Below are 57,671 nucleotides of genomic sequence, written 5' to 3'. Positions count from 1 at the left end.
GGCCAGCGAAGAGAGCCGCAAGACCCTCGAGGCCGAATCCGGGATCATGCGGCTGATGGCCCAGCCCAAGCTGCCGGAGGTGGTCGAGCGCTACCTGAAGGCGGTGCAGGCCGACAACCCGGTCGGCGCGATGACCAACTACCCGGGCTCGCCGCTGCTGAGCGCGCAGGCGATGCGTGCGCAGGACCGCATGGCGGTGTGCGAGCTGCAGGAAGCCGAAACGGCCACGCTGAAGGCCCTGTTCGCCCATGACAGCCGCGTCGACGTGCGGGCCGGCGATGGCTATGCGCTGCTGCGTTCGCTGCTGCCGCCGAAGTTCAACGGCAGCAAGATCGGCCGTGGCCTGGTGCTGATCGACCCGCCCTACGAGGCCCAGGACGCCGAGTACCAGGCCGTTCTGGCCGCCCTGGCTGAAACCCTGGCGCGCTGGCCGCAGGCCACGTGTGCCGTCTGGTTCCCGATCAAACAGCGCCGCACCATCCTGCATTTCCTGCGCAAGGCCAGCGCGCTGCCGGTCAAGTCGGCGATGACGATCGAGTTCCTGGTGCGCCCGGACGACTCGCCGCTGCGCCTCAACGGCAGCGGCATGCTGCTGCTCAACCCGCCGTGGCAGTTCGACCGGGTGGTCGGCCCGGCCCTGCCGGCGCTGCGCCAGCACCTGGGCGAACCCGGCGCCAGCACCCGCCTGGATTGGCTCAAAGCCCCCGAATAACGGCCTTCACGAGGCTGTACCGCCGTGAGCCTTTCGTTCACGGAATGCAGCCCCGGTGATGCCACAATCGATGGACCACCAAGGAATCACCCGGTATGGCCACTCGCAACCGCATGCCGCCCTGGCATGAGATCTTCAAGGCTCCCAGCGGCCACGAGCTGCTGATCCGCCCAATCCGCCCGGAAGATGGCGCACCGCTGCAAGCGGCGTTCAGCCTGTTCGGGCCGGAAGAAATCCGTGATCGTTTCCTGCAGGCGGTGACCGAGCTTTCGCCGGAAACCACCCAGCGCCTGACCCACCCCAATCCCAAGACCGAGATCACCCTGGTCGCAGCCGAATCCCTGCCCGCGGGCGAAGCAGTGGTCGGCGCGGTCGCCCGGGCCTCGATCATCCCCGGTACCCGTGAAGCCGAGTACGCGATCCTGATCAGCCGCTTCCTCATTGGCCAGGGCCTGGGCCGGCAGCTGATGCGCAAGCTGGTGAAGTGGGGCCGCGGCAAGTACCTGGACCGCCTGTACGGCGACGTTGCCGCCGAGAACGAGCCGATGAAGCAGCTGGCCGCCTCGCTGGGCTTCAAGCCGGTGCCGCACCCGACCGGTGCCGAAGGCCTGGTGCGGATGGTGCTGGAGCTGGACAACTGATGGATGCGCCGGGCGTAACCCGGCGCCGCATTCGGGTAGTGCCGGCCGCTGGCCGGCATTCCGATACCCCAACGGCACATGAGGCGGCCGGCAAACGACCGGCACGACCCACCGGGCTTCGATCAGGCTTCTGCTAAAATCCGGGGTCCATGTCGCGTACCTCATACCCCGCCCCGCCGCTGCCGCGCGCCGGCCAGCTCCGCGCCTGGTGGCGCGCCCCCGCCTCGCCGACCGCCCTGGCCTGGTACCTGTCCCAGGCCGCGCGTGCGCACGACGCGCCGCTGCTGGTGATCGCCCGTGACAACCACGGCGCCAACCAGCTTGAAGCCGACCTGCAGACCCTGCTCGGCGGCGACCCGGCCCTGCCGGTGGTCGCTTTCCCGGACTGGGAAACCCTGCCCTACGACCGCTTCAGCCCGCATCCGGACATCATCTCGCAACGCTTGTCCGCCCTGCACCGCCTGCCCGCGCTGAAGCGCGGCCTGGTGATCGTGCCGGTGCAGACCCTGCTGCAGCAGCTGGCCCCGCGCAGCTATGTCATCGGTGGCAGCTTCGACCTGAAGGTCGGCCAGCGCCTGGATCTTGAAGCCGAGAAGCGCCGCCTGGAAAGCGCCGGCTACCGCAACGTGCCGCAGGTGATGGACCCGGGTGACTTCGCGGTGCGCGGCGGCCTGCTCGACGTGTTCCCGATGGGCGCCGACGAGCCGCTGCGGGTGGAGCTGCTGGACGAGGACATCGACTCCATCCGTGCCTTCGATCCGGAAAGCCAGCGTTCGCTGGACAAGGTCGAGGCGGTGCACATGCTGCCCGGCCGCGAAGTGCCGATGGACGAGGCCAGCATCGCCCGCGTGCTGGCCACGCTGCGCGAGCGTTTCGATGTCGATACCCGGCGCAGTTCGCTGTATCAGGACCTGAAATCCGGGCTGGCCCCGGCCGGCGTCGAGTACTACCTGCCGCTGTTCTTCGAGCGCACCGCGACCCTGTTCGACTACCTGCCCGACGGCAGCCTGCCGGTGGTCTGCACCGGTGCGTACGAAGCGGCAGTCGCGTTCTGGGCGCAGACCGGTGACCGCTACGAGCAGCGCCGCCACGATGTGGAACGCCCGCTGCTGCCGCCGTCGGCGCTGTACCTGTCGCCGGAGCTGCTGCGCGAGCGTCTGAACGATGCCCCGCGCATTGAGGTGTGGTCGGCTGACCACGCGCGCATCGCCGATGCCCATGCGTTGGGTGACCAGCCGCTGCCGCCGCTGCCGGTGGCCGCACGCGAGGCCCCCGCTGGCGACGCGCTGAAATCCTTCCTCGGCCACTATCCCGGCCGGGTACTGATTGCCGCCGATTCACCCGGGCGTCGCGAGGCCCTGCTGGAAGTGCTGCAGGCCGCCGAGCTGAAGCCGCCGGTGGTGGCCGACCTGCCCAGCTTCCTCGCCGGCGATGCGCGCTTCGCGATTGCGGTGGCGCCGCTGGAGGATGGCTTCGCGCTGGACGATCCGCGCATCGCGGTGCTGACCGAGCGCCAACTGTTCCCCGAGCGCGCCGGCAGCACCCGCCGCACGCGCCGTGCCGGCCGCGAGCCGGAAGCGATCATCCGCGACCTCGGCGAGCTGACCGAAGGCGCGCCGATCGTGCACGAGGACCATGGCGTCGGCCGCTACCGTGGCCTGATCGCGATGGACGTCGGCGGCATGCCCGGCGAGTTCCTCGAAATCGAATACGCCAAGGGCGACCGCCTGTATGTGCCGGTTGCCCAGCTGCATCTGATCAGCCGCTACTCCGGTGCTTCGGCGGAAACCGCGCCGCTGCATTCGCTCGGCGGCGAGCAGTGGAGCAAGGCCAAGCGCAAGGCTGCCGAGAAAGTGCGCGATGTGGCGGCCGAACTGCTGGAGATCCAGGCCCGCCGCCAGGCGCGTGCCGGACTGGCCCTGCAGGTGGACCGCGCGATGTACGAACCGTTCGCGGCCGGCTTCCCGTTCGAGGAAACCCCCGATCAGCTGGCCGCGATCGACGCCACCCTACGCGACCTGGCCAGCAGCCAGCCGATGGACCGTGTGGTCTGCGGCGACGTCGGCTTCGGCAAGACCGAGGTCGCGGTGCGCGCGGCGTTCGCCGCCGCCAGCGCCGGCAAGCAGGTGGCCGTGCTGGTGCCGACCACGCTGCTGGCCGAACAGCATTACCGCAACTTCCGCGACCGCTTCGCCGATTACCCGCTGAAGGTCGAGGTGCTGTCGCGCTTCAAGACCACCAAGGAAATCAAGGCCGAACTGGAGAAGGTCGCCGCAGGCACCATCGACGTGATCGTCGGTACCCACCGCCTGCTGCAGCCGGACGTGAAGTTCAAGGACCTGGGCATGGTCATCGTCGACGAGGAGCAGCGTTTCGGCGTGCGCCAGAAGGAAGCACTGAAGGCGCTGCGCGCCAACGTGCACCTGCTGACCCTGACCGCCACGCCGATCCCGCGCACGCTGAACATGGCCATGGCCGGCCTGCGCGACCTGTCGATCATCGCTACGCCGCCACCGAACCGGCTGGCGGTGCAGACCTTCATCACCCAGTGGGACAACGCGCTGCTGCGCGAAGCCTTCCAGCGCGAGCTGGCACGCGGTGGCCAGCTGTACTTCCTGCACAACGACGTGGAGAGCATCGGCCGCATGCAGCGCGAGCTGTCCGAGCTGGTGCCCGAAGCACGCATCGGCATCGCCCACGGGCAGATGCCCGAGCGTGAGCTGGAAAAGGTGATGCTGGACTTCCAGAAGCAGCGTTTCAACGTGCTGCTGTCGACCACGATCATCGAATCGGGCATCGACATCCCCAACGCCAACACCATCATCATCAACCGCGCCGACCGCTTCGGCCTGGCCCAGCTGCACCAGCTGCGTGGCCGCGTCGGCCGTTCGCACCACCGTGCCTACGCCTACCTGATCACCCCCGACCGCCGCGCGATCACCCCCGACGCCGAGAAGCGCCTGGAAGCCATCGCCTCGATGGACGAACTGGGCGCTGGCTTCACCCTGGCCACCCACGATCTGGAGATCCGCGGTGCCGGTGAACTGCTCGGCGAGGACCAGAGCGGGCAGATGGCCGAGGTCGGCTTCAGCCTCTATACCGAGCTGCTGGAACGCGCGGTGCGCAGCATCAAGCAGGGCAAGCTGCCCGACCTGGATGCCGGCGAGGAAGTGCGCGGTGCCGAGGTCGAGCTGCACGTGCCGGCGCTGATTCCGGAAGACTACCTGCCGGACGTGCACACCCGCCTGACCCTGTACAAACGCATTTCCAGCGCGCGCGACAGTGATGCGCTGCGCGAGCTGCAGGTGGAGATGATCGACCGCTTCGGCCTGCTGCCGGATGCCGCCAAGCATCTGTTCGCCATCGCCGAGCTGAAGCTGAAAGCCAACACGCTGGGCATCCGCAAGCTGGACCTGGGCGAGAACGGTGGCCGCATCGTGTTCGAGTCCAAGCCGAACATCGATCCGATGGCGGTGATCCAGCTGATCCAGAAACAACCGAACCTCTACGCCATGGAAGGGCCCGACAAGCTGCGCATCAAGCACCCGCTGCCGTTGCCGGAAGACCGCTTCAATGCGGCCCGCGCCCTTCTGACCACCCTCGCCCCGGGTTGATCGCCCCCCGAACACCCCGCACCGGTCCCCACCCGGTGCGGGCGGATGACCATGTTCCCTGACGCCGTACCCGCCCCCGACCTGCTGCACGCGCAGGCCTGCCTGATCGATGCCCTCTCGATGTCGCTGCAGATGCGCGACGCCTACACCCGCCACCATTGCGACCGCGTTGGCCTGCTCGCGCAGCGCCTGGCCGCGCACTGCGATCTCGACGACGATGCCTGTGCGCAGATCGGCCTGGCCGCGCGCTTCCACGACGTCGGCAAGATCGGCATTCCCGACGATGTGCTCCTGGCACCGCGCCGGCATACCGATGAGGAGCGCGCGATCATGCGCGAGCATCCGGTGCGCGGCGAGCACATCTTCCTGGCCACCGGCCGCAGCGACGCCGCACCGGTCGCACGGCTGATCCGCGCCCATCACGAGGCGTTTGATGGCAGTGGCTATCCCGACGGCCTGCGTGGCGAATCCATCCCGCTGGGCGCACGCATCGTCACCATCGCCGATGCCTACGATGCGATGACCAGCGTGCGCCCGTATCGCGATGCGATGGAGCACGAAACCGCATTGCGGATCATCGATTCGCAGTCTGGAGGGCTGGTGGATCCCTACGTGCTGCAGCGCTTCCATCGTATGCTGGCGCGGGAGCCGGAGCTGGCCTGAGATCTTCCCGACGGTGAAACGACCCGCCGGTAGAGTCGACTGTTAGTCGACTATCGCGCGCAGCGCGGGATTTTCTCGATCTGAACGAAGAGCAGTCGACTAACAGTCGACTCTACCAGTCCGCTCCTCGCGACCGGCCAGAAAGACAAAAGGCCCGGCTTTCGCCGGGCCTTTGGCATCACGCGTTACGTGCGATCGATTACCAGATCACCACGCGCTTGTCGTCAGCACGCACCATCGCGTCGCCGGCCTTGCACTGGAATGCAGCGGCATAGGACGGCATGTTCGACGGCGCACCGTTGGCACGGAAGTTGGCCGGCGCGTGCGGGTCGGTGTTCAGCCGCACGCGCAGCTCACCGTCGGTGAAGTTGCGGCGCCACACGGTGGCCCAGTTCATGAAGAAACGCTGGTCCTGGCTGTGGCCATCAACTTCGACATTCGCCTTCGGGTCTTCCTTCAGCGCCATCTGCAGCGCGTCGTAGGCCACGGTCAGGCCGCCCAGGTCACCGATGTTCTCGCCCAGGGTCAGCTTGCCCTTCACGAACACGCCCGGCACCGACTCATAGCCATCGAACTGTGCGACCAGCTGGTCGGTACGTTCGGTGAAGGCCTTGCGGTCGGCGTCGGTCCACCAGTTGTCGAAGTTGCCGTTGGCAGCGAACTGGCTGCCCGAGTCGTCGTAGCCGTGCATCATTTCGTGGCCGATGACCGCACCGATGCCGCCGTAGTTCAGCGCCGGGTCGGCCTTGGCGTCGAAGAACGGCGCCTGCAGGATTGCCGCCGGGAACACGATCTCGTTCTTGGTCGCGTTGTAGTACGCATTGACGGTCTGCGGGGTCATGCCCCACTCGGTCTTGTCCACCGGCTTGCCGATCTTGTCCAGCATGTAGCGGTAGTTGAACGCACGCGCCGCCTGCATGTTGCCCAGGTAGCTGTCGCCGTTGGTCTGCAGGCCGGTCCACTCACGCCACTTGTCCGGGTAACCGATCTTGGGGGTGAAGCTGGCCCACTTTTCCAGTGCCTTCTTCTTGGTTTCTTCGCCCATCCACGGCAGCTGCTCCAGGCGTGCCTTCAGCGCCTGCGACAGGTTTTCAACCAGGTGCTGCATGGCCACCTTCGACTCGGCCGGGAACACGGCATCGACGTACAGCTGGCCCAGGGCTTCACCCATGCCACCGTTGACCGACTCCAGCACGCGCTTCCAGCGCGGCTGCATTTCCTTCTGACCACGCAGGGTGGTGCCATAGAAATCGAAGTTGGCCTTCTCGAACTGGCTGCTCAGGTACGGCGAGGCGTCGTCGATGGTGTGGAAGCGCAGGTAGGCCTGCCAGGTACTGGCCGGCACATCGGCGAGCATCTTGTCCATTTCACCGAAGAAGCCCGGCTGCGCCAGCGAGAACTTCTGCGCGGCCGGCACCTTCAGGGTGTCGAACAGCGCGGTCCAGCTGAAGTTCGGGGTCAGCTTGTCGGCGTCTGCGGCGCTGAGCGGGTTGTAGCGCTTGGCCGGGTCACGCATTTCGATGCGCGACATCGAGGCTTTGGCCAGGCGGGTTTCGAAGGCCATCACGGCCTTGGCCTGCTCGGCCGCCTGCGCGGCGTCCACGCCGGACAGGGTCAGCACCTGGGCGATATAGGCCACGTAGGCATCGCGGATCTTGGCCTGCGCGTCGTCGAAGTAGTAGCCCTTCTCCGGCAGGCCCAGGCCGCCCTGGCCGACGTAGGCGATGACGTTGGCCGAATCCTTGTAGTCGGCATTGGCGAACAGCGAGAACAGCACGCCCTTGCCCTCGGCCTGGCTGTCGCGCAGGTACTGGGTGATGGCGGCGGTGTCGTTCAGCGCGGTGATCTTGTCCAGCTGCGGCTGCAGCGGTGCCAGGCCGGCTGCTTCGATCTTCGCTTCATCGTTGCCGGTCTTCCAGATGTCACCGATCTTGGCTTCCACCGAGCCAGCCTTGGCCTGGCTGGCGGCGGCCTGCTGTACCAGCGCGTGCTGCACTTCCAGCGAGCGCTCGCGCAGGATCTCGAAGCTGCCCCAGGTGGTCTGGTCGCCCGGCACCGGGTTGGCCTTCAGCCACTTGCTGTTGACGAAGCCATTGAGGTCGGTACAGGCCGAGATGGCCGGATCGAGGTCGGCGCTGTTGAGCGAGATCAGCGGCGTCTTGATCTGCGACAGGTCGAAGGCCGGCTTGGCGTCGGCGCTGGCCGCCGACGCGGTTTCATTCTTGCCACAGGCCGCCAGCGAGGCAGCGATGGCGATGGTCAGGCCCAGCGGGACCAGGTTGCGGACGTTCATGAGGCTCTCCTGCGGGTAATTTCACAGGGTAGCCGGGGACGCCCACGACAGGGACCGGCCAAAGGTCACAGGACGCCCTTCTGTAGAGTCGAGCCATGCTCGACTGCTCTCCGTTCCGGGTTCATGGCGCTTGCGGCAAGAGGCCAACAGCAGTCGAGCATGGCTCGACTCTACAAAAAGCGAAGGCCGGCTTGCGCCGGCCTTCTGCTTCTTACTTCGCCTTGCCCTGGTTGGCCACGGCTTCAGCGGCCTTGCGCGCCGCTTCCGGGTCGCCCAGGTAGCGGAACGACTGCACGGTCAGATCATCGTTCAGTTCGAACAGCAGCGGGATGCCGGTCGGGATGTTCAGCTCGAGGATTTCCTCGCGCGAGACGTTGTTGAGGTACTTGTACAGGGCGCGCAGCGAGTTGCCGTGGGCGGTGACCAGCACGGTCTTGCCGTCCTTCAGCTGCGGCGCGATGGCGTCATGCCAGTACGGCAGCACGCGGTCCAGGGTGGTGGCCAGCGATTCGGTGCCCGGCAGCGCGTTGCGATCCAGGCCGGCGTAGCGGCGGTCATGGATCGGGTGGCCCGGATCTTCCAGGTCCATGGCCGGTGGCGGGATGTCGTACGAACGACGCCACACCTTGACCTGGTCCTCGCCGTGCTTGGCGGCGGTCTCGGCCTTGTCCAGGCCCTGCAGGCCGCCGTAGTGGCGCTCGTTGAGGCGCCAGGACTTGTTCACCGGCAGCCACTCCTGCTCCAGTTCGGCCAGCGCACCCTGCAGCGTGTGGATGGCGCGCTTGAGCACGGAGGTGTGGGCGACGTCGAACTGCAGGCCTTCCTCGCGCATCAGGCGACCGGCGGCGGCCGCTTCCCGGCGCCCCTGCTCGGTGAGGTCGACATCGACCCAGCCGGTGAAGCGGTTGTCCAGGTTCCACTGGCTCTGGCCATGGCGCAACAGTACGAGTTTACGGGTCACTGCAGGGTCTCCAACGCGAGGAAAGGCAGGCCGCCATTGTAGCCCCGGGCGCCGCTCACCGGGCCGTGGCACCGCGCATGCGATGCTGTGGCCAATGAATACGGTGATCGACCCCGGACGCTGGGAAGGCAGCGTCGCCACTGCCCGCGCGCAGCAGACCCTGCTTGCCGGCGGCGTGGAACGCCAGGACCGCCTGCCACGCAACGTGCGCTGGCTGGCCGGGCTGGATGTCGGCTTTGAAGACAACGGCGCGATCACCCGCGCCGCGGCAGTGCTGCTGGATGCGAAGACGCTGCAGCCCGTGGCGCAGGAGATCGCGCGGATTCCTACGGTGATGCCCTACATCCCCGGCCTGCTCAGCTTCCGCGAACTGCCGGCACTGCTGGCCGCGTTGGCGCTGCTGCCGCGGGCGCCGGATCTGGTGTTCGTCGATGGCCACGGCATCAGCCATCCGCGCAGACTGGGCGTGGCCGCGCATCTGGGCGTGGTCACCGACCTGCCGAGCATCGGCGTGGCCAAGTCGAAACTGGTGGGCCGGTTCGTCGAACCGGGCGCCGAGGCCGGTGCACATACGCCGCTGCTGGATGGCGATGAACAATTGGGCTGGGTGTTGCGCAGCAAGGTGCGCTGCAAGCCGCTGTTCGTGGCCGGCGGCCATCGGGTCAGTGCCGATACCGCGCTGGACTGGGTGCAGCGCACACTGCGCGGTTACCGGCTGCCGGAGCCGACCCGGCTGGCGGATCGGCTGGCGTCCCGACGGGACGAATGACCTTCGCTGCTCTGGACGGATGCAGCCTGCGCGATCGCGTCGGAACGATTGGGTAGAGTCGACTGCCAGTCGACTATCGCGCGCAGCGCGGGATTTGCCGCAGCCTCGCGGAGAGCAGTCGACTGACAGTCGACTCTACCAAGGCGATTTCGCCCCGTCGGTTTCGCCCGGTCGGTTTCGCCCAACCGGCGTGCCCGCACTTCCCACTCAACGATGCACGTGGCCGCGATGGCCCTGCGCGTCCTCGCCGTGGTCGTGGCCCTCATGGCCCTCGTGCTCGCCGCCCTTGGCCGGCGCCGGTTCACCACAGGCTTCGCCGCAGTGGTCCGCTTCGATCTGCAGCGTCACGTGCTCGATGCCGAAGTCATCGTGCAGGCGCGCGCCCAGCTCGCGGCGCAGCGCGTCGGCATCGGTGCCATCGCGCATCACGATGTGCGCGGTCAGCGCCGGCGTGCTGGAGGCCAGCGCCCACACGTGCAGGTCATGCACGTCCAGCACTGCGGTGTGACCGGACAGGCTGTCGCGTACCCTGGCCACGTCCATGCCCTTGGGTACGCCTTCCAGCAGCACGTTGATCGCCTCACGCATCAGCACGTAGGTGCGCGGCAGCACCCACAGGCCGATCAGTACCGCCAGGATCGGATCGATCGGTTTCCAGCCGGTCCACTTGATCAACAGCGCACCCGCAATCACCGCCACCGAGCCGAGCATGTCCGCCCACACTTCCAGGTAGGCGCCCTTCACGTTGAGGCTCTCGCCGCTGCCGGCCTGCAGCAGGCGCATCGAGATCAGATTGATGACCAGGCCCGCTGCGGCAATCACCAGCATGCCCGATGAGGCGATCTCCTGCGGCTCGCGGAAACGCCCAATGGCCTCCCACAGGATGTAACCGGCGACCACGAACAGCATCGCACCGTTGATCATCGCGCCCAGCGCTTCCAGGCGCGCATAGCCGTAGGTGCGGCGCGCGTCCGGCGGGCGACGGCTCAGCCGTACCGCGACCAGCGCGATCATCAGTGCCAGTGCATCGGTGGCCATGTGCGCCGCGTCGGACAGCAGCGCCAGGCTGTTGGTCCAGAACGCGCCCACCACCTCGACGATGAGGAAGGTGGAGGTCAGGCCGAGCGCCCACCACAAGGGTTTCTCGTGGCGGATCTCGGATGGCAGGTGATCGTGGTCGTGGCCCATGGCAACAGCTCCTTTGCGATGGAGGCAGGCTACGCTGGCGGCCGTGGGGAAACTATCACGGTGTTTATAACATTGCAGGCGTGCAGCTCCGTTGCCGCCGGGCATGGCCCGGCGCCACCGGTGTGGCATGCCCGTCCCGGTAACGCCAGGCCATGCCTGGCGAGCCCGGGGGAACGACGCCTGCCAGCGATCAGAAGCCGAAGCGCAGGCTGGCCCAGTAGGCGCGGCCCGGCTCGTTGTAAGTCGCCGCGCCAGCGTCGCTGCTGTTGGCCTCGCGGAACAGGCGCTTGTCGGCCAGGTTGTTGACACCGAAGCCGAAGCTGACCGTCTCGGTCACCTTGTAGCGCGCGCTCACGCCCCAGATGTTGTACGCACCGCGATCCTGCAGCGCGATCGACGGGTCGCAGGTGCCGGTGCAGCGCGGATCATTGTTGATGTTGGTGGTGGCCGGCTTCTGCTTGCCATAGAACGTGCCGGTCAGCAGCAGCGACAGCCTGTCGGTGGCCTGCCAGTCCAGCATCGTGTTGATCGTGTACTTCGGAATCACCGACAGCGGCTGGCCGGTGCCCTTGTTCTCGTTCTCCACCATGTAGGTGAAATTGTTGCTCCACTTCAGCCGGTTGCCCTGCTCCCCGAGCAGCGGAATCACCAGGTTGCCCTCAAGCCCCTGCACGATCGCCTTCGGTGCGTTCTCCCAGCGGAAGATGCGGCCCTTGGTATCGGCAGTCAGCCCAATCTGGGTGTAGCCGGCCTGGATCTTGTCCTTGTAGTCGTTGTGGAAGTACGTCAGGGACGCCTGCCAGCCACTCTGCGGCGCCCACTCGATGCCCAGTTCCTTGTTCAGGCTGGTTTCCGCCTTCAGGTCCGCATTGCCACGCATGTAGCAGCCGGCGCCCAGGCTCGGCAGTGCATTCGGGCAGCCATTGCCACGGGTGTAATACAGATAGTCCGGATTCGACTGGTACAGGTTCGGTGCCTTGAATGCACGGGCGATACCGCCCTTCACCACCCAGTCGCTGTTGATGCGGAACTGCGCATTGAGGCTGGGGCTGGTGTTGTTGCCGAACTGGCTGTGGTGGTCGAAGCGCAGGCCCGGCGTGACGATCCAGCGCTCACCCAGGTAGATGTTGTCTTCCACGAACACGGCCGTGGTCTGCGCATCGGCCTTGCCGCGCGCGCGATCGGCCGACAGCCCCGGGATGCCGCCGCCACTGCTGCTGGACTGGCTCATCGAATACGGGTCGGTCAGGCGGCTGTCGAGGTACTCGAAGCCCAGCGTCCAGATGTTCTCGGCGCCACCGAGCGTGGTCGGGAAGCTGACCTCGCCGTCCAGCTGGTAGTTGCGCAGGCGCGAGGTCGACCAGTCGGTGCCGTTGAAGCTGCCTTCCGGGCCACCGGCCAGGCCTTCGTTGATACGCGAATTGTTCACCGCTTCCACTGCAGCCGTTACCCGCGAGGTCACATCACCCCAGCGGCCGCGATGGGTGACCGCGCCAGTGGTGCGGTACATGCGGTTGGTCTCGGCCTGCTGCTCGGCCAGGGCCGCCAGATCGATCGGTGTCGAGGTGCCGGTGGTGCTGACCGCGCGGTCGCCGGCATAGATGTTGCCCTGGCGGCTGGTGCCGGCTTCGAACTCGACCACCTGGTTGGCGGTCACGTCCCAGCGCAGCAGCGCATTGATGTCGCGGTTCTTGACGCCCTCGCGGCCGGCTGGCGGCACCGCGTTCGGGTTGGTGGCGTACTGGCGGTTGAGGTCCAGTGAGTCGGCGTCGGTCTTGTTGAGGTTGCCGTACAGGCGGAACGACAGGGTGTCGGTCATCGGCCCGCTCAGCTGCAGGCCGACGCGCTCGCTGCCGCCTTCGGCGCTGTGCTCGGGTACCAGGCCATACAGGTCGACCGCACCGGTCAGATCGCCGGTCGGGCGCTTGGTGATGATGTTGACCACGCCGCCGGAAGCACCCGAGCCATAGCGTGCCGCCGCCGGGCCGCGCAGCACTTCGATGCGCTCGATCATTTCCGCCGGCACCCAGTTGGTGTCACCGCGGGTATTGCGCTCACCGCTGCGGCCCATGCGCACGGCATCACGCGCGCCGATGCGCTTGCCGTCGACCAGGATCAGGGTGTTTTCCGGGCCCATGCCACGCAGGTCGATCTGGCGGTTGTTGCCGTACTGGCCCGAGGCACTGTTGCCGGTGAGGTTGACGCCCGGCATGGTGCGCAGCAGTTCGGCGATGTCGTTGGCCGGCGGGCGCTTGGCGATGTCCTCGGCGGTGATGGTCGAAGTGCCCAACGCCTGGCGCGCAATCTGCGAGGCGGTGACGTGCACCGTGTCGATATCGGTGGCGTCGGTTTCGGCCTGGGCGGTCAGGGCGCTGCCCGCCAGCAGGGCGGCAACGGCAAGCGCCAGCGGGCGCGGCGAAAGGACAACGGCAGGAGACATGATCTGGACCTTCTGGCAGGGCTACGGGGCCTCTGGCAAAGGGCTTGAGGCAACGACGAGGGGGAGGCGGAGCGTCGCTGCAGTCGCCTGCGGCCCGATCCGTGCGCGCATTCTCCCACCAATGCGATTGATTCTCAAATGCGTTCGCTCATTGCCGCAGCCATGGCGATGTGCTTTGCGCACCGTGCAACCCTGCACCGCGCGTAAACTGGCCGGCTAACCCGCCATCAACCGTACGCCGTCGCGGCCGATACCCGTGGTTTGCCGTACGCAGTCAGAGATCGACGTGGAACCACCCCAATTGGACGATGCCAGCCAGCCGCTGGCCGAGGCCTGGCAGCAGTGCCTGCTGCAGGCCGGCCCTGCCGCCACCGCGCTGCTCAAGTGCGCTGCCACCGATGCCCCACCCGCGCTGGCCCAGCGCTTCTATGAAGTGCTGCTGCAGGACGGGCGTGCACGCCGCTTCCTGTCCCACGACCAGGTCAAGCAGCGCCTGCAGCCGGCCATGCAGCGCTGGTTGGTGCAACTGCTGACCACTGACGCCTCCGGCATCGCCACCACCGTCGCCTCGCAGCGGGTGATCGGCGACGTACATGCGCGGGTCGGCATCCCGGTCGACCTGGTCACCCGCGGTGCGCGCGTGCTCAAGCACGAGCTGTTCGTGCGCCTGCGCGACGAGGCACCCGACAGCGCGACCGCATTCGCTGCCATCGCCTGCCTCAGCGCGATCATGGACATCGCCATGGAAGGCATGACGCTGGCCTATACCCATGCGCGCGAGCGCTCCACCCGTGCCGACGCCGCCTACCGGCTGTTCTCGCTGGTACAGAACGTCGGTACCGAACGAGAGCGCCAGCGTGCACTGCTGCTGGACTGGGAAAACGCCCTGCTGTACGCACTCGCCGGTCATGTGCAGGCCAGCGACAACGCCAGCCTGGCCACCTCGGAGTTCGGCCTGTGGTTCACCCACAAGGGCATCCCCAGCTTCGGCGAGAGCAGCGAAACGCAGCAGGTGGGCAAGTTGATGGCCCGCATTGACGGCCACCTGCAGCGCGCGAGCGGCGATGCCCCGGCACAGCGACTGGCGGTGCTGCCGGCCATCCGCGAGGACCTGGCCGCCATCCGCACCCTGATGACACTGCTGTTCGAGCGCATCGGTGAACTCGATGCCGGCAGCGACGCGCTGACCAACCTGCTCAACCGTCGCTTCCTGCCCACCGTGCTGCGTCGGGAAATCGAGCTGGCCACGCGCAACCGCACACCGTTCTCGCTGCTGCTGCTCGACCTGGATCATTTCAAGGCAATCAACGACGGCCATGGCCACGATGCCGGCGACCGCGCGTTGCAGCACGTGGCCGGCCTGCTCGGCCAGCTCACGCGTGGCAGCGACTACCTGTTCCGCTATGGCGGCGAAGAATTCGTGGTGGTGCTGGTGGCCGCCAGCGAATCGCAGGCGACCGTGATCGCCGAGAGCCTGCGCCGGCAGATCGCACAGTCGCCGGTAGCGCTGGCCAATGGTCAGGTGCTGGAGCTGACCGCCAGCATCGGCGTGGCCGGTCACGATGGTCATCCGGACTACGAGCGGCTGATGGCACGTGCCGACGCCGCGATGTACGAGGCCAAGCGCAGCGGCCGCAACCGCGTGGTGGTGGCCAGCGAGGCACTACAGGAAGCACCGGGACGGCGGGCATTGCAGCGGTAGCCCGACGCGGACGGCAACCCAGGGGTAGAGTCGACTGCCAGTCGACTATCGCGCGCAGCGCAGGTTTTCTTGCAAGCTGACGGAAGAGCAGTCGACTAACAGTCGACTCTACCGGTTCGCGCGCCAGCCGATGCATTGAACGCCACCACCCGCCACGCTGCCCACCACAGCAGCGCCAGCAACGCGATGCCTGCACCCAGCAGGCACACGGCGGGCCAGCCATGCCGCACCTGCATCCAGGGCCCCGCCGCCGCGCCTGCACCACTGCCCACCGCATAGAACAGCATGTACAACGCCACCAGGCGCCCATGCTGTTCTGCCGGTGCACGCAGCAGCAGTGCCTGGTTCGAGACATGTAGTGCCTGGCCGCCGAGGTCGAGCACGACCACACCCAGCAGCAGCAAGGACAGCGACTGCGGCAGGCCCAGCAGCGGCCACCACGCGACCAGCATCAACAACAGCGCACCGAGGCTGACCCGATGGGTGAAACCACGGTCCATCCAGTGGCCGACACGCGCTGCCATCAGCGCACCGACCACGCCGGCCAGGCCGAGCGCACCGATGGTCGCCGTCGACCAGTGCAGCGGCGGTGCGGACAGCGGCAAGGGTGCCGCCGCCCAGAACACATTGAGGCCTGCAAACAGCAGCAATGCCAGCGGCCCGCGCTCGCGCAGCGTTCGATCGCGGCGCAGTATGCCCAGCATCGAGCCCATCAGCTCGCGCCAGCGTGGAGGGACCGACGGCACCGGTACTGCGGGCAGGCGCCGCCACAGCAGCGCCGCCAACACCGCCATCACCACCGCTGACAGCAGGTAGACCCTCTGCCAGCCAAAGGCGGCCGCCACCGTACCGGACACCACGCGCGCCAGCAGCAGGCCGATGAACACGCCGCCCTGCACCACACCGACCATGCGACCGCGCTGCTCGGGCGGTGCCAGCATGGCGGTATAGGCGATCAGGCCCTGGGTCAGCGCGGTGCCCAGCAAGCCGGCCAGCAGCATGCCCGACAACAGCCAGCTCGCCGTGCGTGACGCCGCCAGCCACAACAGGGCCAGCACCAGTGCAATCAGCTGCAGCCGCAGCAGGCGTCGCCGGTCGCTGCGGTCCGCCAGCGGCAGCAGCCCAAGCAGCGCCAGCACGCTACCGGCCTGGGTGGCCGCCAGTACCGCGCCGGCCACGGCCCGGTCCAGCGCAAAGGCGCGTGCAAGCTGATCCAGCAGCGGCTGCGCGTAGTAGACGTTGGCGACGCTGGCGCCGGCGGCAACCGCAAGCAGGACCAGCAACGGGCGGGGAATAGATGCGGCACTCATTTTTGGTTGCACTTTGAAACCAGATGCAGGCTATCGCCATTGGTTTTAAACTGCAACCACATTCGGAGATACCAGCATGCACGCCGACAGCCCCTGCCCAGTAGCCCGCAGTGCCGACCTGCTCGGTGACCGCTGGGCATTGCTGGTGATCCGCGACGCGTTCGACGGCATCACCCGCTTCGGAGATTTCCAGCGCAGCCTCGGCGCGGCGCGCAACATCCTCAGCGACCGCCTGCGCCGGCTGGTCGAGGCCGGCATCCTGCAGCTGCAGCCGGCCTCCGATGGATCGGCCTACCAGGAGTACGTGCTGACCGCCGCTGGCCAGGAACTGTTCCCGCTGCTGGTCGCACTGCGCCAGTGGGGAGAGCGCCATTGCTTCAGTGCAGGCGAAGCCCATTCACAGCTGATCGAATTGGCGACGCGGCGGCCGCTGCCCTACATGCAGCCGCGCGGGCGCGACGACCAACCGCTTCAGCCCATCGCCACCCGCGTACGCAAGCTCAGGGATGACGGGCGCGACACCTGACCCGCCCATTCGCGCACACCGACGAACGCCCGCGCCGGTTAGCATCGGGTCTTTCCGCTGCTGGATGCCGCCGATGTCGCGCGATCGCCCTTCCCTGCTGACCGCCCTGCTGTTGCCGCTGCTGGCCTGCGCCACAGCAACCACGCAGGCCCGCGAGGTTGCCGCGCCCGCCGATCACGTGCAGGCCGATGGTCCCTATGTGTTCCGCCAGGGCGACCGGCTGCAGGCCACATGGATCTGCGACGACAAGGTCGAGTCGCACACGCTTGCTACGCAGGCCGCGGGTACCGATATCGCCCCGCGCTGCGGCTACGAGCACACGGTGCACGTGGCTGCCCCGAATGCACTTTCGGTCTCGGTGCTGCCGGCCGTGCCGCGCATCGTTGCGCTGTCCGACATCCATGGCCAGTACGGGCTGCTGGTGCGCCTGCTGCGTGCCCACCAGGTCATCGACGCACAGGACCGCTGGGCGCTGGGCAAGGACACCCTGGTCATCGCCGGCGATGTGTTCGACCGTGGCCCGCAGGTGACCGAGGCCTTCTGGCTGCTGTACGGCCTGCAGCAGCAGGCGGCCGCCGCCGGTGGCGCAGTGCACTTCGTGCTCGGCAACCACGAGACCATGGTGCTGTACGACGACCTGCGCTACGTCAATCCGAAGTACCTGCGCAGCGCCCAGCTGCTGGGCCGCAGCTACCCGCAGCTGTACGGTGCCGATTCGGTGATCGGGCAGTGGCTGCGCACCCGCCCGGTGCTGCTGAAGATCGGCGATACCCTGTTCCTGCACGGCGGCATCTCGCCCGAAGCAGTACAGCTGGCACTGGACCCGGCGCGCACCAACGCGGCCTACCAGGCCTCGCTCGGCCTGCCCAAGGCCGAAGTGAAGGCCGACCCGGCCACCGCGCCGCTGTATGACGGCAAGACCAGCCCGATCTGGTACCGCGGCTATTTCGATGGGCGACTGGACACCGCAGGCGTGCAGGCCGTGCTCGATCGCCTGCAGCTCGCGCGCATCGTGGTCGGCCACACTTCGATGCCGCACGTCAGCAGCTTCCACGGCGACCGCGTGATCGCCATCGACAGCAGCATCAAGAACGGCGAGAACGGGGAACTGCTGTTCATCGAAGATGGCAAACTCAGCCGTGGTCTGCTGGACGGTTCGCGGGTGCCGCTGGCGGAGGGCGAGCCCGGCCTGCAGGACTGAATGGACGGAAAGCGCGGCCGCGCCCGGTGGCGGCGGCGCGCTCCACCTTCCCCCGGTTTGCGGCTACCCTCGGCAGCCGAGAGAGGCCCGCCCCGTCCATCCGGTGGGCCTGACTGTTACAGGAGCCCCGCGCATGCGCGTTCTGATTGCTGAAGACGACCCGGATATCGCCTCCGGCCTGTGCACCTCGCTGCGCCGGCAGGGCCATGTGGTCGACCACGTCGACAACGGCGCGCACGCCGACGCTGCCCTGGGCTCGACCCAGTACGCATTGCTGGTACTGGACCTGGGCCTGCCGCAGCTGGACGGCCGCGACGTGCTGCAGCGCCTGCGCCAGCGCGGCGATGGCCTGGCGGTGCTGGTGGTCACCGCCCGTGACGGCCTGGCCGAGCGCGTGCGTGTGCTCGACCTCGGCGCCGACGACTACCTGGTCAAGCCGTTCGCACTGGACGAATTCGAAGCACGTGTTCGCGCACAGCTGCGGCGGGTCACCAGCAACGGCAACCCGGATCTGCGCATCGGTCGCCTGCGCCTGGACCTGGCCGGGCATCGGGTGTGGATCGACGATCAGTCACTGGAACTGACCGCGCGGGAATTCGGTCTGCTGTCCGCGCTGGCGGTTCGCGCCGAGCGCATCGTGTCGCGCGCGCAACTGGTGGAAGCGCTGTGCGACTGGGGCCAGGACCTCACCGACAACGGCCTGGACATCGCCCTGCACCGCCTGCGCCGCAAGCTGCAACCCGGCGGCATGGGCATCCGCACCGTGCGCGGGCTGGGCTACATGCTGGAAGACGCGCAGGACGAAAACGCCTCGTGATCAGTGGACCGCCCAGCCTGCGCCGGCGCCTGCTCGCCTTCCTGGCGCTGCCGATGCTGGGCCTGCTCACCTTCAACACGATCCTGGCCTATTACGTTGCGCTGGACTATTCCAACCGCATCCACGACCGCAACCTGATCGACGACACGCATTCGTTCGCGCAGATGCTGAGCACCATGCCGGTGACCAGCGACCTGTCGCCGCAGGCACGCTTCCTGATCGAGTACGACCCCGACGGCCATCGCTACTTCAACGTTGACAGCAGCCGCATGGGTACGCTCAGCGGCAATGCCGACTTCAGCCCGTACGCCCCTTCGCAGGACTGCACCGGTGTGCATCCGGCGCTGTACGACGGCAACCTCAATGGCCAGCAGGTGCGCATGGCCACGGTCTGCACGCAGGCGATGAATGATCCGCAGGACCAGCTGGCGGTGACCGTGGCCGAGAGCATGGCCGACCGCCGACAGCGCGCGCGCGAGATCCTGATGATCATCATCCCGCTGATGACCATGCTGGCGCTGGGTACCGCGGCGCTGGTCTGGTTCGGCGTGACCTACGGCCTGCGCATCCTGACCCCGCTGAGGACCCGCCTGGCGCAGCGCCGCGGCGAACTGGCACCGATCTCCGATGCCGACGTGCCGGAGGAGATCCAGCCCCTGATCAGCACCATCGATGATCTGTTTGCCCGCCAGGCGGAAATGATCACGTTGCAGAACCGCTTCATCGCCGATGCCGCGCATCAGCTGCGTTCGCCGCTGGCGGGCATGGCCCTGCACGTGGACCAGGCGCTGGCACATGGTGACCCCGATACGGTGCGCGAGGCACTGCAGCACATCCGCCGGCTCAACCAGCGCACTGCCCGGGTCAGCACCCAGCTGCTGGCGCTGAGCCGGGCGCAGACCGTGCCCGATACCGTGGAGGCGCTGGATCTATGCGAGCTGGTGCCGCAGTGGGTCGGCACGCGCGTTCCGGAGGCGATCCGTGATGGCATCGACCTCGGCTACCGCGGCAGCCCCCATCCGCTGCGTGTACTCGGCAACGGCGCCATGCTGCAGGAAGCGCTGGACAATCTGATCGACAACGCCCTGCGTTATGCCGGCCGCAATGCGACCGTTACGGTGGGCGTGCACGCGCTGGACGACAATGATGTCGAACTGTATGTGGAAGACAACGGCCCCGGCGTGCCCGACGACGTGATGCCACGGCTGGGCGAGCGCTTCTTCCGGGCACCGGGCACCGCTGCCAGCGGTACCGGCCTCGGCCTGGCCATCGCGCACGAGGCGGTGGAGCACTTCGGCGGCCGCCTGAGCTTCCTGAACCGCCCCGGCGGCGGATTGAAGGTCGCCATCACGCTGCCGCTGCTGAAGGCACCCTGACCCGGCCCGGGGCGCTGAAAGGCTGGCGAAAATCGCGCTTGCGATCCTGCCATCCCCACTGCCGTCACGGAGCCGCCAGGTGACCGAATCGCACGACTTCTTCCTCCCCGGTGGCCCACAGGGCGTGCTGCTGGTCCATGGCCTGACCGGCACCCCCGCGGAAATGCGCATGCTGGGCAAGGGCCTGAACAACGCCGGTTTTACCGTGCACGGCGTGCAGCTGCCCGGGCATTGCGGCAGCGTGGATGATCTGCTGGCAACCACCTGGGAACAGTGGTACCAGGGCGTGGAAGATGCGGCGGCAACCCTGCGCGGCAAGGTCGACCAGCTCTTCGTCGGTGGCCTGTCGATGGGCGCGGTGCTGTCATTGGCCTTGGCTGCACGTCGCCCGGAGTGGGTCTCCGGGGTCGGCGTCTACGGCGCCACTTTCCGCTACGACGGCTGGAACATCCCCGCCGTGGCTCGCTTCTCGTTCCTGCTGCCGTGGTTCAAGCGCTTCAACATCGGCCGCGACCGCATGTTCATGGAGGAACCGCCCTACGGCCTGCGTGACGAGCGACTGCGCGCGCAGGTCAGTGCCGCCATGCTGTCCGGCGACAGCGCGGCGGCCGGCCTTCCGGGCAACCCCTGGCACGCGCTGGCCGAGATGCGCGCCCTGAGCAACTGGACCCGCCGCCACCTGCACCAGGTCACCGCACCGTGCCTGGTGATGCACGCACGCGAGGACGACGTGGCCAGCATGGGCAATGCCGAACTGGTGATGTCGCGGGTGAGCGGCCCGAAGGAACTGGTGGTGCTGGAAGACAGCTACCACATGATCACCATCGACCGCGAACGCCGCGACGTGATCCGCCGCAGCGCGCGCTTCTTCACCGAGATCGGTGAACGCAGTGGCGTACTCAAGGCGGTGGCCTGAAATGGGGGCACTCGCCACGCTGCTGTGGCTGGCCAATGTGGTACTCGATACCGGTGGCCAGCTCGCCTTCAAGGCCGCCGCCAGCGATCCGCAGGAAGGCGAAGGACTGCAACGCTGGAAACACATGCTCAGCCGTCCCTGGCTGTGGATCGGCATCGCCTGCTATGTGCTTGAGTTCGTCGCCTGGATCGCGTTCCTGTCGCTGGTTCCGCTGTCCAAGGGCGTGCTGCTGGGCTCGATCAACATCGTCGCACTGATGATCGCCGGCCGCTTCCTGTTCCGCGAAAAGCTCACGCCGCTGCGGGTGACGGGCATGCTGCTGGTCACCGCAGGCGTGGCGGTGGTAGGAGCCGGCTCATGAGGCGCCTGTATGTAATCGGCTTCCCGCTGCTGATGGCCTTCGACACGTTGGCCCAGCTGTGTTTCAAGTACGCCGGTGATGCCGCGCTGCCGGTCGAGGCCAACACCGCGTGGCTGCTGCGCGTGCTGTCGCAGCCGTGGGTGTACGGCGCCATCCTCGGCTACGTGGGTGCGTTCTTTACCTGGATGAGCCTGCTGCGGCATGCGCCGATCGGCCCCGCATTCGCCGCCTCGCACCTGGAAGTGATCAGCGTGCTGCTGCTGTCGGCGTGGCTGTTGAACGAGCCGCTGACCCTGCACCATCTGCTCGGTGCAGTACTGATCGTGGCCGGCATCGTCTGCCTCGGCCGCGCGGAGGCCGACGACCCGCACAGCCCGGCCGAAAGCACGTCGTGAGCGCACCACGATGAGCCTGTTCGCGCGCGAGCTCCCACCGACGGCGGGCCTGCCGATGCAGGCCAGCGATTTCCTTCCCGGTGGCGGCAACCTGCGCGAAATCCTGGCCAGCCAGCTCGGCACACCCCCTCTGCAGCTGACCTGCTCCGGTACCCATGCACTGCTGATCGCGCTGCGTACGCTGCGCAAGCGTGCACCAAAGCGCGACACCGTAATCATGCCGGCCTATACGTGCCCGCTGGTGCCGATCGCGGTGCACAGCCTGGGTCTGCGGGTGCAGCTGTGCGATACCCGGCGCGACCATTTCGACTTCGCCCCCGGCCAGCTCAGGCGTCTGGCCGATGCGCGCACGCTGGCGATCCTGCCCACCCATCTGGGCGGTCGCATCGCCGACGTCGAGCTGGCCTGCGAGGTCGCAAGCGGCGCCGGTGCCTGGGTGATCGAAGATGCCGCACAGGCACTCGGTGCACGGATTGGCAACACCAGTGTCGGCCTGCGCGGCGACATCGGTTTCTTCAGCCTGGCCGCCGGCAAGGGGCTGAGCCTTCACGAAGGCGGCCTGCTGGTCAGCCGCGACGACGAACTGCGCGCCGCGCTGGCCGAACATGCCGCCGAACAGGTGCGTTTCAGCCTGCGCTGGGAGCTGCTTCGCAGTGTGCAGCTGCTCGGGCTCGCAGCCTGCTATCGACCCTCGCTGCTGTCGCTGGTGTACGGAAATCCACTGCGCAGTGCACTGCAACGCGGCGATCTGGAAGAAGCGGTCGGTGACATTTTCCCGCTGGACATCCCGCAGCACCGGGTCAGCCAGTGGCGGCAGAACATCGGCGCACATGCCGCGCGGCGGCTGCCTGCCTTCCTGCAGGCCGGACGCCTGCGTGCATTGCAGCTGCGTGTGCAGCTGGCACAGCTGCCGGCGGTGGACGTGGTCGATGGGCTGGCCGGTACCGGCGGCACCTGGCCGATGCTGATGCTGCTGCTGCCCAGCCAGCGCGCGCGCGATGCTGCGCTGAAGAACCTGTGGCCACGCGGTCTCGGCGCCAGCCGCATGTTCATCCATACCCTGCCCGACTACGCCTATCTGCGAGGCATCGTGCCGCAGGCCGACGTGCCCAACGCGCGCGACTTCGCCGCACGCATGCTGACCCTTGGCAACAGCGCCTGGCAGACCCGTGAAGAGACCGCAGAAATTCTGCAGGCATTGGCTGACGCGCAGCTCTGAAAGCGGGTATTCCCGGGCAATCGGCCCATTCACAAAGATCATTCCTGAACGCTTTCCCCGCCCGGAAATGAAGGCTTTCAACAGGAAAGGAACGAGAAAGGCTGCCTGCCTACATTGAGCCTGCCCCGGCATCGCGCCGGACGTTTCTTTCATCGACGGACCTGCCCATGCGCTGGAGCATCCTGTGTGACTTCGACGGCACCATCAGCCTCGAAGATGTCATCGACTCGCTGCTGGAGAAGTACGGCCAGCCGGGCTGGCAGGAACTGGAAGAGCAGTGGAAGTCGGGAAAGATCGGCTCGCGTGAATGCATGCAGGGCCAGGTCAGGCTGCTGAAGCTGGACCCGGCCACGCTCGACGCCCACCTGGATCAGGTACAGATCGATCCGGGCTTCGCCGCCTTTGTCAGCCGCGCCGAACAACTGGGCGTGCCGCTGCGCATCGTCAGTGATGGCCTGGACTATGCGATCCACCGCATCCTCGCCAACCACGGTCTGTCGCGACTGCCGGTGGTGGCCAACCACCTGCGCTGGTGCGGGGACCACTGGGAACTGGAATCGCCCTACCAGGCCGAAGGTTGCCGCAGTGGCACCTGCAAGTGCACCTGCGCTGCGCAGGCGCGCGCCAACGAAGCACCGCGCGTGCTGATGATCGGCGATGGCAGCTCGGACTTCTGCGTCTCCGAAGATGCCGACTTCGTGTTCGCCAAGCGCCGCCTGATCACCCATTGCACGAAGGCCGGCATCGAACACGCCGCCATCGACACCTTCCACGATGCAGTCGCGCTGCTGCCGCGCCTGCTCGATGGCAGCCTGCTGCAGCCACGTCATTTCGACGCCAGCCCGCAGCCCATCGTACTGCCCCTGCTGGCCACCGCCTGAGCACTCCCTTCCAGACCCGCTCCCCGTTGCCCCCTTTCGAACGTCCTTCACGGAACCGAACTGCATGAACATTTTTGACAAGAACGCCGACGCCGCTGCCTCCGATGCGCAGCTGCTGGCCGACGAAGCCCGCTACAGCTCCTTCGGCGATACCGTCCATTACGTCGACCCGCCGAAGATCTTCCAGCGCGGCGAAGGCAGCTACATGTTCGACGGTGCGGGCGTGCCCTACCTCGATCTGCAGATGTGGTACTCGGCCTGCAACTTCGGTTACAGCAACAAGCGCCTGAACGACGCGCTGAAGGACCAGATCGACACCCTGCCGCAGGTCGCCAGCCAGTACCTGCACCCGACCCGCGTGCAGCTGGCCAAGACCATTGCCGTGGACATGCACGAGAAGTTCGGCCTCGACGGCCGCGTGCATTTCAATGTCGGCGGCGCGCAGGCCATTGAAGACTCGCTGAAGATCGTGCGCAACGCGCGTGGCGGCAAGAGCCTGATGTTCGCCTTCGAGGGCGGCTACCACGGCCGCACCCTGGGCGCGTCGTCGATCACCTCCAGCTACCGCTACCGCCGCCGCTACGGCCACTTCGGCGAGCGCGCGATGTTCATCCCGTTCCCGTACCCCTTCCGTCGCCCGAAGGGCATGACCCCGGACGAGTATTCCGACCACTGCGTGTGGCAGTTCGAGCGCCTGTTCGAAAGCGAGTACAACGGCGTGTGGGATCCCAAGGTCGGGCAGGCCGAATACGCCGCGTTCTACGTCGAGCCGATCCAGGGCACCGGCGGCTACGTCATTCCGCCGCGCAACTTCTTCACCGGCCTCAAGCGCGTGCTGGACAAGTACGGCATCCTGATGGTGGTCGATGAAATCCAGATGGGCTTCTGGCGCACCGGCAAGCTGTGGTCGATCGAGCACTTCGGCGTGACCCCGGACGTGCTGGTGTTCGGCAAGGCGCTGACCAACGGCCTGAACCCGCTGTCGGGCCTGTGGGCGCGCGAAGAGCTGATCAACCCGACCGTGTTCCCGCCGGGCTCCACCCACTCCACCTTCAACTCCAACCCGCTGGGCACCCGCCTGGGCCTGGAAGTGCTGAAGCTGGGCAAGGAAATGGACTACGAGCGCACCGTGCCGGAAAAGGGCGCGTACTTCCTCGACGGCCTGCGTGGCCTGCAGAAGCGCCACCCGGAAATCGGCGACGTCGACGGCCTGGGCTTGGCCCTGCGCGCCGAGATCTGCCAGACCGACGGCTACACCCCGAACAAGGAACTGCTGGATCGCATGGTCGACATCGGCCTGGCCGGTGACCTTCTGCATGACGGCAAGCGCATGGGCCTCGTGCTCGACGTGGGTGGCTGGTACAAGAACGTGATCACCTTCGCGCCGTCGCTGGACATCAGCTACGAAGAGATCGACCTGGCGATCACTCTGCTCGATCAGGCGCTGACCAAGGCCAAGGGCTGACGTCGATGCGCTGCCGGTTCCCGTGCCGATGGAGATGACGTCACGCGCATCCAGCACCGCGCTGGAACCGGCTGCGCTGCTGGAGGGCTTCCTGGCCCACCCGCCGCTCGGATTCGAGGCAGGCCGCCTTCCCAGCGGCCTGCCGACCTTCCGTGCGCCGCTGGACCTGACCACCACGATGGACGACGAACTGCGCGGCAGGCTGCTCGGCCTGCCGCTGTCGCGCCTGTGGCGGCCATGGATCACCTGGAAGACGCGCTTCGTCGGTGCCACCAGCACCGAGTACACCCCGTTGCCGACGCACGTGGCGCCGGAGGTGCTGGCCGAGGACGTGGCGCGCCACGCGATCGGCGATACGCGCCTGCTGGTGGTCAAGGACCTGGCCATCGATTCACCGCTGCTGGACGATGCCGCCAACGCACACAGCGGCGCCTTCCTGCAGGCATTGCTGGCGCGCGGCTTCGTCGAACTGGAAGGCATGCCGCTGGCCTGGGTGGCGATCGATTTCGATTCGCTCGATGGCTATCTCGGCCGCCTGTCGTCCTTGCGCCGCAAGAACATCCGGCGCAAGCTCCGTTCGCGTGATGACCTGCAGATCGACTGCATCGCCACCGGTGATCCGGCCCTGGCCGACCCGCAGCTGCAGGCCGAACTGTACACACTGTACCTGGGCGTGTATGCGCAGAGCGCGGTGCATTTCGACCAGCTCGACCTGCCCTATTTCCAGTACCTGCTGGCCGACGGCCAGGGCCAGGGACGGATGTTCCTGTACCGCCACCAGGGCCAGCTGATCGGCTGGAACCTGTGCTACGTGCATGCCGGCAAGCTGGTGGACAAGTACATTGGCCTGGCTTATCCGCAGTCGCGCGAGCACAACCTGTACGCGGTCAGCTGGATGCACAACCTCGAGTACGCGCTGCAGCACGGCCTGAGCCACTACGTGGCCGGCTGGACCGATTCGCGGATCAAGGCCGAGCTGGGCGCCCGCTTCACCTCCACCCGGCACGCGATCCACGCCCGCTCCCCGCTGTTGCGCGCTGCCCTGCGCAAGCTGGCGCCGCATCTGCAGGGCGAACCGGATGGAGGCGGTTGAACGATGCCGTTGCGTTCCCCGCTGATCCTGGACCTGGACGGTGGCGTATTGCCGCTGCCACAGGCGCAGACCCTGGCCCTGCCGCAGTGGCACGATCCACTGCGCTTTGCCTGCAGCAATGCCACCCTGGACCGTTTCGCCACTGAAGTGCTGGCGCCGCTGCCCGCGCAGCTCGGCACGGTCATGCTCGGCAGTGGCGACTTCCACCACCTCAGCCTGCCGTTGCTGCAGCGCATGCGCCCGCAGCAGCCCTTCCAGCTGGTGGTGCTGGACAACCATCCGGACAACATGCGTTTTCCGTTCGGCATGCACTGCGGGTCGTGGGTGAATGCCGCCAGCAAGCTGCCGCAGATCTCGCACATCCACGTGCTGGGCATCACCTCGAGTGACATCGGCCTGGGCCACGCCTGGGAAAACCACTGGCGCCCGCTGATGGGCGGGCGGCTGACCTACTGGTGCATGGATGTGGACGTGGGCTGGGGCCACCGCCTCGGCATGGGCCGTGCATTCCGACGCTTCGAACATCCGGAGGGACTGGTCGCCGCGTTCGCCGCCGAGCAGGCCAAATCGCCGCAGCCGGCCTACCTGTCGATCGACAAGGATGTGTTCGCCGAGGACGTCGCCCGCAGCAACTGGGACCAGGGCCGCTTGCAGCTGGAACACGCACTGGTGGTGATCGAAGCACTGCGCGCCGGCGGCCTGGTCGGGAGTGACATCACCGGCGAAGTGTCGCTGGCCAACTACCAGAGCCGCTTCAAGCGCTGGCTGTCGTCACTGGATGGCCAGCCCGACATCAGCGCCGAGGACCTTCCCGTCTGGCAGGCGCGGCACCAGCAGGTAAACCGCGAACTGCTGGCGGCGATGGCCGCCGTGCCGACGGCCTGCTGAGCGCGTCGGTAATGCCGGCCGCTGGCCGGCAATGCCAACCAAGGTTGGCATCTACCAGACCAATGCCGGCCAGCGGCCGGCACTACACTGGACTCCCACCCCGGAGCCCTCGCCATGCCCCAGACCGTCATCCCGCAGCTGCGCATGCGCCACGCCGATACCACCCTGCCGTTCTACGTGCAGGGGCTGGGTTTCGTGGTCGACTGGGAACACCGCTTCGAACCCGGTTTTCCGCTGTTCGCCCAGCTCACCCGCGACGGCCAGACGATCTTCCTCACCGAACACAGCGGCGACTGCGAGGTCGGCGGCGCGGTGTACTTCATCGTCGAGGATGTCGACGCCCTGCACCGCGCCTTCAGTGCCGCCAGCGTGCCGATCGAGCAGCCCCCGCATGACACCGAATGGGGCAGCCGCGAGATGCTGCTGCATGACCCCGACGGCAACCGGCTGCGCTTTGCCACCCACGTGGACTGAACGATACGGACTTGAGGCGAATATACGAAGCATATATGATTCGTATATCCACTCCTCCAGGACCGCCCATGGGCATCGTCAACATCGATGACACCCTGCACGACCAGCTGCGCCGTGCCTGCACCGTCTCCAGCCGCTCGATCAACGCCCAGGCCAACTTCTGGATCCGGGTCGGCATGCTCTGCGAGCTGAACCCCACGCTGAGCTTCCAGGACATCGTCGCCAGCGAACTGCGGGCGGCCGGCGTACAGCCGCAAGCGCTGGCCCCCGGGCGGGCCTGACATGGCGATGATCAAGCAGCCGCACGAAATCGCGCTGATGGCCGAATCCGGACGCCTGCTGGCGCAGGTGTTCGCCGCGCTCGACCAGCTGCCGCTGCAGGGCCGCAGCACCATGGAGATCAATGAGTTCGTCGAGCGCATGATCATCGATGAGCTGCAGGCGCGGCCGGCCAGCAAAGGGCAGTACGGCTTCCCGTACGTGCTCAACACCTCGATCGACAACGTCATCTGCCACGGCGTGCCCAGCACCACCGACGTGCTGCGCAACGGCCAGATCGTCAACCTCGACATCACCCTTGAAAAAAACGGCTACATCGCTGATTCCAGTACCACCTACCTGGTCGGCGAGGTCGACTACGCCGCACGCCGGCTGGTACAGACCACCTACCAGGCGATGTGGGAAGGCATCGCCGCGGTGCGCCCCGGCGCGCGGCTGGGCGACATCGGCCACGCCATCGCCCGCCACGCGCGCAGCCACGGCTACAGCGTGGTGAAGGAGTACTGCGGCCATGGCATTGGCCAGGAAATGCACGAGGAACCGCAGATCCTGCACTACGGCCATCCCAATACCGGCATGGTGCTGGAAGAAGGCATGGTGTTCACCATCGAGCCGATGCTCAACCAGGGCAAGCCGGCGATCCGCCAGCAGGCGGACGAGTGGCCGGTCTACACCCGCGACGGCAAGCTGTCGGCGCAGTTCGAGCACACGGTGGTGGTAACCCGCAACGGCGTGCGCGTGCTGACCCTGCGCCCTGGCGAAGCGCCACTGTGCGCGGTGGACGCGGCCTAGAGCGGGCGCACCAGCAACAGTGTCGCCAGGCAGAACATGAAGGCCGCCACGGCGGCATCCAGCACCCGCCAGGCACCTGGCCTGCGGAACACCGGCTGCAACAGTCGCGCGCCATAGCCCAGCGCGCAGAACCAGGCCACGCTGGCCAGGCACGCCCCGGCGCCGAAGGCCCAGCGCAGGTCACCCGGATAGCGCGTGGACAGGCTGCCCAGCAGCACCACGGTATCCAGGTACACGTGCGGATTGAGCAGGGTGAAGGCCAGGCAGGTCAGCAGCACCTGGCGCGCACTGCCGGCCTGCGCCTCGGCGGCGGCCAGTACGCTGCCACCGCGCCACGCGCGCAGCCCGGTCTGCACGCCATACCAGAGCAGGAACGCCGCGCCACCGAAGCGCAGCACCTGCAGCAGCAGCGGCCACTGCAGCACCAGTGCGCCCATGCCGCCCACGCCGGCCAGGATCAACGCGATATCCGCGCCGGCGCAGGCCAGCACCACCCTGCCCACATGCCGCTGCTGAAGGCCCTGGCGCAGCACGAAGGCGTTCTGCGCACCGATGGCGATGATGAGACCGGCGCCTGCGAACAGGCCGGCAGCGAAAGCGGTGATCCACATCAAGAACGGGCCAGGCAGCAGGAGGATGCGCAGGGTGCGGCCGATGGCCACCTTCAGGCAATCTTGTTTTTCTTTATCCTGTACAGAAAAACTGAAGAGGCGCCGGCGTGGACCTGGTACATCCGCAACTGTCCGCATTCGCAGCCGTGCTGGAAGAAGGAAGCTTCGAGGCTGCGGCACGCCGCCTGTCGATCAGCCCGTCGGCACTGTCGCAACGGATCAGGGCACTGGAAGACCGGCTCGGCCAAGTGCTGCTGGTGCGCCAGGCCCCGTGCCGGCCTACCGCCGCCGGTGAGGCGCTGCTGCGCCGCGTGCGACCGATGCAGGCCCTGGAAGCCGAGGCCCTGGCCGAGCTGCTGCCCGAACGCGGCAGCGACACCGGACGCATGCCAATCCCTCTGGCGGTCAACGATGACTCGCTCGATACATGGTTCGTGCCGGCCGTCGCCGACCTCCACCAGCGCCATGGCTACCTGTTCGACCTGCGCATGGACGACCAGGACCATACCCTGCAACTGCTGCGCGATGGCAGCGTGCTGGGTGCGGTCACGGCCGAAGGCCGACCGGTGAAGGGCTGCAACGTGCACCCGCTGGGCGCCATGCGCTACCAGGCAATTGCTTCGCCCGGCTTCGCCCGCCAGTACTTCAGCGATGGCATGCAGGCCGCAACCCTGGCGCACGCACCGATGCTGGTGTTCAACCGCAAAGATGAACTGCAATGGCGCTTCGTGCGACGGCTGACCCGCGCCCGCCTGCAGCCGCCGCTACACTACCTGCCCTCCTCCACCGGTTTCGTCGAAGCCGCCGCGTGCGGACTTGGCTGGGGCATGGCCCCGGAAACCCTGGTCGCGCCCGCCGTGCGCGCCGGCCGCGTGGTGGTACTGGAACCCCGCCGCTGGCTCGATGTGCCGCTGTACTGGCAGCATGCCGCCGTGCGCTCAAGTACGCTGCAGCACATCACCCAGGCGCTGCGCACTGCGGCCAGCGGCATCCTTCGTTGAGGACAATCCGATGATCGCAGACCCGGGCTTCACGCCGCGCGCACTACCGTTTGCGCACTTCTTCATCACTGGGACGGCATGGGCGTGATCGGCCGACGTACAAGGATGCACCGGGCGAATGCCGCGCTGGCGCTGGCGCTGGCGACCTGCCTGCCAATTGCTGCGTCCGCGCAGAACAACAACGACGCACCTGCATTGGACTGGGAACAGGCGCGGCAACGCCTGGAGCAGGTCTCCGATGCACTGGCAGCCGCTGATGCAGCGGTACGCAACAAGCAGGACCTGCAGGACGCCACCCGCCTGCTGCGCCTGCCGGAGATCACCGGTGAAGTGCGCCGCCTGCAGTTCCAGAAGACCCTCACCCTGCCACTGGGCTCGCTGGCCCCCGTGGCTGAAGCCTTCGGCATCGATTCACCACTGTCGTTCACCGAGCGCGACTGGCGTACCCGTCCCGTCGTCACCGCGGTGCTGCCGCTGTACACCGGCGGCGTGATTCCGGCCGCTCAACGTGCCGCGAGCGCGGCCCACGAACAGGCCAGTGCCGAGCGCGAGGCACAGCGCCAATCGCTGACCGTGCAGCTGGCACAGGCCTATTTCGGCCAGCGCCTTGCCGAGCAGGCGGTGGACGTACGCCGTGATGTGCGCGATGGCTTGAATCGCCACCTGTCAGACGCAGAAAAGCTGGAACGCGAGGGCTTCGCCACCCGTGCCCAGCGCCTGCAGGCCACCGTGGCCCGTGACAAGGCCGAGCGCGAGTACCAGAAGACGGTGAACGACCTGGCCACGCTGAAGGCAGCGCTGGCCACGCTGCTGCGCAGTGGCGGCGAGGTGCAGCCGGTGTCGCCGCTGTTCGTGCAGCGCGTGCCGCTGGAACCCGTGACCAGCTTCGAGCGCACGGCGCAGGCGCGCCAGCCGCAGATCGCGCGCCTGCGAGCGATGGTGGCGCAGGCCGAACAAGGCGTACGTGTACAGCAGGCCAAGCTGAAGCCGCAGATCTTCGCCTTCGGCCAATACGACTTCCGCCGCCGCGACGAGATGCTGACCGATCCGGACTGGGCGTTCGGCATCGGCCTGAAGTACACCTTCCTGTCGCCGAACTCGCGGCCGGCGCAGATCAGCGCCGCGCGCGCGCAGCAGGAGCAGGCCGAAGCCGGCCTGCGCGAAGCCGAGAACCAGGTCGCACTGGGCGTGCGCAAGGCCTGGAATGAACTGGAGACTGCGCGCCAGCAGTACGTGCTGCTCGACAGCAGCATCGCCCAGGCACAGGAAAACCTGCGCCTGCAGGAGCTGGCGTTCCGCGAAGGCCAAGCGACTTCGCTGGATGTGATCGACGCGCGGCTCGGTCTGGGTGGCGCCCGTGTCGAGCGCGCGCAGGCCGCCTACCAATACGATATTGCGTTGGCGCAGTTGCTGGAGGTCAGTGGACAGATGGACCGTTTTGAAGAATACCGGCGCCGTGCGGACGAGGTGATCGACCATGAGTGATGTGCTGCACGACGATGCGACGACGCCCCCGGGCAAGCGACGGCTGGGACCGATCCTGCTGGTGGTCCTGCTGATCGCAGTGGTGCTCGGCCTGTGGCTGGCCTGGCGCAGCCCGGCCGATCAGATCCAGGGCATGGCCGATGCGGACACCATCAACGTGGCCGCCAAGATCACCGCGCGCGTGGCCGAACTGAAGGTGCGCGAGGGCGACCGCGTGCAGGCCGGGCAGGTGCTGTTCCTGCTCGACAGCCCCGAAGTGGCCGCCAAGGAACAGCAGGCGCACGGCGCGTTGGCCGCCGCACAGGCAGTGGCCGACAAGGCCGACGAAGGCGCGCGCAGCGAAGACATCCGCGCCGCCGAAGCGAACTGGAAGCGCGCCGAAGCCGGTGCGACGCTGGCCGAGGCCACCTACCAGCGCGTGCAGAACCTGTTCAACGAAGGGGTGATGACCCGGCAGAAGCGCGATGAAGCGCAGGCCCAGGCCACCAGCTCGCGCGAACTGGCCCGTGCCGCACGCGCGCAGTACGACATGGCGTTGGCCGGCGCACGCGAGCAGGACAAGCGTGCCGCGCAGGGCCAGGTGCAGCAGGCGCAGGGCGCGGTGGCCGAAGTCAACGCCGCCCGTGCCGAAGTCGAAGGACGCGCGCCGGTGGCGGGCGAGATCAACAAGCGCATGGCCGACCCGGGCGAACTGGTGCCGGCCGGCTACCCGGTATTCACCCTGGTCGACATCGATCGCATGTGGGTGGCGATGAACCTGCGCGAATCGCAGATGCAGGGCCTGAAGGTCGGCAGCAAGCTGCAGGGCAGCGTGCCGGCGCTCGGCCTGGACGGCGAATTCGAGGTCTACTTCATCAACCCGGCCGGCGACTATGCAACCTGGCGTACCACCCGCCAGTCGTCCGGCTACGATGTCCGCAGCTTCGAGGTGCGGGTGCGCCCGGTACGCCGCATCGAGGGCTTCCGCCCCGGCATGAGCGTGCTGTTCGCATGGCCCCAGCACTGAGCCCCGGCCGCGGCGGCTTCGCCGCCAGTTGGCGGCGTGAACTGCAGTCGCTGCGCGGCAACCGCGCCGATGTGCTGCTGGTCACCGTGCTGCCGCTGCTGATGCTGGCGGTGATGGCGTGGATGTTCACGCCCTCGGTAATGCGCGACATTCCGATCGCCGTGGTCGACCTCGACCACAGCAGTGACAGCCGCCTGCTGCTGCGCATGCTCGACGCCAGTCCCGGCGTGCGCGTCGCCAGCCAGCCTGTGGACATGGAAAACGCGCGTTCGCAGCTGCGCCGCCTGGATGTGTTCGCCATAGTGCTGGTGCCGCGCGATGTCACCCGGCAGGCGTTGCGTGGCCGCCAGGGCACCGTGTTCGCCTATTACAACGCCACCTACATGACAACCGGCCAATCTGCGGCGCGCGATATCGGCGACGCGGTTTCGGCCTGGAACGCACGTCTGCTGCGCGAGCGCATCGGGCTGCAGGTCGGCCCGGGCAAGCTGCGTGCGGCGCCGATCGCGGTGCAGTCGGACATCCTGTACAACCCGGCACGCAGCTACGAATTGTTCCTGCTACCGCTGATCTTCCCGGCGGTGTTGTCGCTGGTGCTGGCACTTGCGGTGGCCGGCAGCCTCGGCCGCGAGATCCGCGACGGGACCCTGCCCGCATGGATGGGCCGCACACCATGGTCGGCGATTGCCGGCAAGGTCGCGCCGTACATCCTGCTGTTCTCGCTGTATGGCGCACTCGGCATCGGCTACCTGGCCTGGCTGCGCGGCGATGGCGTGGCAGGCAGCGTGCTCCTGCTGCTGCTCGCACAGCCACTGTTCTATCTGGCCACCGCCGCCTACGCGTTGTTCTTCGTCGGCGTCACCCGCGACATGGGTACCGCACTGTCCGCGGTCGGCCTCAGCATCGGCACCGCACTGGCGTTCTCCGGCGCCACCTTCCCGGTACTGGACGGCCCTCTGTTCACCCGCGTCTGGCACCAGCTGCTGCCGCTCAGCGCCTACATCAAGCTGCAGACCCAGCAGCAGTTCATCGGTTCGCCGCTGCAGGTCTCGGTATGGCCACTGGCCACGCTGTTGTTGATGGCGGTCGTGGCCGGTGGCATCGGCGGCCTGCGCCTGATCGCCTTCGCGCGCACGCCCGAAGCCGCGCAACCGGCGGGAGCCGACGCATGAGCGCACTCTGGCGCAGCCTGCGGCAGACCCTGATGGCGGTGCTCTGCGACCGCTACGCGATCGTGGTGATGGTCGGTGCGGTGATCCTGTACTCGTTCTTCTATCCAGCCGCCTACCGGCACCAGGTAGCCGGCAACCTGCCGGTGCTGGTGGTAGACGAAGACCACAGCGCGACCAGCCGCGAGCTGCTGCGCAAGCTCGACGCACTGCGCGTCGCGCGCGTGGTCGGGCAACCGGCGGACGTCGACAGCGCACGCCGGCAGCTCGAAGCCGGCCATGCCGAAGGCATCGTCGTGATCCCGGCCAACCTGGAGCGCGACATCCTGCGCGGCCATCCGGCCAAGCTGGTATTGCTTGGCAACGGTGCCTACCTGGGCCGCGCCAGCTGGGTGCTGGGCAGCGTAGCTGATGCGCTGGGTGCGTTCGGGCGTGATGCCGTGGTCGGCCAGGCCGCCTTCATGGGTCCACCGCAGGCACCGCCGGTCACGCTTGTGCAGCGCCCGCTGTACAACACGCAAGAAGGCTATGGCAGCGCCATCGTGCCCGGCGTAGCCGAACTGATCGTGCACCAGACGCTGTTGATGGGCATCGGCGTGCTGCTGGGTGGACGTCGTCTCGCACTCGGCCGGCGCCTGCGCTTCGACCTGCCGACCCTGGCCGGCATGGCGATGGGCTTCGGCCTGATTGGCCTGTTCGGCCTGTTCTGGTATGCCGGCTTCACCGCCTGGGTGCAGGACTACCCGCGCGGCGGCAACCCATTCGGCCAGCTGCTGGGCGGCAGCTTGTTCATCGCCGCCACCGTGGCCTTCGGCCTGTTCGTCGGCAGTTTCTTCCGCACCCGCGAACGCGCCTTCCAGTACATCATCGCCACCTCGATCCCGCTCTTCTTCCTGGCCAGCCTGTCGTGGCCGGCAGTGATGACGCCGCAGCCGCTGGTCTGGTTGGCGCAGCTGCTGCCCACTACTTCGGGCATCAACCTGATGGTCCGCCTGAACCAGATGGATGCCAGTCTGGCCGAAGTCAGCCACGAACTGATCACCCTCACCGTCCTGCTGCTGCTCTACGGCAGCCTCGCCACCTGGCGCCTCCTCGCCCCAACGGGGACGGAGGGGATTAAGTCGTAAACGGCAAGGTTGAGGGATTGCGACTTGATCCCCTCCGTCCCCTATTCAGGGGTCGGGCGCGTACCAGAACGGAATGCGGTACTCGCGGCGTCGCTCCGGGCCGCGTTCGCCCCCTTCGGCATTCCAGACGAGGCTCAGGTCATGGCGTCCGGGTGCCAGCGTCGCCATGGGCAGATAGCCCACCAGGCCACGCATGTCGAGATCGCGGCGCTCCATCGGCATGAAGTCGTGCAGGTCAACCGGCGTGCCATCCAGCTGCACCCGCCACAACCGCGACAGGCACTCCACCGCTGCGCTGGCGGCCTTTGCGCCGGTCGCTTCATCGCGTGCGGCGGGCGAGGCAGTGCAGTGCTGGCGCGCCAGCGGGTTGTCGCGCTGGGGGCGGTGTGGAATGAACACACGCAGGCGTGAACCACTGATCGTGTCCGAAGGGATCATCGGATACGGCAGCAGCTGATCGTGCGCCGAACGCATCGATTCGTAGTGCGCGCTCAACATGCCGTGTTCGACGGCCTCGTCGGTCATCACCTGGTAGCGGTTGAACAGCGAGAACTTCACCGAGCCCAGCACCTGCACCGCGCCCAGCACCATGGCCACCATCACCGCCAGCAGATAGACCGCCATGAACGAACGCGAGCGCAGGTTGCTCTGCAGGGTCAGCTGCATGGTCTGCATCAGGCGCAGCAGGGGAATCCGTTGCAGGCCCGCCAGGAAGCGTTGCAGCCACCGCTGCAGGCCGTCATAGGCCTGGTCGCGCCGCTGCCGGCGCGCAATGACACGCTCCAGCAGTGCAGGAACCAGTGCGAGCACAAGCAGGCTGGCCAGCACGGTACCGACCACGATCATGGCCACACGGTCGGAACCGCCGGCAAGCGCACTGATCGCCATCGCCACGCACAACGTCAGCACGGCCATCACCAGGGTGCCGGCCAGCGTCTGCACCGCCAGCAGCGTGGTGGAAAAGAGCATGGTGGCCAAACGATCAGCGCGTTCGATGCTGCCGTCCAGGCCGCCGTCGCGGGCCTTGAGGAAGGCGCGGGATACCGGGCCCATCTGCGGCAGCCGTTCCCAGTCGATGCCCTTGGGGAAGTGCGATTTCAGCCCGATCAGGCCTATCCAGTAGCCGCGCACGGTCAGGTGCGCGATCAGCGCTACCGCCAGCACGTAACACATGCCCACGCTGATGCTGAAACCAAACCACAGCACCTGGAAGTACATGCCTTCTGTGTGCAGGCTGCTGCGTGCCCACGCATCGAACAGGTAGCCTGGTACCGCCAACAGTGCGAACGCCAGCAGGCCAGAGATGAACAGTTCGAGCTCGTCGGTACGCTCACGCAGTCGGCCGAAGCGCGCTGCAGCTTCCGGTGCTGGATCGACCTCGACAGCCGGCGCGCGCGACTCAGCCAGGGGTGATTCGTTCACTGGGCGTTCATCCGTTGAAGTCGGCGCAGTATAGACACCGGGCTGCGCTCCGCGATACGGGGCCGCTCAACGACGAACGCCGGCACGGGGCCGGCGTTCGGGAAATACATACTGCGGTGTGGAAGGGGAAATGAGGTCTGGCTGTAACCGATCAGCGGTAGACGCGTTCGCAGCGGCGTTCGACCACGCGGTCGCCGTTCTTCTGCTGGCTGTTGCCCTGGATCTGGCGGCCGGCCGCGCCGCCAGCTACGGCACCGGCCACGGTGGCCAGCTTCTTGCCATTGCCACCGCCCACCTGGTTGCCCAGCAGGCCGCCGATCACCGCGCCGGTGGCCGTACCGGCAATGCGGTTGGGATCGCGTGAGTTGCGCTGCACTTCAACGTTCTTGCAGACCACGCGGCTGCCGTCGTTGAACCTGCGTCCCTCATCGCGCGGCCCGTAGGTCTGCGCGCCAGCCACAGACGAAGCCGCCAGCAGGGTGCCCAGCACAAGCAATCGGGTCGAGGTCTTCATGGCCATCTCCTGAGTTCCTGTATGGCGCAAGTGTCCTCCCGCGGTTGGCAACCCGAAGTGAAATGCGCGTGCCCGCCATTTCATCGGCCATCGCACGTTCAGGATGAAAATCCGCGCCCATCGCGACCAGCCGTCGCGATGGGCGCCGTCTCCCTGCCGGCATTGCCCCCTGCTAGAACTCTCCCCAACCACCCGCATTGGCGGCCAGCGTCGGCTCCATCCGCGGCGACAGCACCGCCGACCGGCGTGCCGGCGCAACCGATGCCGCCACGGCTGCCAGCGCCGGGCGCACCGCTGCGGCGGCGGTCACCGCCCCCCGTGCGGAACACCGATACGGCCTCGGCCAACAGGTTTGCCTGCTCCTCCATCGAGCGCGCTGCGGCACTGGCTTCTTCGACCAGAGCGGCATTCTGCTGGGTGGTCTCGTCCATCTGCACCACCGCCTGGTTGACCTGTTCGATGCCCGAGCTCTGCTCCTGTGATGCAGCGGAGATGTCGGCCATGATGTCGGTCACGCGCTGCACCGAGGCCACGATCTCGCCCATCGTGGTGCCGGCCTGGCGGACCAGGGCCGATCCATCGGCGACCTTGCCGACCGAATCCTCGATGAGGCCCTTGATCTCCTTGGCCGCACCGGCCGAGCGCTGTGCCAGCGTGCGCACCTCACTGGCCACCACCGCAAAGCCCCTGCCCTGCTCGCCGGCACGCGCGGCTTCCACCGCCGCGTTCAACGCCAGGATGTTGGTCTGGAAGGCGATGCCGTCGATGACACTGATGATCTCGGCGATCTTCTTCGACGCGGCTTCGATGGCCGACATCGTGGTGACCACCTGCCCGACCACTTCGCCGCCCTGCGAGGCGACACCGTGCGCGCCGATGGCGAGCTGGTTGGCCTGGCGTGCGTGCTCGGCATTCTGTTTCACAGTGGAGGTCAGCTCCTCCATCGACGCAGCCGTCTCTTCCAGGTTTGCCGCCTGCTGTTCGGTGCGCCGCGACAGGTCAGTGTTGCCGGATGCAATCTCGCCTGCCGCCAGGTTGATGCTGGACGCGCTGGACTGGATGCGGCCGACAATCTGCTTGAGCTGATCGACGGTGGCATTGCAGTCATCGCGCATGCGGGCGAACACGCCGTGGAAGTCCCCCTGCATGCGTACGGTGAGGTCACCGCGCGAGATCGCCTGCAGCAGGGTCGAGACCTGCACCAGGTTCTCGTCGGTGGTCTGCATCAGCCGGTTGAGCCCTGCCACCATGTCGCGGAAATCGTAGGCGAAGCGACCTTCGTCGCCACGCAGGCTGAAGTCGCCTGCCGCGGCCGCTGTCGCCAACCGGCGGATCTCGCTGTTGATCGCCGACAGGCTGGACTTGGTTTCGTCCATCGCCTGGGTGATCGCCGCCTTCTCGCCGGGCAGCGGGTCCATGTCCACCGACAGATCGCCGCGTGCGTAGTGCTTCATCACCTCGATCAAGCGGTTCTGCACCTGCACGTGCGATCCGACCAGCGCATTGGTCTCATGCACCATGCGCCCGTAGTCGCCGGGGAAGGCGCTCTCGTCCATGCGGTAGCTGAGGCTACCCGCATCGTGCTGGCGCGCCAGCTCACCCTGCGCCGCCATCACCGCCTGCAGCTGTGCCTGCATGCGCTGCATCGACCTGAGCAACTGGGTCACTTCATCGTTGCCCGAGGCATCGATGACGTTGTCCAGCCGCCCATTGGCGATACCGTCGGCCAGCTTCACCGCGCCTTCCAGTGGGCGGGTCAGGCTGCGGGTGATCGCCCACGCGGCCAGCGCGCCGAGCAACAGGCTCATCACGCCGAACACGATCGACAAGGTGCCGGTCCAGGATTCGGTTGAACGGTATTCCTCGCGGCTGCGCTCGGTCAGCGTCTCCTGATGCCGCAGCAGCGTCGAGATGGCCTCGTTCCACGCCGTCGCCAGCCCATGCTCGGCAAGCAGTTCCTTGGCCGCGCCGTCGAAATCACCCGCCTTCATGCGCTCGTGCAGATGCCGGGTGGAGGCGTCGGTGGCCTTGCGTGCCGCATCGATTTTCGCAACCAGGGTATCGCCGGTGGCGTCACGCGGAATCTTGATGTATCTGGCCCAGATACCATCGTAGGTCTGCGACAGCTCCTGCGCCTTCTGATAATCCTTGTCGAAATCCTCGCCACGCTTGATCACCATCAGCCTGCGGTGCATCAACACCGCATTATTGGTATCCAGCATGTCGTTCAACAGCCGCATCTTGACCATGTTGACGTCCACCACTTTCTCGAACTGGGCGGACTTCAGGTGATTTCCATACAGCACCAGGCCGATGATGGCCACGATGAACAGCAGCAGCAAACCAAACCCGGCACCCAGCCGGGATCCCACTCGGAGGTTGCGTAAGGCGAGCATCTCAATTCCCTTGATCATGGCCGTACGATCGGTTGCGGCGCAGGCAAGGGAAACTTTATGGGCCGATATTATTGCATCGATCCAAAACAACGAAACTGTGCAGGCGGTCGTGAAATCGAACGGGCCAGAAGGTATACCCGAAAATATCGACACCCCCTCAGACACGGATCAATACCGCGCCGCCATCACGGGTATCGACGCAGCCACGGCTTTCAACATCCAGCGGCTATACGCCCCACTGGAGTCAGCCAGGATGGTTACAGGAGTTCATACCACGCCCCTGCATCTCCATATTCATTTTCTCCGAAGTACTCCCATGGAGTACCGGCAGGAGCAGCGGAGCATATTGCGAGCGGCGTAACATCATCTGAAATGCATCGCGATGGCAGGGTGACCTGCAATCGCCGGGGCGTGGCCCAACGTACGACTCATGCCATGGAACGCATCGTTACTGAGGCTCCATGCACTCCGCTTAAGGCTGACGTGACTCCTGGTGCAGGCGCCATACGCGGCCATACGGCGCGCAGGCTGTGTTGCCCGGATGTGCTTCGCAGATCGCGCGCCACGCGCCCCCTCATCCGCACCTGGAACAACGCTACAGTCCGTACATGACCATCACCCTGCAGATCAATGGGACCGCCATCGACGACATTGTCGGCCTGTACGCGGAGATCAATCGCGTGTTCATGGCCGGCGAGGACTGGCAGCTCGGGCCGAGCCTGGATGCGCTGGATGACCTGTTGCATGGCGGCTATGGCGCGTTGGCCGGCCACGCGCAGGCCACACTGATCTGGCGCGATATCGCCCACAGCCGCACGGCTCTGGGCGTGGAGACCACCCGCCGATGGCTGCAGGCCAAGCTGGACACACCGGGCAGCTTCAATTCGCAGGCCATTGCCCGCCAACTGGACGCGCTGCAACGGGGCGAAGGTCCGACCTACTTCGAGATCGTCATGGAGATCTTCGGTGGCCACCGGCAGATCACCCTGGTCCCGGCCTGACCCGGTTGCTGTGCCGTACACCAGCGGCGGCAGCCCTGCGCCCCAGCAGTTACCATGGACGGCCCTGTACCAGCTCCGCTGCCGCCGCCCTCCGGCGCGGCCGGACGCCCTGATCCACGAGTCCCATGTCCAAAGACAAGTCCGCCGAACACACCCCGCTGATGAAGCAGTAGCGGCGTGCGACTCATTGGCAGAATCAATTTATTGATTTACAACAGATTGCCAGAGCCTCATCGGATCGTTCGCGGATTTGGCTACCCCTTGGCGACCTGCTCAACCCCCTATTGAAGGACTTTTTGCGCAGCCCCTAACGCCGACTGCGGCAGCCTCGGAGCCATGAGCGGAGGAAGCCACTCATGCGCTATGACGGCCCAAAAAAAATGTCGCTTGCCGGGCACTGAAACGACGCTTCCGACCGCGTGCTTTGCACGCCCACCAATCCCCCCATCGGAGCGCTCGCCACGGACAGGTTCCAGTCCCACCGCCGGGCGCACATCCAGCCTTCGCAGGGCGTGGCCGGCGTGATCGCCAGCGGCATCAGCCCGGGCCACATCGGCGCCAAGGGGACCACCGGTTCGGGCACCACCTCGGCCACCAACATGGGCTGGCCGGCGCGGTAGGACCGGATCGCCACCAGGCACTCGCTGCGCATCTCGACGTGGGGCATGTCCTGGAAGCTCTTCCAAGCCCCACCCCACCTCAATCCCGCCTGCTGGGCCAGTTCACCGAAGCGTTGGTAGCCCTGCCGCACCTGCTCGTCCCTCAGGTCCCAAGAAGGGCGCCCACGCTTGTAGATGACCATATCCGCCGCCCAGCCGTGGTTGTGGCAGCTGCTGCCTGGCCCCACCTGGGTCACGCCCTTCTGGCTGGCGAGCAACGCGGCCTGGCGCTGTTCAGAGCGGTAGCCCTCCATCAGGCGCAGGTCGTAGCCCTCGCCCTTCATTTGCAAAGCGATCCGTTCCAGTGTTGAGCGAAGCTCGGGCTGGACACCGTCCCACTGCGGGGCGTCTTTGTGACGGTGGAACAGGCGTTTGAAAAACCCTGGCTTCTTCCCGTGGACCTCGGCGGAATCTGCGGCTGGCGCGTGAGCGTGGACCAAGATGGGGGCGCTGGCCAATGCGAGCGCGAGCAACAAGCGTTGAAACATGAGTAGGCCTCCTTACTCACATGAGCGATACACCCATGCAAGCGGAGAATCGAAAACGCGCAAGGGGGCTTGCGGAATTTTTTCCCTGTCGTAGAAGAACAGGGGTGGGGAAAAGTCGGCCCCACCGCTTCCTGGCGCAACGGCCCCTCCTGCCGTTGCGCCGGGAAGTTTCGTTGGGGGGGCTTGCGCATTCCAGGATCTGATCTATTCGTGAGTGCACACGCTCACTCATTTCAGACCCAGGAGGCCACCCCATGAAACGCTCCCTCATCCACTGCGCTTGGTTGGCAGTCCTTGTAGCGGGTCTAGCAAATGCTCAAACCCAAGTTGGCAACAACGCCACTGCCACAGACTCTGAAGGCACCTCCGTCGGTGACGACTCGACCGCCTACAACAATTGCGTCGCAGTGGGAAAGGGCTCCCTCGCTGGAAGTCCCAATGCAGCATTCGGCGACTGCATCGCAGTGGGAGCGGACAGTGTCGTTGGAACTGGTTCGATTGGCTTCGGAACTCGGGTTCGAGCCCTCGCCGGCGGCGTCATTGTTATTGGAAACGACGCGTTCGCGCCTGCTGGCGCGGTGAGCGGCACGGTCGTCGTTGGCCACAACAGCAACGGAGACAACGCAACCATCATTGGCAGCAACAGCCAAGTCAACGGCAACCCCTCCAATAGCAATGAAGGAGGGGTTGGCGTGGGCAAGAACATTCGAGCTACTGGCGCAGGCACTGTGGTAGTGGGCGATGGCGGCCGAGCTCTCAATTCCAATCATTTGGGGGCCAAGACCGCGACAACCGCGCTGGGAGCCTTCACCAACGCCGACGCTGATGGCTGCGTAGCCCTCGGCGCTACCAGCGACTGCGGCCGCGAAGCCAACACCGTCTCCGTGGGTAACGCTACGCTTAAGCGCCGTGTGTCCAACGTGGCCGACGGCCTCTACGACACAGACGCTGCGACAGTCGGGCAATTAAATCCTATGGCTGGTGCACTGGGGGCCGGTGCACGTTACGTCAATGGACAATTCATCGCTCCGACGTATGTTATGCAGAGCGGCAACACTTACCACACGGTTGCTGACGCGCTCTACGACATCGACGGACGACTTCACACCATTGAGAACAACCCCGGCGGCGGCCAAGGTCCAGCAGGCTCCGATGGTGCCAGTGCCTACCAAGTGGCCGTGAACAATGGCTACCAGGGCAATGAGCGCGAATGGTTGGCGTCGCTGAAGGGAGATAAAGGCGAGCCAGGCCCGGCAGGATCGGACGGACAAAGCGGAACACCAGGGCCAGCAGGCCCCCAAGGTCCGGCTGGACAAGATGGAGAGGACGGCAAGGATGGCGGTGGCAGCTCTGCGGTGGCCGGGGCCAACATCGAGGTCACGGACAACGGGGACGGCACCCAAACCGTTGCCTTGAAAGACACCATTGAGCTTTCCGAGCAGGGCTCGGTCCAAGTGGCCAAGGCCATCCACAACAGCGACGGCTTCACTGTCCAAGGCGGCCCATCGGTCACCCGATCCGGGATCAACGCCGGCAACCAGCGGGTAACTGGGGTGGCTGCAGGGGCGATCGCTCCTGGGTCCACGGACGCGATCAACGGTGGCCAATTGTGGGACTACCAGCGGCAGCAAGACGACCGCTGGAACCTGACGGACCGCCGTTTCCGCCAGCTCGACAAACGGGTGAGCGGTGTGTGCGCCATGGCCCAAGCAAACGCCCAAATGGCCACCTCAACGTCGGCGATCCACGGTGAGAACCGCAACCGCTTGGCCGTAGGTGTCGGTGGCTGCAGCGGCCAAGCCGCCATTTCCATTGGCTACACCCGGGACGTGACCACCCCACGCGGATCCCCATCGGCTTTCTCGATCGGGGTTTCCCGCAGCGGACAGGACACGGCCGTGGGCGCAGCCTGGGCCATCGGTTGGTAACGAATGTCAGCAGCGAAAAGGAGGTGATCGTGTCTCGGCAAGGGCCCTTCGGGCTAGCTGCCCTTGTTTAGTGCGCACACAGCTACCCAACCCGGAGACAAACGATGCCCCAAATGTTTCGAAAGATCTGGCATTGCCTAACAAGCAAATGCCGAAACTGTGGCCTCACGGCCTCAGATCCTGAATTGCGCGCGATTTCCCCACTTGACTCGACTGACCACGCAGGCAACCTGAAATCGTGGACCCCACACAGAAGCCAGACCGACAGCTGGCATATCAGGGGAACTGAAATGAAAAATTTTGCCACTGCTAACGCGAATGAGCGTATCCATCGAGACATTTGCCAAGATTTTTCTTTGAAGATGTGGAAGCAAGACGTTCCAGACATGACTGAAAAGTCGGTGGTTGATGAGTTGCTGGATGCGGCTTTGAAGTCTGCCAAGAGGCTGGGCATCAAGCCCAAAATTGACCAGAACGGGCCCATCCATCACGGGGACTGATGGATGGGTCGTATCAAGCAGGGACGAAGGACAAAGCTTTCCTCTGAAACAGAGGATCTTCTGCGCTGGGCAATTAAAGAACAGTATGCTGATAAGCTGATGTCTGATTTGCTTGATGCCGGATACACTGCGGATGACGCACTCAAAATTGCTGCCGACCTTTCGATTGACAAAAGAATCGAAAAACATATCGAAACGCGAATCGAAGACCTGTGTATTAAGGATTTTGCGAGCGCAGTTAGGGAGGTGATCGCTGAGGCGCAGGATGAGAACAATGGTCACTTCTCCGCATTGCGAAAAAGGCTCTCTTTTCGTGGGGCCTTCTGGGGGCAGGCTTTGAGCTCTTTCTTAATCGCATGCCTTGGATTTGTTCTCATATTTTTTTGCGCAATTATGTGGAAGGCAAACAAAGACACGAAGTTTGGGCGATGGGTAGAAAGAGTTGCCCTTATCAGCGAAGTTGATAATCATTCGTCCAAGCCACCCACAACCACAAGTGATTCTCCAGCCCCTTAAGGGTCTTGGTGGTCGTCCAGGTCTTCCGCCCCAATCGGGCCAGGTCATTGCGCATTTTCGCGAACGCCAAGTTGATGGCGAACAAGGGGTCGTATTCGGGCACGGTCGGAGACCGGAGCTTGGCGTGGGTGATCCCTGGCAGCGTTTGCGCTACCCACTTTCCATAATTGGCATCCCCATCGCTGGCCAGCGTCGCGCCAGCCTTCATTCCAATGGCCGCTTCGGAGAGCACTCGGGGAATCACCTGGGGGCGGTCATTGATGACCCAGCGATTGCCTTCAATGCCTTGCCGCATGCTGGAAGGCTTACGAGCCACCCCGAACGCCAGCACCTCTCCCGTCTTGACGCGAACCACCACCGACACGGAAACCTGCTTCCAGCGGGCATGAATGAAGGTCTCCAGCTCATCGAACATGGCGTAACGAGTGCTTAGAGTGGTCAGGTGCTTTGTGTGATGGGCTTTGGCCTGGGCGGCCAAATGGGCCACCTTGCGTTCCACCGTGCTTTGGCTGCACCCCAGCACCTCAGCCATCCGACGCATGGTTACGCCTGACACGGCCAGCTCCAGGACCTTTCGATTCAACTCCGGCCGGTGCTGGCCCCGCGTGGGCTTGGCCTGCGAAGAAGAAAACCACGCCCCACATCCTCGGCACTCGTAACGAGGCACGGGTTGGCGGTTGTGCCGCGGCCTGTAGTAACCACGCTTCCGGTAAAACCCCGCCGGCGGCACCTGGTGGTAGGCGCACTCGGCATTTGGGCAGCAGGGTCGTGGGCTTCTCATGATCCCAGAACGTAGCGCGGATCTAGGTAAAAGTTAACAAACGTTGGAATGCTATCCCAATCCAGCCCTTTAGATTGGGCATCCAGGACGGCCCCGGTGAGCATCCAACGAGGGCAGCTAGCCCTTCGGGGCCCTTGTTCGCGAACTCCAAGCACAAAAACAATTCAAATACAATTGTTTTCGTTGAAAAGCTTCCTCTTTCGCCGTATAATCGCCTCATCCGAATTTGTGGACAGTTCCGGGTGCGAGTCCTGGGTTGTCGCAATGGTCGTAACGTCGTTTGCCATCGCTCTGAAAGCCCTCAGACGATGGGTGGTTAACCTAAAGGCAAAGGAAGAAGTCAAATGTGTTGATAAAAACAATTACAAGGAACCAAAAATGAAAAAGAAGAATGTTGTAAGAAAGACAATTGAACGCTTTAAGAGCACGATTTATCGCTTGAAGAAGCATCCGCTTGGTGTCGCTATCGGCGTGGCACACGAAGTGGTGTATCAGACGACCATTGCGGTAGCGGCTAGCCAGCTGCCCACCGCACACCCGGTGAACGCGCGTTGAGCCACGCTCCCCGTTGACCGATATGAAAAGCCCGGGCCCAGCCCGGGCTTTTTCTTTGGAACGCTGCTGCTATCCGCAGCGCCTCCGCTCCGGAAGAGCCGAAACCGCCCAAACCTAGCCCCGTCCTTTCTCCGTTGCCACAAACGCGCCATCGGAATGAAGGACCGCGAACGTATTCCCCTGGACGTGCTCTGGCCAAACCTGTCCTGGCAGGCCCACGAACTCCAGCGGAAGGTTGGCCTCTTGGTCTGGTTCGAACCCAGCGAACGGGTCAAAGCTCTGCGGCTGCCAGTCCTCGAACTGAAAGTCCCTGTTCCAGACCATTGCAAAGGCCAGCGGATAGGCCTTCAGGACATAGATCGCCGAACTGCCTTTCCCGCCCAAGATGCCCAGCCCGAAGTCGCGAAGAACCGTTCGACCGCTGTAGGGATACACCCAGTAGTGAAGCCGAACCTGGCGTAGAAGATCTGACCGGTCATCGAACAGATGCTGGCTGTGGCGTTCGTCGTAGCGATTCAAGCCCACCGATGACATGTGGCCCAGAACTCCCCTTGCCACAAGCTGCGGCTGGATGCGGATGCTCTGGTAGTAGGTGACCTTGCTTCGATCACGCAAGATCTCCGTCACCTGTCGACTCATCGATACAAGCGCCTTGTCGTATCGAGAAAGCACCGAGCCGTTGCAGGTCCTGCAGATACTCCTGAAGCAAACACCATTGGGCATCTTGTGCGACCGCGGCTTCTTCTCTCCACTGATTGCATCGGCGACGCTGGACACCCTCAGAGCGATGCCTTGAGCCCACGCCTTGGGCGGCACGTGGTTTTCGGTCAGGTCGGTTTCCTGCCCGCATATGTTGCAACGTCCCTTGGAAGGTCCAACCGGGAACTTAAAGGTCACTCGCCCGCCCCATGCTCGCCATGAACTGCGAAGAGATTACACGCAAGCGACGTGTGGCCTCTCACGTCCTTCGCAGCAGGCTTGCCAACTTCAAATTCTGATCTATTCGTGAGTGGGTCGTCTTACTCACGGAGAGACCATGACCCAGCACCACAACCTGGGACGCAGCGAGAAGTATCACGCCCTGCCCCGCACCCTTTACGCCCTGTTGTTCGACGACGGGGGATGCTACGTTGGCCAAAGCTCGAACCCGCAGCAGCGGGAGAAGCAGCACCGCTCCCCCAAAGGCGGCTGGCACCGTCCCTTCCGGTTCCATGCGCTGGAAGTGGTGACCGCCACCAGGGCGGAAGCCGAAGTGTATGAGCAGGCGTGGCGGGTGAGGGCCTCCCGGGAGGGGTGGCGCATCTACGCCAAGCCACCGGGGATCGTGGTCAACCCCCACCGGCGGGCCACGGCCCACGTGCGCGGGTTGGCCCACCAACGGCGGTGGCAGCTGGGAACACCGGTGAAAGCCCCCTCCGAACACGTGGGGTGGTGGCCGTGGATTGCGGTGGGGGCCATTGTGTTGCTGCTTGCTCGTTGCGTCACCGGGTAAGCGCGATCCCGCGTTGTTTCACCGCTGGCACCTGAGGTTGCGGTTTCAATCCTGCCAACAGCTCTTCTACGTCCTGGACCAGGTTGCGCACCGGAGCAGCCTGGGTCTCGGACAAGCCGACGCTCAGCGCCATTTCCTTGTGCCGTTCGGTGCCCAGCCGTTCGGCCATGCGCTCCATCATCTCGTCGGTCGTATACATGCGGTAGCTGCCCTTGGTGAGGCGGGTGAACGCCACCAAGGCCGACTGCTGATCGAGCATGCCCATGTTCGTGGCCAAGTGGTAAACCTCGGATTTCCCCTGTCCTTGCGCCTTGTGGACGGTCATGGCATACCGGTGGGCCAAGGCATTGTGTTCGCTCGTGTTGAATTGCACGATGCGCCCATTCTCCTTCGGATTCGAGCCCTCGATGCGCACCACCACGTCGTAGCCGCCGGACTTGTCCTTTCGAATGCTCTCCACCGTGCCCTCGGTGCCGTTGATGACACCCAAGTCGTTGTTGGTCGCGGTGAACATCACCCGGTCCCGGCGGGAGAGCGTCAGGTCCTCCCACTGCCCTTTCACGATCGAGCGGAAGGTGAATTCCTCCCTGTCCAGCACGCCTTGCTCCTGGAGCCCCTTTCGGATGCCCGTGGTAAGGGCTTTGACTTCAGAGCGCGTGTGGGCCAGAACCAACTTCTCGTCCATCGGGGTGGGGTCTTTCAGGTAGTCGTCCACCAACGCCTTGATGGCCTGCTTTTCCGTTCCGAAGTCGTCGATGCAATTTCCCTCCTTGAGATTGCGAAGGGTCTGCGCACCCATATCAAGGGTGCCTTGGCGGCTGCGGTGCCCGCGGCGCATGTCCTTGACCTTCCCCTGGTGGTCCCGCTCGTAGAAACTGTTGGCGGTGATCAGGTCACCGGCGTTCTTCTGCCGGCGAATCTCGGTCAGCTTCTTGTCCCCCAAGGCCATCTTCGCCAGCTCAAAGCCGTTGCCCGCGGCGATGGGCTGAAGCTGGTCACTGTCTCCTTGCAGGATCAGCTTGGCGCCCACCCCCTGGCAGTAGGTCATGAGCTTCAAGGTGTCATCGGTAGCCACCATGCCGGCTTCATCGAGCACCACCACAACATTCTTCGTCAGAGCAACCTTGCCCTGCCGGAGCTGGGAAAAGAACTTTGCAACCGACATGCAGGGCATGCCGGACTCTTCTTCCAGCTTAGCCGCGGCTTTACCCGACACGGCCAAGCCCATCAACTGCTTTCCTTCGGCTTCGAAGCACTGCTTGTAGACCTCGGCCACGGTGGTCTTGCCGGTGCCAGCCAACCCCGACATGACCCCCACGCCGGCAGTGCCGTGGGTGAGGTGACCGATGGCGGCTTTCTGCTCCTCTGTGAGGGTGAACCCCTTTCGCTTCTCATAGGCGGCGATCTCCCGGTCTACGGTGGAGCGGAACAGCTTCAGGTCCGTCTCGTTCTCCCGCTCCTTCGAGCGACGGATGATCTCGGCTTCCCATTCGACCATCCAGGTGGCGCAGAAGCGATCCTCCCGGTGCTTGCGTGCCAAACGAGTGCCACGGTCGTCTTTGTGGAGGTGTTCGGCTTTCACGCGCACCAGGTCGTCCTGTTCGGTGAACTCCTTCACCATTTTGAGGATCTCCTCCGCGTTCTTTTGCCCGGCGAACTCCATCCCCAGCTCCCGGACCAGGTCATGCTCGCAGAACATCGCCTCGTTCTCGTGCATGCGCTGCAAGACCTCGTCAAAGGTATGCGGGTCCAGGTGCTGGCCTTGGGTCTGCTTAAGCGACTGGGTGGTCGGAACCAGGTCAGGCCTTTCCTTAGCAATGTTGGCGAAGGTTTGCTGCCAGTCCTTGACCACCTGCTCGAACGGCGGTTCTTCCTTCTTTTTGCGGGTGGCCTTGCAGGCCTCGTCGTGGCTGGCGTTGGGGTGTTCTTTGACGTAGTCCAAGATTTCCTGGCGGCGGGTCTTCGTCTGAAGCACCAGCTCACGGTCGATGCCGGCAATCGTGGTGAGAATCTGGCCCGTCTCGCGCCCCATCACGTCCACCTCGCGCTCCCGCTGAATCCCATAGCCCAGCGCTTTCATCGCGGCGTAGAGCTCCACTTTGTAAAGGTGATCCGCGGCGTGGCGGTGGCGGTAGATCTCGATGGCATCGAACGTGCCCCACTGGCCATCCTCCCCCTTGGAGATCCCGAAGGCCAGGTGATGGGTGTGCAGGTCGCACTGCACGTTCCTGTTGCTGACGTGGTCGGCGGCTGCCCACACCAATCCCTGGGTGTCTATAACGTCTTTCCCCGCTCTTCCGCGCCGGGTCTCTACCTTGCTCTCGATGTAGCGCATCGCCACGGCGCAGGCCTGGCGGTGCGCTTCCAAGATGGCCAGCTTCTCGCGTTCATCCGCAAGGGCAAACGCCACGCTCACGTCCCCGGGGGCGGAAATGGTCAGATCGAACCCCACCCGGTGGCCGCCCTCCCACTTCTCCATCGGCTTGCCGTCGTCGTCCAACCGCACGTTTCCCCAGCGATCCGTCTTGATGACCAATCGGGCCTCCTTGCCCGCGTTTTTGCACAACGGCCTTCCGGTGGGTGAAAAGCCCTTCCCCAGCTTTTCCATCACCTCGCGGGTAACCGGCTGCCCTTCCAGGCCGAGTTCGGCGGCAAGGCTGCCGCCCCAATTGAGCGTCTGCCGCGGATCAGGACCGCTGCCGGCGTAGTAAGCCACGGCGCTATCGATGGACAGGCGCTCGGTGGCCAGCATGTAGTCGAACATGTTGCCGTTGCGCTTGTTGTGGCCGCGGGCATCGATGCGGGTGCAATTGATCACGGGGACCTCCTGGAACGTTGATGGATCCAAGGTCCCAGAAAACGGAGAGTTGGCAAGGCCGATCACCGCTTGAAAAGCGCGTCGATTTCCTCGGGTGTCATGGTCAGCACCCGCTGGACCGTGTCGATGCCTTCTGCGGTGGTTGGGAAGGCCAACGCGTCACCGGTCAAAGGGGGCAATTCAGCTTCTCCCACCACACCGGCCGGCTTGGTGGTCCACGCGGCGGCCACCTGCCCTTCGCGAACCGTTGGATGGCTCCTGCCGGGCCACGTCAGCAACAGCACGTCCCCGCCCATTTGGACGATCGCCTCGATGCCCCACTTCTCGGAACCGTAGCGATTGCCTTTGCGGAAACCCAACCGGTCGGTGAGCTCACCGCTGGAAACCAACGCGCGGCTCTCTTCGTGAATCTGGGCCTTGTCTTCGTGCCCACGCCAGGCGATTCTCCGCTTGCCGAGCTGGCTGGCCAGCTTGTCCCGGGTCGCCCCCATCTGCACTTGGCACACCACGTGGGTGCCCACCAGCGATGAGAAGGCCTGGGCGGTCTTGTCCCCATAAACCAACTCAATCTGGGAGTGATCCTGGACCGCCATGATGGCCACCACGCCTTTGCTGCGTCCCAACGCCAACAAGGGATCGATGTTCAAGCGCCCGGCGCTGGTCAGCTCGTCGAACACGAAGTAGAGCCCACGCCCGCCCTCGTTGTCCGGCAAACCTGGCCCAATGAGATCTGGCACGGCCACGTTGATCATGGCGGCGATGTAGGCCTTCGTCAGGGTTGGGTCGGGTCCGGATTGAACGATGACCTGCTTGCGCCCGGTGTAGTCGTCCCGTATCCACTCGGTCATCGAGAAACGGCGCTTGCCAACCTTGGGCCATGCGGTGGCCAGGTCGTCGATGAGGCGGGTGAAGCCCCCGAGGGAAGACAGCACGCTGGACGTGGTTTGGCTCTCCGGATCACGCACCAGTGCGGCGCCGCGGGGGTAATGCGGGCGCATGCCTGCGGCCATCTCTGCAGCCGGGCGGCGCACCAAGGCCGCCAGATCGGGCCACCCCCACTGGCCAGGCCGGGTGTTCTGGAGTTCGCGCACGCACCCGATCAACAGGTCCTGGGCGGCCATGCTCCAAAATTTGGCGTTCCCGTCGCCCTCTGGGATGAGAGAGGCGGCGAACGCCGCCGCCTGGGTCGGGGTCCGCACGTCGGCGGCGACGTCCCACACGTGGGAGCGCGCATCGAAGGGCGACACGATGATGGGCCTTTTGAAAATCGACGTGAAATCACCCTTGATGTCGTAAAGGAACAGCTTTGCGTCCCTCTTTCGCGTCAGTTGTTCCAGGATGTGCTTGAGGATGACGCTCTTGCCCGAACCCACCGAGCCGGTGATCAGGACATGGCGCGCCCAATGCTTTTTTGGCAACAACAGATCCGGATGGAGGGACAGGGCGAAGGGATCCGCCTCGGCGTCTTTAGGAGTTACCGAGCGGCGCCGGGCTTCGTCCACGGCCTCCTTTCCTTCCAATAGCCGCGGTCCGGCCAGGTGCCAGGTGTTGCTCACTGGCTCAGCTGCCTTGAGGAACATGCGAAGGCCAAGGCCCGCCGCCAGCAGAAGCGACGCCCCGATGCGGGTCCACGTCGCCACTGGGTGGTGATAGGCCACCAGTTCGATGAACTCCCGTGCCGGAGCGCGAGCCGAGATGCCGACGGTCAGGAAGTGATAGGCGGTGACCAGACCGCCTTTCACGGCATCGGCGAAACGGATGAGCGAGCCATCGGGATTCGGGATGAGCCAGGCAACGCCCATGCTCCCCACGTAGACCAAGCCAAAGACGAATGCACAGGCAAGAACGGCGCGGTGCCAGTATCGGACCGGCTGGGAAGGCGCAACGCTGCCGGGCACGTCGCCCAGGGCATCAAAGGGCTTGGGTTTGCTCATGTCGGTGCATGCGCGTCGGGGTCCGCCCTCGCCACCCTGGCTGCTCTGGATTGGCGCCGTGGGCCATCAGGTGGAGGCAGGCCCGGGCGTGCTTGTGAAGGGCGGCAAGGTGGAGCGGTGCCCACCCGTGGGCGTTGAGGGCCGCCACGTCGGAGCCCGCTTCAACCAGAGGCGTGACCAGCGAGGCGTGACCAAACCGGGCCGCGTGGTGCAGGGGCGTGTTGCCGCTCACATCGGGCAACCGGGCGTCCGCGCCCATGCCGATGCAGGCCAGCAGTGCTGCTTCGTGGCCCGCCCGGGACGCCCCCACGAGCCAGCCCTGCCACGGTGCGTTCTCCCGCAACCGGTTTGCATCGGACTTCCGTGCCCGCGCTTCCTCCACCGCCATCGCCATGCCTTGGAAGAGCGAGACGTGCTCTGCCATGGACAACCCAGCCACCCTCTCTGCCAAGGTGCTGTATACCATCGGCTCGTCACGGTCTGCCAAGCGCCTCCCGTAAGCACGCACCAGGTCCCGGGTGGAGGCCCGCGTGGGCGCGTCGAACCCCAGGCGATGCAAGCCCCAGCGCAGGTCCACTTGGGGCACATCATCGTGCTCCCGCTGGCGCACCTGCCAAACCAGACCGCCCAACCGACCCTCAACAGGGGCAACGCTCAGGGCGTGGGCGCGCGCCAACACTTGCGAATCGTGAAGGCCTTTGGATGCGCCGGCTTCGCGAGCGAGCGCGGCCGCCAAGGCCTCCGCTCGTTGGAGGTCCAGGGGACGCAAAAGGCGCAACAGGGATTCTTGAGTGTCCATCTCCATGGTTGTAGCGTTGAATCGCTGGCCGTCAAGCCAACACGCAGAAATGGTGGGTCAGGAAGGACTTGAACCTGCAGGGGAGTGAACCAGCAGTTTTACAGACTGCCCCGGCTTCGTTACCGGACTACTGACCCGAACGCTAAACGCTGTCGGGTGGGCCAAAGACGATCCAACCCAACATGTAGAAAATCAGCGCGGGGTAGAACCAGAAATCAAACCCATCCCAGTCAAACCGGCGCCAACGCTTCCTGCACCTTGCACGCAGCTTGAGCCAGCGCCGGCTGCTCACCGGAAGGAACTCTGGACCACCACCCCGATGGTCACAAAGCCCGCCACCGCCATGGCCACCACTTTGAGCAGAACCGGAACGGCCGGGGGGTAGACGAGAACAGCCGCTGCGAAGGCCGCGGTCAGCAGGAACAAGCTGGTCAGCAGTGGAACCGCGTTTTCGAAAGCGAAGTCTTTGAGGGCATTGAACAACGTGGACATGGTGGCTTTCCTTTTGGTTTTATGAGTAGGTCTACCTACTCTTTACAAAACCAGTAAAGCACCATCAAACTGGACGTCAAGACGCAAAAATGCCCGATTCTGCGAAGAACCGGGCAGATTTGAACATCGGTGAAAAATTACTGTCGGAAGACGTTCGGTTGGGCCTGCTTCTGGTGCTTCTCCCAATCGTAATTGGCAGCGTAGTCCTTCATGAAAGCCGCCTCCTTCAACGAACTGCGGGCGTAATCGGCGTATCCCAGGCGCCCAGGTCCGTTCTCCATCCGCTGCTCACGGGTCAACATGGGAGGGGTCTCCTCCCGCTGGGCCCCGCGTTGCTGCCGCCACTGCGCAACGGTCGCATGAACCACCTGCTCGTGCTTGTCGTCCGGCTTTGCATCACGAACGGCTTTGTCGGCCTCCTGGATCTTTGCCTGGAGCGCGGCGATCTGATCGGGCGAGGCCTTCTCTGCCCACTCCAGAACGCGCTGTCGGCGTTGCTCGATGGCGTCTTGGTCTTGGACCACGTTCTGCTCGAAGTCCGCCCGTGCCGCGCTGTCCTTCTGGGGCGGTGGGCGATCGCCCAGAAGCCGCTCGTTGCGCTGCGCCTGGAGTGCTCGCAGCTCGGTCATTTCTTCGATGGGTTGGGAAAGGGTGTCGCTCATGTTTGTTTCCTCCGCTGGGGTGAATGGGTTCATCGTTGATCAATCCGTGGGTTTGGCAAGGGGGGGCGAGCCCCCTTGCCTATCCGCATCAATCCGCATCGGGCAGCAGCTCCGCCAAGTCGATTCGCTTGATGCCGGCACGGTTCAGCGCCACGATGGCGTGACCACGGGGCTCAAGAAGGGCGGAGTATTCTTCCTGCAGGAAGAGCGGCTGCACCTCGCGCTTGCCCCCGGTGGGCATGTCAATGTCGCGCGCGATCTCGTCTTGGCCCAGCGTGTCCTCCGATCCAATCCGCCAGCGGCGGCCCGTCACGGCGTCGATGCGCGAGGCCGTCAACCGCCCGGCCCCTTCCATGCGCATCTTGTCGTAGGCGGACGCGTAGGCATGGTCCGGGTCGTTGAGCACGGAGTGGCGCCAATTGTTCATGCCGCCTTGGTAGTCGATGCCCCGGGTGCGCTGTTTGAACGTGGTCAACGTTGCCTGTCCGAACCGCTTTTCCAGGTATTCGTGGGTGTTGTGCGAGCACTTCAGCGCGATCACCGACTGCATCGTATTGGCCATGAGATCCGCCTCGTTGACCGAACCAAAGGCGTTGACCAAGCTTTCAAACCCTTGCGTTGCAAGCACGGGCATCAACCCCAGCGAGCGCGAAACGGAGAACAGGTTGATGTCATCGGCCGTCAACAGCAGGTGGGCCTCGTCCATCATCAACATCACTTCAGTTTGCCCAGGCAACGCTTCGCGCCACTTGTCGCCGAATGCACCACGCGCCTTGATTCCGTTCATGACCCGCTGCTTGAGCAGGCGCATCATCATTTCACCTGCCTCACCGAACTGCGTCGGCGGCAAGAAGAGGCCTACCATGGCTCCATAGAGCGCATCGGACACGTCCACCTCGCCCTTCTCGATCGAATGCCAAGGCATGTCCGTTTTGCTGTCACGCAGCTTTTCGCCTCGCAAGAGCTTCTCCAGCAGCCCTCGTGAGTTGAGCGTGAACGACTGCCTCTGTTCCGGATGCATATCGGGAACCTCCTTCAGCGCCCAGTTCAGCGAGCTCTGCAGCTGAGACATGGGACGGAAGAGGTCTGGGTGGATGGTTTCGGGAGCGTTGTCCTGACGAAGGCGGTGCTGCTGCAGGTAAGCCGCATAGGCCAGCCGCCCCTCTTCGTCATGGCTCGTGTCCGCCTCTTCCAGGCCCAAATATTTCACCACCTCCATCAGCCTCGGATTGGCACGAGGCGCTGGGCTGGCGGGAATCACGTGTTCCACAATGGACAACAACTTGATGTGGTGGAATGGCGTGTAATGCCATTGCCTGTCATCGCTCACCGGGATTCGATGGATGGCGATCTGCTCGGCGATCCGCTCGATCAACGCCTCAGTCTCGGCCACGTCCTCGCCCAGCTTGCGCTGTTTGACCAGCTCAAGCTCCGCATCCAACTGTGCACGCTCCAGCCCTTCCAGCTTGGCCGAGCACCAAGACCTGTAAGCCATCTCGTGATCCACGAGCGCACGAAGGATGATGCCGGTGTGGTAGAGAAACGCGTCACCGCCGTCCGTCCAAAGCTTGGATTTCTCGTCCACTCGCCCACCGGCTGCACCGCGCAATGCCCGCACGATCTGATCCGGCGCCAACCCTTCGTATGGCGCCACCCGCATGCCGGGTTTGACGACGATATCGAACAATCCTTCCAAGTCCGAGATGATCGCCCCGTCTTTGCCGTCGGCGATGAGCGCGCCACCGCCGGCAAGCTTCTGCTGCTTCAAGCGATCCCTTGCATCTGCGTGGCCTGGCGCCACACATGCCATCGCCAACGCGGCTCTACGGAACCGACGAGCGATGGGTCTCAGCGCAGCGAAGGATTTGCCAGATCCAATGGCTCCAAATACGAGCAGGCCCTGCTGACAATCCCTCCACGAGAACATCATCACGGTGCCCAGGTCGGGCGAGTAGCCATAGCCCTTGTCGGAAAGGTGTCCCGTGGCGCGCCCAATGGTGATCAGCGGGGTCTTGTCCCGCAGTGCCGCCTCAGCTTGCTGTTCACGCGCCTTGACGTGCGCGTTGATCAGCGCCCCCTGGGTGGCCAGGTTGTTGTCGTTGTTCTGCAGGTAAAGCCGGGCGGCGTTTTGGACAAAGTTGCCTTCGGCGTATTGCATCGCATACATGCATGCCAGCACGTAAGGCGCCGCCTCGCCCAAGCCAAATGGCAGGACCTTGGCGACCACCAGTGTGGCAAAGATGAGCCCCACCCACTTCATCGCTTGAATGAAGCGCGCGGCTGTCCCGCCAATGACGCCCCGGTGCGGGTGCGAGGCCGCCGACACAAAGCAAACCACAAACAGGATGCCCACCAAGCCAAAGGCCCACCACAGGTAGGTCTTAGCCATCTGGGCATACACAGCCATGCCGCCGGCTTGCATTGCCACCTCGGTGCTGCCATCGCTGTCGCCGACCACGAACTGAAGCGCCATCGGAACCCATTGCAGCAGCACCAGGGCTTTCAGGGCCTCCTTCATGCCCTCGCCTTGCTTGAGGGCGATGAAGTATGGAATGGTCAGCAGTAGAGCGGCCCAGCCTGCCCAGCCGATGAGGCTCACCAGGAAGGTTGCCAGAACGCCGATCACGGGGAAGGCGAGATACATCAAGGGAGTGGCCAGGCTGTCGCCGCCCTGCCCCATGTCGTTGCCCTGCAGGAAGCCCTCGGCACGCCGTCCAAGCTTCGTCGTGATGATCCGCGATTGGGTGTCCCGCAAATCTTCCGGAACCTTGGGCCACCACTCCTGGAATTCGTCCTCGCTGCGTCCGTCGGGCACCTTGAACACCTGGGCTTTCTCGTCCCAGACGGCGCCGCACTCCAGCGCGAAATCCCGGTCAGCCTCTGGCACATCGAGCTCTCGACTACGGACGCGATCAGTCACGTCAAAGCGCCCCACCAGGTTTTCATACTCCTCGGCGGATTTGACGATGATTTCTTCCTTCACGTTCGAAGGCTCGCCGCTCTTCCGGCGGAACTTGCGCCCCAGGCCGCTCGTCCAGTCAAGCACGTTGAACAAACTGATTGCTGCCATCTCTGTCTCCCTCCCCTGTCAGATCAACGAAGCCAATGCGCCAAGACGGCAAGCACCAAGCAAAGCGGCGCGCACGCCAGAAAGCCCGCTTTGGCCACCCAGCGCTCTGCGACCTGCTCAACCTTGCTCGCGTAGAGCCGATCCTTGGTCCATGCGTCATACGCGGCGTCGTCTCTGACCGGAGGCCTGCGATCGGCGCGCAAGTAGTAGAAGGTGCGGCGGACGCCTTCGCTCAGGTGGCCCATGCCAAACGATTCAGGGCTGCCGAG

Annotated in this window: 50 protein-coding genes and 1 pseudogene (2 of these 51 cut by a window edge); 32 read left to right on the top strand and 19 right to left on the bottom strand. The window is 65.3% G+C overall.

Annotation, left to right across the window (positions count from 1 at the left end; all coding sequences use genetic code 11):
• The 4 genes from rlmJ to FQS62_RS06895 all read left to right on the top strand — a co-directional run.
• Window positions 1-712: the 3' portion of a 23S rRNA (adenine(2030)-N(6))-methyltransferase RlmJ gene (gene rlmJ, locus FQS62_RS06910; RefSeq protein WP_049446789.1), read on the top strand. Its footprint begins 146 nt before the window's first position; the window shows 712 of its 858 coding nt (coding positions 147-858); its start codon lies beyond the left edge, outside the window; its stop codon occupies window positions 710-712.
• A 95-nt stretch (window positions 713-807) separates the two neighbouring features.
• On the top strand, window positions 808-1,353 hold the full coding sequence (locus FQS62_RS06905; protein ID WP_004150340.1) for a GNAT family N-acetyltransferase: 546 nt from the start codon (window positions 808-810) through the stop codon (window positions 1,351-1,353).
• 149 nt (window positions 1,354-1,502) lie between these two features.
• Window positions 1,503-4,967, top strand: a complete 3,465-nt coding sequence (gene mfd / locus FQS62_RS06900) for a transcription-repair coupling factor (protein ID WP_099589829.1) — start codon at window positions 1,503-1,505, stop codon at window positions 4,965-4,967.
• A gap of 45 nt (window positions 4,968-5,012) precedes the next feature.
• A complete protein-coding gene (locus FQS62_RS06895) occupies window positions 5,013-5,630 on the top strand; it encodes an HD-GYP domain-containing protein (protein ID WP_049446793.1) in 618 nt (205 codons plus the stop codon).
• Between the two features lie 199 nt (window positions 5,631-5,829).
• Here the strand turns inward: FQS62_RS06895 and FQS62_RS06890 are convergent, their stop codons facing one another.
• Entirely contained in the window at window positions 5,830-7,923 is a 2,094-nt protein-coding gene (locus FQS62_RS06890) for a M13 family metallopeptidase (protein ID WP_208043044.1), read from the bottom strand.
• Between the two features lie 211 nt (window positions 7,924-8,134).
• Window positions 8,135-8,884: a 2,3-diphosphoglycerate-dependent phosphoglycerate mutase gene (gpmA, locus tag FQS62_RS06885; protein WP_208043045.1), complete on the bottom strand. Its 750-nt coding sequence runs from the start codon at window positions 8,882-8,884 to the stop codon at window positions 8,135-8,137.
• A gap of 94 nt (window positions 8,885-8,978) precedes the next feature.
• On the opposite strand from gpmA, the gene nfi reads away from it, so the two are divergent.
• The gene (gene nfi, locus FQS62_RS06880; RefSeq protein WP_208043046.1) at window positions 8,979-9,653 is read left to right on the top strand and encodes a deoxyribonuclease V; all 675 of its coding nucleotides are present in this window, start codon (window positions 8,979-8,981) and stop codon (window positions 9,651-9,653) included.
• Between the two features lie 207 nt (window positions 9,654-9,860).
• Here the strand turns inward: nfi and FQS62_RS06875 are convergent, their stop codons facing one another.
• Both FQS62_RS06875 and FQS62_RS06870 read right to left on the bottom strand, forming a co-directional pair.
• Complete coding sequence (locus FQS62_RS06875; RefSeq protein ID WP_154348715.1) at window positions 9,861-10,841, bottom strand: cation diffusion facilitator family transporter; 981 nt, start codon at window positions 10,839-10,841, stop codon at window positions 9,861-9,863.
• 190 nt (window positions 10,842-11,031) lie between these two features.
• Window positions 11,032-13,281 carry a TonB-dependent siderophore receptor gene (locus FQS62_RS06870; RefSeq protein WP_164157904.1) on the bottom strand — a complete coding sequence of 750 codons (2,250 nt, stop codon included), beginning with the start codon at window positions 13,279-13,281 and terminating at the stop codon, window positions 11,032-11,034.
• A 286-nt stretch (window positions 13,282-13,567) separates the two neighbouring features.
• Here FQS62_RS06870 and FQS62_RS06865 point away from each other — a divergent pair, with 286 nt between their 5' ends.
• Complete coding sequence (locus FQS62_RS06865) at window positions 13,568-14,983, top strand: GGDEF domain-containing protein (protein WP_049447011.1); 1,416 nt, start codon at window positions 13,568-13,570, stop codon at window positions 14,981-14,983.
• Between the two features lie 95 nt (window positions 14,984-15,078).
• On the opposite strand, the gene FQS62_RS06860 is transcribed toward FQS62_RS06865, so the two are convergent.
• Window positions 15,079-16,293: an MFS transporter gene (locus FQS62_RS06860; RefSeq protein ID WP_208043047.1), complete on the bottom strand. Its 1,215-nt coding sequence runs from the start codon at window positions 16,291-16,293 to the stop codon at window positions 15,079-15,081.
• 76 nt (window positions 16,294-16,369) lie between these two features.
• Between FQS62_RS06860 and FQS62_RS06855 the strand changes: the two genes are divergently transcribed.
• The 15 genes from FQS62_RS06855 (at window position 16,370) to map (ending at window position 28,976) form a co-directional block, all read left to right on the top strand.
• The gene (locus FQS62_RS06855) at window positions 16,370-16,819 is read left to right on the top strand and encodes a winged helix-turn-helix transcriptional regulator (RefSeq protein ID WP_208043048.1); all 450 of its coding nucleotides are present in this window, start codon (window positions 16,370-16,372) and stop codon (window positions 16,817-16,819) included.
• A 73-nt stretch (window positions 16,820-16,892) separates the two neighbouring features.
• The gene (locus FQS62_RS06850; protein ID WP_099588538.1) at window positions 16,893-18,020 is read left to right on the top strand and encodes a metallophosphoesterase; all 1,128 of its coding nucleotides are present in this window, start codon (window positions 16,893-16,895) and stop codon (window positions 18,018-18,020) included.
• Window positions 18,021-18,153: 133 nt separating this feature from the next.
• Window positions 18,154-18,837, top strand: a complete 684-nt coding sequence (locus FQS62_RS06845) for a response regulator (protein ID WP_088481107.1) — start codon at window positions 18,154-18,156, stop codon at window positions 18,835-18,837.
• On the top strand, window positions 18,834-20,213 hold the full coding sequence (locus FQS62_RS06840; protein WP_049446810.1) for a sensor histidine kinase: 1,380 nt from the start codon (window positions 18,834-18,836) through the stop codon (window positions 20,211-20,213). The genes FQS62_RS06845 and FQS62_RS06840 overlap by 4 nt, the downstream gene beginning before the upstream one ends.
• A gap of 79 nt (window positions 20,214-20,292) precedes the next feature.
• The gene (locus FQS62_RS06835) at window positions 20,293-21,129 is read left to right on the top strand and encodes an alpha/beta hydrolase (RefSeq protein ID WP_099588539.1); all 837 of its coding nucleotides are present in this window, start codon (window positions 20,293-20,295) and stop codon (window positions 21,127-21,129) included.
• A 1-nt stretch (window position 21,130) separates the two neighbouring features.
• Entirely contained in the window at window positions 21,131-21,490 is a 360-nt protein-coding gene (locus tag FQS62_RS06830; protein WP_012479558.1) for an EamA family transporter, read from the top strand.
• A complete protein-coding gene (locus FQS62_RS06825; protein WP_049446815.1) occupies window positions 21,487-21,885 on the top strand; it encodes a DMT family transporter in 399 nt (132 codons plus the stop codon). The genes FQS62_RS06830 and FQS62_RS06825 overlap by 4 nt, the downstream gene beginning before the upstream one ends.
• Before the next feature lie 10 nt (window positions 21,886-21,895).
• Window positions 21,896-23,104, top strand: a complete 1,209-nt coding sequence (locus tag FQS62_RS06820; RefSeq protein WP_208043049.1) for a DegT/DnrJ/EryC1/StrS family aminotransferase — start codon at window positions 21,896-21,898, stop codon at window positions 23,102-23,104.
• 167 nt (window positions 23,105-23,271) lie between these two features.
• Window positions 23,272-23,985, top strand: coding sequence for an MtnX-like HAD-IB family phosphatase (locus FQS62_RS06815; RefSeq protein WP_099588541.1), 714 nt, complete (start codon window positions 23,272-23,274; stop codon window positions 23,983-23,985).
• Window positions 23,986-24,049: 64 nt separating this feature from the next.
• Window positions 24,050-25,450, top strand: coding sequence for an aspartate aminotransferase family protein (locus tag FQS62_RS06810; protein WP_006425764.1), 1,401 nt, complete (start codon window positions 24,050-24,052; stop codon window positions 25,448-25,450).
• Between the two features lie 28 nt (window positions 25,451-25,478).
• Window positions 25,479-26,543: a GNAT family N-acetyltransferase gene (locus tag FQS62_RS06805; protein ID WP_208043050.1), complete on the top strand. Its 1,065-nt coding sequence runs from the start codon at window positions 25,479-25,481 to the stop codon at window positions 26,541-26,543.
• Window positions 26,544-26,546: 3 nt separating this feature from the next.
• Window positions 26,547-27,431: an arginase family protein gene (locus tag FQS62_RS06800; RefSeq protein WP_049446821.1), complete on the top strand. Its 885-nt coding sequence runs from the start codon at window positions 26,547-26,549 to the stop codon at window positions 27,429-27,431.
• Window positions 27,432-27,545: 114 nt separating this feature from the next.
• Entirely contained in the window at window positions 27,546-27,905 is a 360-nt protein-coding gene (locus FQS62_RS06795) for a bleomycin resistance protein (RefSeq protein WP_099588542.1), read from the top strand.
• Between the two features lie 68 nt (window positions 27,906-27,973).
• Window positions 27,974-28,186 carry a ParD-like family protein gene (locus FQS62_RS06790; protein WP_049433902.1) on the top strand — a complete coding sequence of 71 codons (213 nt, stop codon included), beginning with the start codon at window positions 27,974-27,976 and terminating at the stop codon, window positions 28,184-28,186.
• 7 nt (window positions 28,187-28,193) lie between these two features.
• Window positions 28,194-28,976, top strand: coding sequence for a type I methionyl aminopeptidase (map, locus tag FQS62_RS06785; RefSeq protein ID WP_208043052.1), 783 nt, complete (start codon window positions 28,194-28,196; stop codon window positions 28,974-28,976).
• Here map and FQS62_RS06780 read toward each other — a convergent pair.
• Complete coding sequence (locus FQS62_RS06780) at window positions 28,973-29,587, bottom strand: LysE/ArgO family amino acid transporter (RefSeq protein WP_208043053.1); 615 nt, start codon at window positions 29,585-29,587, stop codon at window positions 28,973-28,975. The genes map and FQS62_RS06780 overlap by 4 nt on opposite strands.
• Window positions 29,588-29,694: 107 nt before the next feature.
• On the opposite strand from FQS62_RS06780, the gene FQS62_RS06775 reads away from it, so the two are divergent.
• The 5 genes from FQS62_RS06775 (at window position 29,695) to FQS62_RS06755 (ending at window position 35,375) form a co-directional block, all read left to right on the top strand.
• Window positions 29,695-30,588, top strand: coding sequence for a LysR family transcriptional regulator ArgP (locus tag FQS62_RS06775; protein ID WP_154348709.1), 894 nt, complete (start codon window positions 29,695-29,697; stop codon window positions 30,586-30,588).
• A gap of 78 nt (window positions 30,589-30,666) precedes the next feature.
• Window positions 30,667-32,073: a TolC family protein gene (locus tag FQS62_RS06770; RefSeq protein WP_049426715.1), complete on the top strand. Its 1,407-nt coding sequence runs from the start codon at window positions 30,667-30,669 to the stop codon at window positions 32,071-32,073.
• On the top strand, window positions 32,066-33,079 hold the full coding sequence (locus tag FQS62_RS06765; RefSeq protein ID WP_154348708.1) for an HlyD family secretion protein: 1,014 nt from the start codon (window positions 32,066-32,068) through the stop codon (window positions 33,077-33,079). The genes FQS62_RS06770 and FQS62_RS06765 overlap by 8 nt, the downstream gene beginning before the upstream one ends.
• The gene (locus FQS62_RS06760; RefSeq protein WP_208043051.1) at window positions 33,064-34,251 is read left to right on the top strand and encodes an ABC transporter permease; all 1,188 of its coding nucleotides are present in this window, start codon (window positions 33,064-33,066) and stop codon (window positions 34,249-34,251) included. Before FQS62_RS06765 ends, FQS62_RS06760 begins: the two co-directional genes overlap by 16 nt.
• A complete protein-coding gene (locus FQS62_RS06755) occupies window positions 34,248-35,375 on the top strand; it encodes an ABC transporter permease (RefSeq protein WP_154348706.1) in 1,128 nt (375 codons plus the stop codon). The genes FQS62_RS06760 and FQS62_RS06755 overlap by 4 nt, the downstream gene beginning before the upstream one ends.
• A gap of 45 nt (window positions 35,376-35,420) precedes the next feature.
• On the opposite strand, the gene FQS62_RS06750 is transcribed toward FQS62_RS06755, so the two are convergent.
• From FQS62_RS06750 to FQS62_RS06740, 3 genes and pseudogenes are all read right to left on the bottom strand, one after another.
• On the bottom strand, window positions 35,421-36,797 hold the full coding sequence (locus tag FQS62_RS06750; protein WP_088481097.1) for a hypothetical protein: 1,377 nt from the start codon (window positions 36,795-36,797) through the stop codon (window positions 35,421-35,423).
• A 151-nt stretch (window positions 36,798-36,948) separates the two neighbouring features.
• A complete protein-coding gene (locus FQS62_RS06745) occupies window positions 36,949-37,317 on the bottom strand; it encodes a glycine zipper 2TM domain-containing protein (protein WP_014646414.1) in 369 nt (122 codons plus the stop codon).
• Window positions 37,318-37,483: 166 nt separating this feature from the next.
• A pseudogene (locus FQS62_RS06740) lies at window positions 37,484-39,707 on the bottom strand (methyl-accepting chemotaxis protein).
• Window positions 39,708-40,315: 608 nt separating this feature from the next.
• Between FQS62_RS06740 and FQS62_RS06735 the strand changes: the two are divergent.
• Complete coding sequence (locus FQS62_RS06735; RefSeq protein WP_154348704.1) at window positions 40,316-40,708, top strand: barstar family protein; 393 nt, start codon at window positions 40,316-40,318, stop codon at window positions 40,706-40,708.
• 361 nt (window positions 40,709-41,069) lie between these two features.
• On the opposite strand, the gene FQS62_RS06730 is transcribed toward FQS62_RS06735, so the two are convergent.
• Window positions 41,070-41,855: a M15 family metallopeptidase gene (locus tag FQS62_RS06730; RefSeq protein ID WP_226053496.1), complete on the bottom strand. Its 786-nt coding sequence runs from the start codon at window positions 41,853-41,855 to the stop codon at window positions 41,070-41,072.
• A 254-nt stretch (window positions 41,856-42,109) separates the two neighbouring features.
• Here FQS62_RS06730 and FQS62_RS06725 point away from each other — a divergent pair, with 254 nt between their 5' ends.
• The 3 genes from FQS62_RS06725 to FQS62_RS06715 all read left to right on the top strand — a co-directional run bounded on the left by FQS62_RS06725 (window position 42,110) and on the right by FQS62_RS06715 (window position 44,799).
• Entirely contained in the window at window positions 42,110-43,783 is a 1,674-nt protein-coding gene (locus FQS62_RS06725; protein WP_046272093.1) for a hypothetical protein, read from the top strand.
• Window positions 43,784-44,073: 290 nt separating this feature from the next.
• Window positions 44,074-44,283 (top strand): hypothetical protein, encoded by a 210-nt coding sequence (locus FQS62_RS06720; protein ID WP_049421744.1) that lies wholly within the window; start codon window positions 44,074-44,076, stop codon window positions 44,281-44,283.
• 3 nt (window positions 44,284-44,286) lie between these two features.
• Entirely contained in the window at window positions 44,287-44,799 is a 513-nt protein-coding gene (locus tag FQS62_RS06715; protein WP_133120055.1) for a hypothetical protein, read from the top strand.
• Here FQS62_RS06715 and FQS62_RS06710 read toward each other — a convergent pair.
• Window positions 44,735-45,331, bottom strand: coding sequence for a hypothetical protein (locus tag FQS62_RS06710; RefSeq protein ID WP_049400426.1), 597 nt, complete (start codon window positions 45,329-45,331; stop codon window positions 44,735-44,737). The genes FQS62_RS06715 and FQS62_RS06710 overlap by 65 nt on opposite strands.
• A 627-nt stretch (window positions 45,332-45,958) precedes the next feature.
• Here FQS62_RS06710 and FQS62_RS06705 point away from each other — a divergent pair.
• Entirely contained in the window at window positions 45,959-46,135 is a 177-nt protein-coding gene (locus tag FQS62_RS06705) for a hypothetical protein (RefSeq protein ID WP_005410152.1), read from the top strand.
• A gap of 114 nt (window positions 46,136-46,249) precedes the next feature.
• Here FQS62_RS06705 and FQS62_RS06700 read toward each other — a convergent pair whose 3' ends face one another.
• Window positions 46,250-47,032: a hypothetical protein gene (locus FQS62_RS06700; RefSeq protein WP_141098920.1), complete on the bottom strand. Its 783-nt coding sequence runs from the start codon at window positions 47,030-47,032 to the stop codon at window positions 46,250-46,252.
• Window positions 47,033-47,171: 139 nt separating this feature from the next.
• Here FQS62_RS06700 and FQS62_RS06695 point away from each other — a divergent pair, with 139 nt between their 5' ends.
• Complete coding sequence (locus tag FQS62_RS06695; RefSeq protein WP_046272095.1) at window positions 47,172-47,627, top strand: GIY-YIG nuclease family protein; 456 nt, start codon at window positions 47,172-47,174, stop codon at window positions 47,625-47,627.
• On the opposite strand, the gene mobF is transcribed toward FQS62_RS06695, so the two are convergent.
• The 7 genes from mobF to FQS62_RS06660 form a co-directional block, all read right to left on the bottom strand.
• Window positions 47,617-50,445 carry a MobF family relaxase gene (mobF, locus tag FQS62_RS06690; protein WP_049419595.1) on the bottom strand — a complete coding sequence of 943 codons (2,829 nt, stop codon included), beginning with the start codon at window positions 50,443-50,445 and terminating at the stop codon, window positions 47,617-47,619. The two genes, FQS62_RS06695 and mobF, sit on opposite strands and share 11 nt — an antisense overlap.
• A 62-nt stretch (window positions 50,446-50,507) precedes the next feature.
• Window positions 50,508-52,379: a helicase HerA-like domain-containing protein gene (locus FQS62_RS06685; protein WP_049419594.1), complete on the bottom strand. Its 1,872-nt coding sequence runs from the start codon at window positions 52,377-52,379 to the stop codon at window positions 50,508-50,510.
• Window positions 52,357-53,184: an ankyrin repeat domain-containing protein gene (locus tag FQS62_RS06680; protein WP_049419593.1), complete on the bottom strand. Its 828-nt coding sequence runs from the start codon at window positions 53,182-53,184 to the stop codon at window positions 52,357-52,359. Before FQS62_RS06680 ends, FQS62_RS06685 begins: the two co-directional genes overlap by 23 nt.
• Window positions 53,185-53,466: 282 nt before the next feature.
• Window positions 53,467-53,670, bottom strand: coding sequence for a hypothetical protein (locus FQS62_RS06675; RefSeq protein ID WP_005410159.1), 204 nt, complete (start codon window positions 53,668-53,670; stop codon window positions 53,467-53,469).
• Window positions 53,671-53,807: 137 nt separating this feature from the next.
• On the bottom strand, window positions 53,808-54,332 hold the full coding sequence (locus FQS62_RS06670; RefSeq protein WP_046272099.1) for a hypothetical protein: 525 nt from the start codon (window positions 54,330-54,332) through the stop codon (window positions 53,808-53,810).
• 88 nt (window positions 54,333-54,420) lie between these two features.
• Entirely contained in the window at window positions 54,421-57,402 is a 2,982-nt protein-coding gene (locus FQS62_RS06665; protein ID WP_111207075.1) for a TraM recognition domain-containing protein, read from the bottom strand.
• 23 nt (window positions 57,403-57,425) lie between these two features.
• A protein-coding gene (locus FQS62_RS06660; protein WP_088475699.1) for a hypothetical protein crosses the window boundary here: on the bottom strand, window positions 57,426-57,671 show its 3' portion. It continues 87 nt past the right edge of the window; only the last 246 of its 333 coding nucleotides appear in the window; the start codon falls outside the window, past its right edge; the stop codon is at window positions 57,426-57,428.

The sequence above is a fragment of the Stenotrophomonas sp. SBJS02 genome (assembly GCF_020428325.2).
Classification (GTDB): Bacteria; Pseudomonadota; Gammaproteobacteria; order Xanthomonadales; family Xanthomonadaceae; genus Stenotrophomonas; species Stenotrophomonas africana.
This window is presented reverse-complemented; position numbering and strand designations above follow the sequence as displayed.

Coding starts and splice junctions, on each gene's coding strand:
- FQS62_RS06855 (WP_208043048.1), top strand. CDS start 16,370: ATGCACGCCGACAGCCCCTGCCCAGTAGCCCGCAGTGCCGACCTGCTC.
- FQS62_RS06720 (WP_049421744.1), top strand. CDS start 44,074: ATGAAAAATTTTGCCACTGCTAACGCGAATGAGCGTATCCATCGAGAC.
- FQS62_RS06800 (WP_049446821.1), top strand. CDS start 26,547: ATGCCGTTGCGTTCCCCGCTGATCCTGGACCTGGACGGTGGCGTATTG.
- FQS62_RS06725 (WP_046272093.1), top strand. CDS start 42,110: ATGAAACGCTCCCTCATCCACTGCGCTTGGTTGGCAGTCCTTGTAGCG.
- FQS62_RS06875 (WP_154348715.1), bottom strand. CDS start 10,841: ATGGGCCACGACCACGATCACCTGCCATCCGAGATCCGCCACGAGAAA.
- FQS62_RS06870 (WP_164157904.1), bottom strand. CDS start 13,281: ATGTCTCCTGCCGTTGTCCTTTCGCCGCGCCCGCTGGCGCTTGCCGTT.
- FQS62_RS06715 (WP_133120055.1), top strand. CDS start 44,287: ATGGGTCGTATCAAGCAGGGACGAAGGACAAAGCTTTCCTCTGAAACA.
- FQS62_RS06795 (WP_099588542.1), top strand. CDS start 27,546: ATGCCCCAGACCGTCATCCCGCAGCTGCGCATGCGCCACGCCGATACC.
- FQS62_RS06695 (WP_046272095.1), top strand. CDS start 47,172: ATGACCCAGCACCACAACCTGGGACGCAGCGAGAAGTATCACGCCCTG.
- FQS62_RS06830 (WP_012479558.1), top strand. CDS start 21,131: ATGGGGGCACTCGCCACGCTGCTGTGGCTGGCCAATGTGGTACTCGAT.
- FQS62_RS06755 (WP_154348706.1), top strand. CDS start 34,248: ATGAGCGCACTCTGGCGCAGCCTGCGGCAGACCCTGATGGCGGTGCTC.
- FQS62_RS06670 (WP_046272099.1), bottom strand. CDS start 54,332: ATGAGCGACACCCTTTCCCAACCCATCGAAGAAATGACCGAGCTGCGA.
- FQS62_RS06815 (WP_099588541.1), top strand. CDS start 23,272: ATGCGCTGGAGCATCCTGTGTGACTTCGACGGCACCATCAGCCTCGAA.
- FQS62_RS06780 (WP_208043053.1), bottom strand. CDS start 29,587: ATGTGGATCACCGCTTTCGCTGCCGGCCTGTTCGCAGGCGCCGGTCTC.
- FQS62_RS06675 (WP_005410159.1), bottom strand. CDS start 53,670: ATGTCCACGTTGTTCAATGCCCTCAAAGACTTCGCTTTCGAAAACGCG.
- FQS62_RS06770 (WP_049426715.1), top strand. CDS start 30,667: ATGGGCGTGATCGGCCGACGTACAAGGATGCACCGGGCGAATGCCGCG.
- FQS62_RS06845 (WP_088481107.1), top strand. CDS start 18,154: ATGCGCGTTCTGATTGCTGAAGACGACCCGGATATCGCCTCCGGCCTG.
- FQS62_RS06705 (WP_005410152.1), top strand. CDS start 45,959: ATGAAAAAGAAGAATGTTGTAAGAAAGACAATTGAACGCTTTAAGAGC.
- FQS62_RS06890 (WP_208043044.1), bottom strand. CDS start 7,923: ATGAACGTCCGCAACCTGGTCCCGCTGGGCCTGACCATCGCCATCGCT.
- FQS62_RS06805 (WP_208043050.1), top strand. CDS start 25,479: ATGGAGATGACGTCACGCGCATCCAGCACCGCGCTGGAACCGGCTGCG.
- nfi (WP_208043046.1), top strand. CDS start 8,979: ATGAATACGGTGATCGACCCCGGACGCTGGGAAGGCAGCGTCGCCACT.
- FQS62_RS06810 (WP_006425764.1), top strand. CDS start 24,050: ATGAACATTTTTGACAAGAACGCCGACGCCGCTGCCTCCGATGCGCAG.
- FQS62_RS06680 (WP_049419593.1), bottom strand. CDS start 53,184: ATGGAGATGGACACTCAAGAATCCCTGTTGCGCCTTTTGCGTCCCCTG.
- FQS62_RS06760 (WP_208043051.1), top strand. CDS start 33,064: ATGGCCCCAGCACTGAGCCCCGGCCGCGGCGGCTTCGCCGCCAGTTGG.
- FQS62_RS06765 (WP_154348708.1), top strand. CDS start 32,066: ATGAGTGATGTGCTGCACGACGATGCGACGACGCCCCCGGGCAAGCGA.
- FQS62_RS06905 (WP_004150340.1), top strand. CDS start 808: ATGGCCACTCGCAACCGCATGCCGCCCTGGCATGAGATCTTCAAGGCT.
- mfd (WP_099589829.1), top strand. CDS start 1,503: ATGTCGCGTACCTCATACCCCGCCCCGCCGCTGCCGCGCGCCGGCCAG.
- FQS62_RS06820 (WP_208043049.1), top strand. CDS start 21,896: ATGAGCCTGTTCGCGCGCGAGCTCCCACCGACGGCGGGCCTGCCGATG.
- map (WP_208043052.1), top strand. CDS start 28,194: ATGATCAAGCAGCCGCACGAAATCGCGCTGATGGCCGAATCCGGACGC.
- FQS62_RS06735 (WP_154348704.1), top strand. CDS start 40,316: ATGACCATCACCCTGCAGATCAATGGGACCGCCATCGACGACATTGTC.
- FQS62_RS06745 (WP_014646414.1), bottom strand. CDS start 37,317: ATGGCCATGAAGACCTCGACCCGATTGCTTGTGCTGGGCACCCTGCTG.
- FQS62_RS06825 (WP_049446815.1), top strand. CDS start 21,487: ATGAGGCGCCTGTATGTAATCGGCTTCCCGCTGCTGATGGCCTTCGAC.
- FQS62_RS06895 (WP_049446793.1), top strand. CDS start 5,013: ATGACCATGTTCCCTGACGCCGTACCCGCCCCCGACCTGCTGCACGCG.
- FQS62_RS06710 (WP_049400426.1), bottom strand. CDS start 45,331: ATGGCTGAGGTGCTGGGGTGCAGCCAAAGCACGGTGGAACGCAAGGTG.
- FQS62_RS06730 (WP_226053496.1), bottom strand. CDS start 41,855: ATGTTTCAACGCTTGTTGCTCGCGCTCGCATTGGCCAGCGCCCCCATC.
- FQS62_RS06665 (WP_111207075.1), bottom strand. CDS start 57,402: ATGGCAGCAATCAGTTTGTTCAACGTGCTTGACTGGACGAGCGGCCTG.
- FQS62_RS06790 (WP_049433902.1), top strand. CDS start 27,974: ATGGGCATCGTCAACATCGATGACACCCTGCACGACCAGCTGCGCCGT.
- FQS62_RS06850 (WP_099588538.1), top strand. CDS start 16,893: ATGTCGCGCGATCGCCCTTCCCTGCTGACCGCCCTGCTGTTGCCGCTG.
- FQS62_RS06860 (WP_208043047.1), bottom strand. CDS start 16,293: ATGAGTGCCGCATCTATTCCCCGCCCGTTGCTGGTCCTGCTTGCGGTT.
- FQS62_RS06685 (WP_049419594.1), bottom strand. CDS start 52,379: ATGAGCAAACCCAAGCCCTTTGATGCCCTGGGCGACGTGCCCGGCAGC.